The following is a 55,369-nucleotide window of genomic DNA, read 5'->3' as shown; positions in this document are numbered from 1 at the left end:
GTGGCGGGCGCCGCCTTGCACAGGCAGGGCACCTTGCGCGAAATGCGGTCGATGTCGGCCATCGTGAAATCCACGCCCGCTTCCTGCGCCGCGGCCAGCAAATGCAGCACGGTGTTGGTCGAACCGCCCATCGCCACGTCCAGCGCCATCGCGTTCTGGAAAGCGCTCTTCGTCGCGATGCTGCGCGGCAGGACCGATTCGTCTTCTTCCACGTAGTAGCGGCGGCACAGGTCCACGACCAAGCGGCCGGCCTGCTCGAACAGGCCCTTGCGCCACGCGTGCGTGGCCACGATGGTGCCGTTGCCCGGCAGCGCCAGGCCGATGGCTTCGGTCAGACAGTTCATCGAATTGGCGGTGAACATGCCGGAACAGGAGCCGCACGTCGGGCATGCGCTGCGTTCCACTTCGGCCACTTCGGCGTCCGACACCTTCGGGTCGGCGGCCTTGATCATGGCGTCGATCAGGTCGATCTTGGCAATCACCTTGCCGTCGGTCGGCGACTTGACCTTGCCCGCTTCCATCGGGCCGCCGGACACGAACACGACCGGGATGTTCAGGCGCATCGCGGCCATCAGCATCCCCGGGGTGATCTTGTCGCAGTTCGAAATGCAGACCATGGCGTCGGCGCAGTGCGCGTTCACCATGTATTCGACCGAGTCGGCTATCAGTTCGCGCGACGGCAGCGAATACAGCATGCCGCCGTGGCCCATGGCGATGCCGTCATCGACGGCGATCGTGTTGAATTCCTTGGCGACGCCGCCCGCGGCTTCGATCTCTTTGGCGACCAGCGCGCCCAGGTCGCGCAGGTGCACGTGGCCCGGCACGAACTGCGTGAACGAGTTCACTACCGCGATGATCGGCTTGCCGAAATCGCCGTCCTTCATGCCGGTGGCGCGCCACAGGGCGCGGGCGCCGGCCATGTTGCGGCCGTGGGTCGATGTGCGGGAACGGTAGTGCGGCATGATTTGTCTCGAGTGCTGTTAGCGTGGCGGCAAAACGGTAAATAATACGCTGGTTCCGGGCGGGGCTGGCCGGCAGCCGCCCCCGGGACGCTTCGTGGCCATCAGGCGGACGCCCCGCCCCGGGCCGCAAACGCGCTGGGCGACTCGCCCACGGCGCGGCGGAACATCGCCGCAAAGGCGCTGGGGCTGTCGTAGCCCAGGTCCAGCGCCACATCCAGCACGCGCGCGCCGCGCGCCAGCCGCTCCATGGCGGCCAACAGGCGCGCCTGCTGGCGCCAGCGCCCGAAGGTCATGCCCGTATGGCGCAGAAACAGGCGGTGCACCGTCTTGGGGTCCACCCCCAATTCCCGCGCCCAGTCCGCCGCGCCGGCCTGGCGCTCAGGGTGGCGCACGATGGCGCGGCAGATGCGCGCCAGCCGGGGCTCGGCCGGCTGCGGCAAATGCAGCGGCAACACCGGTTCCTGGCGCAGTTCGTCCAGCAGCAGCATCATCAGCCGGCCGTCGCGCGTGTCGGGCGCCCAATCCAGCGGCACGTCGGCCGCGGCCACCATCAGTTCGCGCAACAGCGGCGAAATCGACAGCACGCAGCATTGCTCGGGCAGATGCGCCGCGGTTCCCGGCTCGACGAACACGGTGCGCATGCGCGGTTCGCCGCTCATGCGAATGCCGTGCGGCACCCACGCCGGCACCCAGACGCCGCGCGTGGGCGGCACGATCCAGATGCCGGCGTCGGTATCCACCACCATCACGCCGGAGATCGCATAGAGCAACTGCCCCCGGCGGTGCCGGTGCCGCCGCACGCGATGGCCGTCTTCGTAATCCACCGCCAGCCCCGCCACGGGACGCTGGGACGATTCGTAGGGAAACAGGTCCAGATCCGCGGGAGAACGCGGATTCCCGGCAGGCGACGGGGTTGGGGTGGGCGGTGAGGTGTCCATTTTGCGACGATGGATGTCTTGATAGCGTTAGACGGGCTTTTCAAGTGTACCTACCATCCCCGAATCCCTGCTGAATCCCCTCACGCCCCCATGCCCTTGCCGTTCGCCCTCCCTGCCCCCCACGCCGCGCTTGCGGCCGCCGGGCATGGCTGCGCGACCGGCACGGCCGCCCCCCTAGCCCTGCGACTAGCGCGCGGTTGCCGGGCCTTGCGCCCCGTGGCCGCCCGGCAGCCCGGGGCCCGCTGACGGGCCCTGAAGCCACCTCCCCCTTGCTGTGCCGTCGCCGCGCCTTGCGGCCATGGCGTTCTGATGCCGCGGCGCCTGCTCGCGGCCGGAGGTTTCCATGCTTGAACAACCCCAAACCAAGTACCGTCCCACGCAACCCTTCACACGCGATTACGCGGAACGCACCTGGCCTTCGCGCCGCCTGACTGCGCCGCCTGTCTGGATGAGCACCGACATGCGCGACGGCAATCAGGCGCTGATCGAACCCATGGACGGCGCGCGCAAACTGCGCATGTTCGAGCAACTGGTGGCGGTGGGCGTGAAGGAAATCGAAGTGGCGTTCCCATCGGCATCGGACACGGACTTCAACTTCGTGCGCAAGCTGATCGAAGAGCGCCGCATACCGCAAGACGTGACGATCGAAGTGCTGACGCAGTCGCGCCCCGACCTGATCGAGCGCACCTTTGAATCGCTGCGCGGCGTGCCGCGCGCCATCGTGCACCTCTATGCGCCCATCGCGCCGCAGTGGCGGCGCATCGTTTTCGGCATGACGCGCGCCGAGGTCAAGGAGATCGCCCTGGCCGGCACCCGCCAGATCCGGGCGCTGGCCGACACGCACCCCGAGACGCAATGGATTTACGAATACTCGCCGGAAACGTTCAGCCTGGCCGAACTGGAATTCTCGCTGGAGGTTTGCGATGCCGTCAGCGCCATCTGGGGCCCCACGCCCGATCGCAAGATGATCGTCAACCTGCCGTCCACGGTAGAGTGCACGACGGCCAACGTGTATGCCGACCAGATTGAATGGATGCACCGCCACCTGGCGCGGCGCGACAGCATCGTGCTGAGCGTGCATCCGCACAATGACCGCGGCACGGCCGTCGCCTCAGCCGAGCTGGCGGTGCTGGCCGGCGCTGACCGGGTCGAAGGCTGCCTGTTCGGCAACGGTGAACGCACGGGCAACGTGGACCTGGTGACCTTGGCCATGAACCTGGACCTGCATGGCGTGCAGAGCGGCCTGGACTTCTCGGACATGGCCGCCGTACGCGAATGTGTCCAGGACTGCAACCAGCTTCCCGTGGATGTGTTCCACCCCTACGCGTTCACGCATGCAACGCCAGCAGCGCCTCCTGCAGGTGGCGCAACCCCCGGCTAAGCGGCTTGTCGCGGCGCAGGACGAGGGCCAGGTCGCGCGACAGGCGCGGCGTCAGTGAACGCACGGCCAGCGCATCGCGCTGGCCCGCGCCCGACACGGCAAGCTTGGGCAACACCGCACAGCCCAGGCCCGCCGCGACGATTTCCTTCATGGCTTCGGTGCTGCCCAGTTCCATGACGGGTTTGGCCGCCACCCCTGCCACCTCGAACCAGTCGTCCACCAGCCGGCGCGTGCGGGCGCCCGGTTCAAACAGCACCAGCGGCAGCCCCGCCAGCGACTGGGGCGTCACCACATCGGGAATCGCGCCTGCGTCGCGGGCAGGGAAGATCGCCACGAACTCGTCTTCCATCACCGGATTGACCTGGAACATGCGGCCCGGCGCAGGCAGGGTGACCAGAGCCATGTCCAGCGTGTTGTTCTCCAGCCCGCGCAGCATGTCCGACGTGTTGCCGGTGCTGGCCACGATATCCAGCGCGGGAAAGCGGCGGCGCAGGTCCGCCAGCACGGACGGCAGCAGATAGGTGCACGCGGTAGCGCCGGTGCCCAGCCGGATGCGCCCGGAGACTTGGGACGCATGCGCGGACATGGCCTGCTCGGCCTGCGCCAGCGCGGCATCGATAACGCGGATATGGGTCAGCAGTTCCAGCCCCGCGGCGGTCGGGCCGGCGCGGCGGCCGATGCGCTCAACCAGCTTTACGCCGAAACGCCGCTCCAGTTGACGGATCTGCAGGCTGACGGCGGGCTGGGTCACGCCGCCGCGCTCGGCGGCAGCAGAAAAACTGCCTAGTTCAACTACCTGGGCAAAGGTGCGCAGATGGTCCAGGTTCAGGCCACGCATCGGATCAATCCAAAGTTTTACTTATGAAAACCATAATAATCCAAAGCTTTATTAATGCATGACGTTGCGCGACACTGGCGGCTGGTTTTTCCCCCGTCACCGAACCACCCCGTCATTTCATGTCGCCCACCCTGCCCACCGTCCTGATCCGCGACAGCGCGGACGCGGATCTGCCTGCCATCAAGACCCTGTACGCCCACCACGTCGAACACGGCACCGCCTCGTTCGAACTGGAACCGCCCTCCATCGCCGAGATGCGCCAACGCCGCGGCAGTGTGCTGGAAAAGGAAATGCCCTACCTGGTGGCCGAGATCAACGGTGAAGTGGTGGGCTACGCCTACGTCACGCCTTACCGCCCGCGCCCGGCGTATCGCCATACGGTCGAGGATTCCGTGTATGTGAAAGCCGGCCGCGCCGGCCTGGGCATCGGCGGCAAGCTGCTTGCCGCGCTGATCGAACGCTGCACCGCCGCCGGCTGGCGCCAGATGCTGGCCGTGGTGGGCGACAGCCGCAACGCCGCGTCCCTGGCCCTGCACGCCAGCCAGGGCTTCCATCCAGTGGGCACCTTGCGCTCCGTCGGACACAAGCATGGCGAATGGCGCGACACCGTACTGATGCAGCGCGCCTTGGGCGAAGGCGACGCCACGCCGCCGCAGCGCCCGTGATCCCGCCGCGCGCCATCGTCTGCCTGGGCCTGACCCAGCTGGTCGGCTGGGGCGTGACGTTCTACCTGATCGGCGCCCTGGGCCCGGCCATGGCGGCCGATCTGGGCTGGAACGCCGCCACGGTCTACGGCGGCTTCTCCGCCGCCATCGTGACGATGGCGCTGGTGTCGCCGCTGGCCGGCATGGCGGTGGACCGTTGGGGCGGCCACCGCGTCATGCCGGTAGGCGCGGTCGTCGCCGCAGCCGGCTGCGCCTTGCTGGCCGCCGCCCACGCCATCGCCGTGTATTTCCTGGCGTGGATGCTGCTGGGCATCGGCATGCGCCTGTGCCTGTACGACGCCGCCTTCGCGTCGCTGGCCCGCGCCGCCGGGCCGACGGCACGCCGCCCCATGTCGCAGATCACCCTGTTCGGCGGCCTGGCCTCGACGGTGATGTGGCCCGTCGGCCATGCGCTGTCCGCCTGGCTGGGATGGCGCGGCGCCGTCCTGGTCTATGCCGCGCTGGCTCTGGCGACGCTGCCGCTGTATCTGGCGATGCCGCGCAAACGGTACGCCGCCCCCACCACGGCCGCCAACAAGCATGCTGCCGGCCTGACACGCACCGCCGGCGAACGCCGTCTGGCCGGCACGCTGTATGCGGTCATTGCGATGCTGACCAACTTCCTGGCCGCCGGCAACGCCGCCCATCTGATCTCGTTGCTGTCCGGCCTGGGCCTGGCCGCCGCCGCTGCCGTGAGCGTGGCGGCCCTGTGGGGCGTGGGCCAATTCGCCGCCCGCGTGGCCGACGTGGCCCTGGGATCAAGGCTGCACCCGCTGACGCTTACGCTTGCCGTCAGCGGCCTGTTCCCGCTTTGCTTTCTGCTGGCCTTGCTATCCCGGGGCAACCTCTACGCCACCGCCGCCTACGCCCTGCTCTATGGCGCCTGCAACGGCCTGATGACGATCACCCGCGGCACGCTGCCGCTGGCGCTGTTCGATTTCCGCAGCTACGGCGCGCTGGTCGGCGCCCTGCTGATCCCCAGCTTCCTGCTGACGGCCACGGCGCCCGTGGCCTATGCCTACGTGATCGAACAGTACAGCGCGCGGGCCGCGATGGGGATGTCTGCTGGATTGGCCGCGGCCATTCTGGCGGCGGCATTCGCGCTCCGGTGGCGCTTTATCGCCCGGGTTCGGGCATGACTGCGGCGTGGTGCGCCCGCTGCCCGGCCAATGCGCGGGCGAACTCATCGCTGGAAGCGGGTTTGAAGAACAGCAAGCCCTGCATCAGTTCACACCCGGCATCCAACGCGGCCTGACGGTGCGCATCGGTTTCGATGCCGTCAGCCACGGTCGTAATGCCCAGGTCTTTCGCCAATTGGCAGATGGAACGCAACACCTTATGGGAATCCGGATGGCGCGCGGCATTCCAGACGATGGATCTCTCCAGCTTCAGGCCGGACAGCGGCAGCGTCGATAGCCATTCCAAGTTGTTGTAGCCCTTGCCGAAATCGTCCAGCCAGACCTGCACCCCAAGGCTTGTGAATTCTTCCAGAACGGCGCGCATGTCGGCCGAGCCCACCTGGGAAGTCGTCTCTTCAGTGATTTCCAGGCGCAGATCCCGCGGTGAAAGCCCGTACGAAAACACCCCAAGCAAAATAGCGTCCACGACGTCCCGGCGGGCGAAGCTCTGGGGAGAGACATTGATGTTGACGACCGTGCCAGGGCTTGCCCCGATCTGCCGCCAGCGGGCCAGGTCGGCAGAAATGGTCCGCAGCCCCCAGCCCACCAGTTCATGCGCGCCCTCCGACTTGCAGGCGTCTCGCAGCAGGCCTTCGATGTCCCCGCCCATCCCGCTGGCGTCCTTCCACGCGAGCGTCGCCTCCGCGCCGGCGATCTCCTGCGTGTGCGCCAAGACGATAGGCTGATAGAGAAAGTGCAGCCGATCGTCCTGGATCGCCGTCAGCAGTGGGTATTCAGGATCTTCAGGCTTGCGCAGGGGGGGCCGGATGATGGCGGGCGGGGTCGGCGGCAGCCTCGCGCCGTCAACCCGCAACTCGCCCGAAAACGAGTACCCCTTGCCCCGCATGCTGCGTATGGGAATGGATGCGCCCGCGACATTGCCCTTGCGCTTGAGCCGGCTGACGATCAGGTCCAGCGACCTGCCATTGCCCGCGACGTCCTCGCTTTCGATCGCGAAATCGCCTCGCCCCACCATTTTTTCGGGGTGCCCAAGCATGGTTTTCATGATCGCCCTTTCCATTGGCGTCAGGCTGACACCAACGCCTGCCGGGGAGGTCAGCGTCCATTCATTGTCCGCAAGCCGCCAGATCTTTTCTTCGGCCGCAGGACTGGCCACGGCCTGCCCGAGGGGGGGCTCCATCCGGCGCGCCGCATGGCCGGCCGGCGCATAGGCAAGCGTGAGCTTGCGCTGCGCGGACTGGATGGCGGCCGCCACTTCGCTGTAGCTGATGTTCGTGCCGTAGCAACTGTCCGCGCCGGCCAGCAGCGCATTGATCCGCACCGTTGGGCTTTCGATGTCGCGTATCGCGATGATCGTAGAGCTGAGGAAATTCGCCCGCAACTGGCCGATGGTGATGTCCAGGTCCCGCGGCAGACACAAGTGCACCAGGATCTCGCCGGATAGGCGATTGGCAGAGGCATCCAGCAGCGAGACGGAGTTCAGAATAAAACCGATTTGCTCGAGGGAATTGGAAATGCCCCGTTTTGCAAATTCGTTGTCAAAAACGAGAATAATCCGCGACCGATTCATATTGATTAAGCCCTGATTAATAATGCCGTTCCATCGAACGGTATCGAAATGTGTGGATGCATTTCCATACCTGGAACAGAGTCGCAAAAAAAGGGGGCTGAATACGAAAAGGGCGACTTTAAGTCAATTTTTATTGAACATTATTCATATTAATATGAATAACTCTCAACATATCAAAATAAACCTCGCCACGCTGCGAAATATAGCGATACGCGTCATCGCGACAACGCGCGGCGAAGTCAGGACGGCATCAGGCCCGGGCGGCGGTCCATTTTTCCCAGCCTGCGCGACGCAGCTTGCAGGCCGGACATGTGCCGCAACCGTAGCCCCAGCCGTGGCGCGCGCCGCGTTCGCCCAGGTAGCAGGTGTGGCTTTCCTCGACGATGGTTTCAACCAGCGCGTCGCCGCCCAGCGTCTGGGCAAGCGCCCAGGTCTCCGATTTGTCGATCCACATGAGCGGGGTCTCGATGGTGACGCGGCTGCCCAGGCCCAGGCCCAGCGCCACCTGCTGCGCCTTGATCGTGTCATCGCGGCAGTCGGGATAGCCCGAGAAGTCGGTTTCGCACATGCCGCCGACCAGCACGTCCAGTTGACGGCGGTAGCCCAGCGCAGCGGCCAGCGTCAGGAAAAGCAGATTGCGGCCGGGCACGAACGTGTTGGGCAGGCCATTGGCCTGCATCTCGATGGCGCGGTCGCTCGTCATGGCGGTATCGCCCACCTGGCCCAGCACCTTCAGGTCCAGCAGGTGGTCTTCGCCCAGCCGCGCCGCCCATTGCGGGAAGCGCGCGCGGATGTCGCGCAGCACGTTCAAGCGGGCATCCAGTTCAATGCGGTGCCGCTGGCCGTAATCGAACGCCACCGTTTCCACATGGGCATAGCGGTCCAGCGCCCAGGCCAGGCAAGTCGTGGAGTCCTGGCCGCCCGAAAAGAGGACAAGTGCGCGGCGTTGATGGTTTTGCATAAAGGGGGCTTGTGGAAAGACGAAGGGAATAGGCGAACTTTAACGCAGCCCCCAGGCCTCTCGCGTAAGCAAGCCTGCGTAAAATCGGTGGCGTTTCCCATCCGGTAGTTCTCAGCACCCCGTTTGCCTCCCCTTCCCCTTTCAGCCGCCCGACGGATCCCCGCCCGATGAATGCCATCCGCCCGCAGTCCGATTCAGCAGAACCCTTGCGTCACGATATCCGGCTGTTAGGCCGCCTGTTAGGAACGGTCATTGAGGAATGCGAAGGCAAGCGCGTCTTCGACACCATAGAAACGCTGCGCCGCACGGCCGTGAAATTCCGCCGGGAAGGCATCGACGCCGACAGCAAGCTGCTGGAGCAGCGCGTCAAGCGCTTGCAGGGCAACGACCCCAACTCGGTGGCGCGCGCCTTCAGCTACTTCCTGCACCTGGCCAACATCGCCGAAGACCGCGACCAGAACCGCCGCCAGCGGGCCCGCGCCTTGACCGACGACTCCGCCGCGCGCGGCAGCCTGCGCGACGCCGTGCAGACGCTTGCCAAGCATGGCGTGGGCGCCGCCCGCATCCGCCGCCTGCTGGCCGAGGCCAGCGTGATGCCGGTGCTGACCGCGCATCCCACCGAAGTGCAGCGCAAGAGCACGCTGGACGTCCACCGCGAAATCGCCTCGGCGCTGACATTGCGCGACGGCCAGCTGACCCCAGAGGAACTGGCGCAATTGGACGCGGCCCTGCTTGGACGCGTCGCCACCTTGTGGCAGACCCGCATGCTGCGCTACACGCGCCTGACGGTGTCCGACGAAATCGAGAACGCGCTGTCGTACTACCGCAGCACCTTCCTGCAGGTCATCCCGCGCCTGTACGCGGACCTGTCCAAGCTGCTGAACCGCGAACCCGCCAAGCCCTTCGCCGCGCCACCGCCCCCGCTGGAGCCGTTCCTGCGCATGGGCAGCTGGATCGGCGGTGACCGCGACGGCAACCCGAACGTGGATGCCGGCACCCTGGAGCGCGCGCTGCTGCGCCAGGCCACGGTGCTGTTCGAACACTATCTGCAAGAGGTCCATGCGCTGGGCGCGGAACTGTCCATCACCACCTTGCTGATCTCGGCCAACCCGGAACTGCTGGCACTCGCCGACAGCAGCGGCGACGACTCCCCGCACCGCAGCGACGAGCCCTACCGCCGCGCGCTGGTCGGCGTCTACGCCCGCCTGGCTGCCACGGCGCAAGGGCTGACGGGGCAGGACCTGGCCCGCCGCAGCACCGTCGCAGCCCCCCCGTATGGCGCGCCGGAGGAACTGTCCGCCGACCTGGCCGTGATCGCCGCGTCGCTGGCTGCCCACCATGGCGCGCCCATCGGCCGCCTGCGGCTAGCCGGGCTGCAACAGGCCGTGGAAGTCTTCGGCTTCCACCTGGCCACCGTCGACCTGCGGCAGAGCTCCGACGTACATGAGCGCGCGCTGGCAGAATTGTTCGCGCGCGCCGGCACGCAGCACAACGGCCAGGCGCTGGACTATCTGGCGCTGAGCGAAGACGAGCGCGTGGCGCTGCTGCGCGTCGAACTGGCGCAGGCGCGCCCGCTCGCGTCGCCGTGGATCGCCTACAGCGAAGACACCACGCGCGAACTGGCGGTGCTGCGGGCCGCCGCCGCCGGCCGCGCCCGATACGGCAAGCAGGCCGTGCGCCAGACCATCGTGTCGCACACCGAGACCCTGAGCGACCTGTTGGAAGTGATGGTGCTGCAAAAAGAAGCCGGCCTGATCGCGCCGGCCGGCCAGGACATCGCGGCCGAAGACGGCCTGATGGTCGTGCCGCTATTCGAGACCATCCCCGACTTGCAGCGCGGCGCCGAGATCATGGCCGCCTGGCTGGACCTGCCGGAAATCCGCCAGCGCGTGAAGCTGGCGCAAAACGGCGCGCAGGAAGTCATGCTGGGTTATTCGGACAGCAACAAGGACGGCGGCTTCCTTACGTCCAACTGGTCGCTCTACCAGGCCGAACGCGCACTCGTCGAGGTGTTCTCGGCCCGCAACGTGCGCCTGCGCCTGTTCCACGGCCGCGGCGGCTCGGTAGGACGCGGCGGCGGCTCCAGCTTCGACGCGATCCTGGCGCAGCCTCCCGGCACCGTCGCCGGCCAGATCCGCCTGACCGAACAGGGCGAAGTCATCCAAAGCAAGTACAAGGACGCCGAGGTGGGGCGCTGGCACCTGGAACTGCTGGTCGCGGCCACGCTGGAATCCAGCCTGGCGCCGCGCGCCGAAGCCACCAGCGCCGAAGACGCGCACATGGCGCACCACGGCCCGGCGATGTCGTTCATGTCGGACATGGCGCAGCGCACCTACCGCGGCCTGGTCTACGACACGCCGCGCTTTGCGGAATACTTCTTTGCCGCCACCCCCATCAGCGAGATCGCCGGCCTGAACATCGGCTCGCGCCCCGCCTCGCGCAAGAAGGGCCAGCGCATCGAAGACCTGCGCGCCATCCCCTGGGGCTTCTCATGGGCGCAATGCCGCCTGATGCTGACGGGCTGGTACGGCATGGGCTCGGCCATCGAGGCCTATCTGGAAACCGGCGCCCCCGACGCCCCGCGTTCGCGCCGCGGCCGCCTGGCCCAGCTGCGCGAAATGGCCCGCGACTGGCCTGCCTTCCGCACGCTGCTGTCCAACATGGAAATGGTGTTGGCCAAGTCCGACCTGGCCATCGCCGCCCGCTACGCCCAACTGGTCCCGCAGCGCGCCTTGCGCGAGCGCATCTTCGGCGCCATCAGCGCCGAACACGCCCGCACGCTGGCCATGCTGAAGCTCTTGACCCAGCGCGAACTGCTGGCCGACAACCCCACCCTGCAGGACTCGCTGCGCGAACGCTTCGCCTACATCGACCCGCTGAACTACCTGCAGATCGACCTGATCCGCCGGCATCGCGCGGCGCAGAAACACCCCGACGCCGACGTCGACGAACGCGTGCAACGCGCGATTCACCTGACCATCAACGGGATTGCAGCGGGACTGCGCAATTCTGGCTGACGCCGGCGTTGCCGACAGACCGGCAAGCGCTATAAAATGAGTATTATTCTCATTTTATAGCGCATACGCCTTCCCGGCGCCGCGCGCCCGGGGGCTTCCATGTCCATTACCGATTCCGCCGGTCCGCCAGCGGGCATCGAAAGCCTGTATAGCGAGCACCACGGCTGGCTGCGTACCTGGCTGCGGCGCAGGCTGGGCAACGCCTTCGACGCGGCCGATCTGGCGCACGACACCTATCTGCGCATCCTGAATAGCGGCCGTGTCCCCGAGCCCCATCAGTCCCGCCAGCATCTGGCGCAGATCGCCAAGTGCCTGGTCATCGACCTGTACCGCCGTCGCCAGATTGAAGCGGCCTACCTGGACGCCATCGCCCACCTGCCGCCTGCGCACGCGCCTTCCGAAGAGACCCGTGCGCTGACCGTCCAGGCCCTGATCGAGATCGACCTGATCCTGAACGGCATGCCGGCCAAGGTGCGCGAAGCCTTGCTGCTGTGCAGGCTGGACGGGTTGAGCTACACCGAGATCGCAGCCCGGCTGGGCGTGTCGGTATCGTCCGTGAAGAAGTACATCGCGACGGCGCTGCTGGCCTGCTATCAGGCGCAGCTGGCGGCCGGCGGCTGAACGGCCATGACGGGTACGACAGGCCTTGCGCAGCCGGACCGGCCCATCGAACCCGCCATCATGCGCCAGGCGGCCGCGTGGATCGCTCAGATGTGGTCCGACGATGTCACCGAGCAGGATCGGACCGCGTGCGCCCATTGGCGCGCCCGGCATCCAGACCATGAGCAAGCATGGCAGCGATTGATCGCGTTCGAACACAAGCTGGGCAGCGTGCCACGCGATGCCGCACGCCAGGCGTTGCGCGCCCCCGCTGGGGCCGGACGACGGCGCGCCCTGCGCGCATTGGGCCTGGGCGCGGTGGCCATCGGCGCCGGCTTCGCAATGCGCGGCACCGATACGTGGCAAGCCGCCACGTCCGACTATCGCAGCGGCACCGGCGAAATCCTGGCGCTGACACTGCCGGACGGTTCGCACATCACCTTGTCCACAGGCTCGGCGATCGATCTGCGGTTTACGCACGACGAGCGACTGGTGGTCCTACGCGCCGGAGAAATCCTCATTGCCACGGCCCCGGACGCAGCCGCCGTGCCCCGGCCCTTCCGGGTGCGCACCCGGCACGGCACCGTCCAGGCGCTGGGGACCCGCTTTACCGTTCGCGACGACGACACGGCTTCTCGCGTCGCCGTATTCGAAGGCGCGGTGGAAATACGACCGGCCCGCGCGCAGGATGAGGCGGTGCGCGTGGAAGCCGGCCGGGGATCAAGCTTCTCGCAATATGGTGTTGAACCGCTTGAGCCCGTGTCCGAGACTGCGGCAGCCTGGAGTCGTGGCGTGCTGGTGGCTGACGACATGCGCCTGGACGCCTTTGTTGCAGAACTTGCCCGTTACCGGTCTGGCCTGCTGCGTTGCGACCCAGCCGTCGCGGATTTGCGCGTCAGCGGCGTCTTTTCGCTGCGCGACACCGATCGGGCCTTGGATAACCTGACGCGCGGCCTGCCGGTGACGGTGGTCTACCGCAGCCGCTATTGGGTGACGGTGCGGGCGGCAGACTGAACGCGCCCCATGCCGAAGCTGCCCGCACCTGTCGCGTTACAACTTTTTTTGGCTGGCGATTGTCCTTTGGGCCGCCTCGTTCGGGATACAGGGTGAACCTCCTCAACCTTGAACCCAAGCAGCAGGCCCAAGACCATGTCCCGTCATCACCCGTCCCATCGCCGCGGCCGCTCGTTGGCCGCGCCGGCATCCCATTCCGCGTCCTCCCGCATGGCGTTGGGCCGCCGCACCGCCGCGGCCCGATTGGCCTGGCTGATCAGCACCGCACTGACGGCCGTCGCCGCCGCGCCAGCGGCCCAGGCGCAAGCCGTGGAGGCCAAGCGCAGCTACGTCATCGCCGGCGGCTCGCTGAGCCAGGCGCTCAACGCCTACGCCAACGCGGCGGGGGTGGAACTGACCATGGACGCGAGCTTGCTGCAAGGCAAGCGCAGCAGCGGGCTGTCGGGCAACTACACCGTGCGCGAGGGATTCGCCGAACTGCTGCGCGGCCACGGCCTGCGGGCATCGCCGGAACCCAACGGCAGCTTCACGCTGAAAGCGGCACCCGCCTTGCGAGAGGACGCCGCGCTGCTCGATCCCGTGACGGTCACGGGACAGGCAGAGACGGCCACGGGGCCTTTCCACGGCTACGCGGCCACGCTCAGCGCGACGGGCACCAAGACCGATACGCCCATCATCGAAACCCCGCAGTCGATCACAGTGGTGGGCGCGGAAGAAATCGAAACGCTCAAATCGCAGAGCCTGCAGGACGCGTTGGGGTATGTCGCGGGCGTAAGCCGCGCCGAGGGCCTGGACAGGACCACGGATAGCCTGTTCCTACGAGGATTTCGCTCGAACCAGGGCAGCTATTACCGCGACGGCTCCTTGTACACCGTCAACATCTACGACGGCAGGCAAGAGCCCTACGGTCTGGAACGGATCGAGTTCTTGAAAGGCGCCTCGTCGGTCCTCTTCGGCGCAATGCCGCCGGGCGGTATCGTCAACACCGTCAGCAAACGCCCCACCCTCGAACCGTTGCGGGAACTGAATGTGGAGGCGGGGAGCTTCCGCCGCAAACAGGTGGCCGCCGATTTCGGCGGCGCGCTGGACCAAGACGGCATATGGTCGTACCGGCTGACCGCGCTCAAGCGCGACAGCGACACCTTCATCGACCATGTACCCGATGACCGGACCTACGTCGCGCCGGCCATCAAATGGCAGCCGAGCGAGGCGACCTCGCTGACGCTCCTGGCCGAGTATCAGAAAGACCGCACCGCCTACGTCTACGGCCTGCCAGCGCAGGGCACGGTACTGCCCAACATCAACGGCGACATCCCGCGCGATCGCTTCACGGGCGAACCCGGCCTGGACGAGTTCAAGATGGAACGCTTTTCCGTCGGATACTTGTTCGAGCACGCCTTCAGCAGCCAATTGAAACTGCGCCACAACCTGCGCTACGTCAACGCGAAGAGCGACTACAACTCCACCGACATCTGGCAGTTGACGCCCGATCAGCGCAGGACTGCCGACCGCGGCTTCTCACCCCGCCAGGACAAATCGTCGGCGCTGTCCGTCGATACGTCGCTGCAATACCAGACCCGCACCGGTGTCGTCGACCACACGTTGCTGGCCGGGCTGGACTACTCGATGCCACGGCACGAGAGCAGGCGCTATTTCCAGACGCTGGACAACCTTGACCTCTTCGACCCGACATACGGCAGTCCGCTGGGGCCCGCCACGCCCAACTACGGCTCGTCAACGAAGGGCGACAACAAGCGACTGGGCATATATTTCCAGGACCAGATGAAGATCGTCGACAAATGGGTCGTGCTGCTGGGCGGGCGGCAAGACTGGGTGACCGGCAACGAACACAACCTGTTCACGCAAGAGCAGTACGCGGACAACGAGAAAAGCCAGGCGTTCAGCGGCCGCGCCGGGCTGGTCTACCTGGCCGACAACGGCCTGGCCCCCTTCGTGAGCTTTAGCCAGTCGTTCGAACCGACCCTCGGCCAGGACCGCCAGGGCAATCGTTTCGAACCCACCCGCGGCGAACAGTACGAGGCGGGCCTGCGGTATCAACCCGCCGGTTCGGGCATGCTGCTGTCGGCGTCGGTGTACCAGCTGATCCGAAAAAACGTGACCGTGACCGACCCCTTGGACACGTCCTACCAGATCCAGGCCGGCAAGGCGCGCTCGCGGGGCCTGGAACTGGAGGCGCGCACCCGCATCGGCCGTCATGCCAACCTGATCGCGGCCTATGCCTACACCGATGCACGCACGCTCAAGGCCAGCCCTTTGCAACCCGGCGAAGAGGGCAAGCGCCTGAACTCGGTCCCCTTCAACCAATTCTCGCTCTGGGGGGACTATGGCTTCGGCGACTTCGGCCTGCCCGGACTGAGGGTGGGCGCCGGCGTCCGCTACGTAGGCAGCACCCGCGGCATGGCGCACGGCACAGCCGTCGAAGTGCCCTCTTTCACCCTGATTGACGCGATGGTCAGCTACACCACGGGGCCATGGAAATTCGCATTGAACGCCACCAATCTGACCGATAAGACGTACATCGGCAGTTGCACCTACGGCTGCTTCTACGGCGAACCACGCCGGGTGATCGGCACCGCGACTTACCGCTGGTAAAGCCGACGCGGCAGGGGAAGACGCTCTTCCCGGCAAGCCCCTGCCCACCCTCAGGCGTCCACCAGATGAACGCCAAAAAATCCCCATTTGTCCATCCTCGGTGACTTTTAGTACTATTCCCACCAGAAATTCTATATACGCACAAATGTTCGCATATAGAACAAAACGATTTTTCTGGCCTCGCCGCACAGAAAGGCACCCTAGGAAGAGACAGAGCTCACCCTGATTCGCCCGCGTGCCTGACTGAACCGCAGCAGCCTGCAAGACAGCACCGAGCGAACCATCATGGATACTCCCCTCAAGAATCTCGCCGTCATCGGCGCAGGCGCCATGGGCAGCGGCATCGCCGCGCTATTCGCCTCGAAGGGACTCGACATCGTCCTGATCGATCCGATGGAAGGCGCCCTTGCCCGCGCCTTGAAGACCATCGAACGCCAATTGAACGTCTACGCCCCGGACAACGTTCAAGCCGCGATCGGCCGCATCCGCTTCGAGCCCAGCCTGGACGCCGCCGCCAGCTGCGACCTTGTCATCGAAGCCGTACCGGAAAACCTGGAGCTCAAGCGCGGCATCTTCGCCAAGCTTGACGCCCTGTGCCCGGCCCACACGCTGTTCGCCACCAACACCTCGGGCCTGTCCATCAACGCCATCGCCAGCGCCGTCGCGCGCCGCGACCGCTTCGTGGGCACCCACTTCTTCACCCCTGCCGACGTCATCCCCCTGGTCGAAGTCGTGCGCAACGACGACACCTCGGAGGCCACCGTCGCCCAGGTCATGGCCACGCTGCGTTTCGCCGGCAAGCGGCCCGTGCTGGTGCGCCAGGACATCCCCGGCTTTATCGCCAACCGCATCCAGCACGCGCTGGCCCGCGAAGCGATCTCGCTTTTGGAAAAGGGCGTGGCCAGCGCGGAAGACATCGACGAAGTGGTCAAGTGGAGCCTCGGGCTGCGCCTGGCCCTGTCCGGCCCGCTGGAGCAGCGCGACATGAACGGCATCGACGTGCACTACGCGATCGCCAGCTATCTCTACAAAGACCTGGAAAACCGGACTGAGCCGTCCGACTTGCTCAAGAGCAAGGTCGAAAGCGGACAGATCGGCGCCAAGAGCGGCCAGGGCTTCTACTCCTGGAGCCCCGAACGCCGCGAACGCGTGCTGCGCGAGAAAAGCGCCACGCTGGGCGAACTGGCTGCGTGGCTCAACAGCAAGGCCGGCGACGCCTGACGGCGCCCCTACGAATTCACAACAGATAAGGCGCGGGGGCAACCGCCAACCGCGCCGACGGGCCACGAGCCCACCACACAAAGAAAACCAGACGTCGCTCCCGCCCGCACCGCCACCCGGTGACGGGCGAGGCAAGACACTAGAGAACCCGCCTACGGAGTTGTTGGAGGCACCATGAATAAACTCGCTTCATTCTTTACCGAGCTGATGCGCAAGTATCTGCCCGATCCTTTCGTTTTCGCGATCGCGCTGACCCTGTTGACCGTGCTGCTTGCCATGGGCATCGAAGGCCAGAGCATCGGCGACGTCACCCGCGCCTGGGGCAAGGGCTTCTGGAGCCTCTTGGCCTTCACGACCCAGATGGCCGTGATCCTGGCCATGGGCTACGTGCTGGCCACCGCGCCGCTGACCGACCGCCTGCTCAACCGCATCGTCAGCCACGTGCACCGTCCACACACCGCCATCATCGTCGCGACGCTGGTCGGCGGCGTGGGCAGCTACCTGAACTGGGGCTTCGGTCTGGTCATCGGCGGTATCGTCGCCAAGAAACTGGCGCTGAAGGTCAAGGGCGTGCACTACCCGCTGATCATCGCTGCGGCCTATAGCGGCTTCACGATGTACGGCCTGGGCCTGTCCGCCAGCATCCCGGTGCTGGTCGCCACTCCCGGCCACCCCACCGCCAAGCAGATGGGCACCATCCCGCTGTCGGAAACCATCTTCTCGGTGCCCATGCTGATCACCAGCCTGGTCATCATCATCACGCTGCCGCTGCTCAACGCCTGGCTGCACCCCAAGAAGGGCGAGAAGATCGTTGAAGTGGACCCGGGCATCGACCGCGACGCCAACGCGTCCAGCGCCGTCGAAGACATGCTGGAAAAGGGCACCATCGCCTCGAAGCTGAATAACAGCCGCATCCTCTCCATGCTGATCGGCGCGCTGGGCATCGCCTACGTGACGTTCCACTTCATGGACGGCGGTTCGCTGGACCTGAACCTGATCAACTTCATCATCCTTTTCCTGGGCATCATCCTGCTGGGCACGCCGGCCGCCTACGTGGCCAAGCTGACCGAAGGCATCAAGACGATCTCCGGGATCATCCTGCAATATCCGTTCTACGCCGGCATCATGGCCATCATGGCCGCCTCCGGCCTGGTGACGTCGATCTCGCAGGTGTTCGTGGACTTCGCCACGCCGGCAACCCTGCCGTTCTGGGGCCTGATCAGTTCGTTCTTCATCAACTTCTTCGCCCCGTCGGCCGGCGGCCACTGGGTCATCCAGGGTCCGTTCATGATCGACGCGGCCAAGGAAATCGGCAGCGCGCTGAACCAGACGACCATGGCCGTCATGCTGGGCAACGCCTGGAACGACCTGGTGCAGCCCTTCTGGATCCTGCCGGCGCTGGCCTTGTCGAAACTCAAGCTGCGCGACGTGATGGGCTATACCGTCATCATGATGCTGTGGGTCGGCGTGATCCACATCACCGCCGTGCTGGCCTGGGGCTACGCCACGCACTGATTGCCCGCGTATTCATCGAACAGACAGGAACTGATATGAGCAAACCGACTGCGTATCTCGTCACCGGCGGCAGCGCCGGGATTGGCGCCGCCATCATCCGCATGCTGCTGGAGGCGGGCCACAAGGTGGTCAACATCGACTACCGCCTGCCCGAGAATCCGCCGGCCGGGTTGGTCTCGTATCAGGCCGACCTGACTGACGAAGCACGCACCAAGGAAGTCGCCGGCGAAGTCACCGCCGCCCACAACATCGTGGGCCTGGTGAACAACGCGGGCGCGACGCGCCCCGGCACAGCCGACACGGCCACGCTGGCGGATCTGGACTATGTGGTGAACCTGCATCTGCGCACCGCGCTGATCCTGGTGCAGGCCGCGCTGCCCGCCATGCGCGAAGCCGGCTTCGGCCGCATCGTGAACATGTCGTCGCGCGCTGCATTGGGCAAGCCGGACCGCGTGGTCTATTCGGCCACCAAGGCCGGCCTGGTGGGCCTGACCCGCACGCTCGCCATGGAACTGGGCGGCGACGGCATCACCGTCAACGCCATCGGCCCCGGCCCCATCGCCACCGACCTCTTCACCAAGAGCAACCCGGCCGGCGCCCCGCAGACCGAACGCATCATCAACAGCATCGTCGTCAAGCGCCTGGGCACGCCGGAAGACGTGGCGCGCGCCGCCATGTTCTTCCTGTCGCCCGACAATGGTTTCGTGACCGGCCAGATGCTGTACGTGTGCGGCGGCACGACGCTGGGCGTCGCCCCGATCTGAGCCCGGCCGCCATGCCCGCCCAGCCCCGCCTCCTGCCGTGCCGCCCGCTTCGCCTAGCGGCGCAGCAGCGCGTGGTTGATCTGGTCGGCGGCGTGGCGCAGGGGCGGCAGGAAAGCCTCCAGCATGGCCTCGCGCGAGAAGCGGTTGGAATGCCCGCTGACGTTCATCGCGGCGATCACCCGGCCGCTGCGGTCGATGATGGGCACCGCCACCGACTGCAGGCCCGGCTCCAGTTCCTGGGCCACGCAGGCATAGCCGTCGGCGCGCACGCCAGCCAGCACGCGCTTGAGTTCGGCGATGTCGGTCACGGTGTCGGCGGTGTAGGCCCGGATCTGGCTCATGGCCAGCACCCGGTCCAGTTCGGCCTCCGGCAAGCCGGCCAGCAGCACACGGCCCATCGACGTCACCCAGGCCGGCAGGCGGCTGCCCACGGCCAGGTTGATGGTCATGACCTTGTGCGTGGACAGGCGCAGGATGTAGACGATGTCCGCGCCTTCCAGCACCGACACGGAGCAGGACTCGCGCGTGAGCTCGGCCACTTCTTCCATGTAGGGCAGCGCCAGGTTCCACAGCGGCGTGCCCGACAGGTAGGCGTAGCCCAGCTCCAGGATGCGCGGCGTGAGCGCGAATTTGCGGTCCTCGACGGTGACGTAGCCCAGATGTTCCAGGGTCAGCAGGATGCGGCGCGCACCGGCGCGGGTCAGCCCCGTGACGGCCGCCACTTCGGACAGCGTCATCTGCGAACGGTTCGGGCCGAAGGCCCGGATCACCGACAGGCCACGCGCGAACGATTGCACGTAACTGTCGCTGGGTTGCTGGGTGTCAAGCTCCGCCATCCGTCCGGTCTCACGAGAAAAAAGCTCGCCGCTGGCGAGCCGTCCGTTGCTCTCAAAGGCAACGCAAAACGATGGAGATTGCACCGCGCTGGCTCGCCTTGACGCTATGCAGTCCCCATGAAACGATGTTCTTCAGAAGAACGAAAGTTCTAATGAAGAACAAATTATGACACGCCACCTATGAGCGAACATCATGATCTCTAAGCTTGTTGCAAGCGCGGCGGCCGCCCTGGCGGACGTACCCGACGGCGCCACCGTCATGATCGGCGGCTTCGGCACTGCCGGCCAGCCCATGGAATTGATCGACGCCCTGCTCGAACAGGGCGCGAAAGACCTGGTCATCATCAACAACAACGCCGGCAACGGCACCACGGGCCTTGCCGCCTTGCTGGGCGCGAACCGGGTTCGCAAGATCATCTGCTCGTTCCCCCGCCAGGTGGACTCGCAGATCTTCGACGGCCTGTACCGCAGCGGCAAGATCGAACTGGAACTGGTGCCCCAAGGCAACCTGGCCGAGCGCATCCGCGCCGCCGGCGCCGGCATCGGCGCGTTCTTCTCGCCCACCGGCTACGGCACCCCGCTGGCCGACGGCAAGGAAGTCCGCGAAATCAACGGCCGCCACTACGTGCTGGAATACCCCCTGCACGCCGACTACGCGCTGATCAAGGCCGAACGCGGCGACCGCTGGGGCAACCTGGTCTACCGCAAGACCGCCCGCAACTTCGGCCCCATCATGGCCAGCGCCGCGCGTGTGGCCGTGGCGCAGGTGCGTGAAGTGGTCGAGCTGGGCACGCTGGACCCCGAAACCGTCGTCACCCCCGGCATCTTCGTGCAGCGCGTCGTGCAGATCGACGCCAAGGAGCAGCAATGAGCACCAAACTGACCCGCGACCAGATCGCCGCCCGCGTCGCGCAGGACATCCCTGAAGGCGCCTACGTCAACCTGGGCATCGGCCTGCCCACGCTCGTCGCCAACCACTTGCCGGCCGACCGCGAAGTCATCCTGCATACCGAAAACGGCATGCTGGGCATGGGCCCCGCCCCCGCCAAGGGCGAGGAAGACTACGACCTGATCAACGCCGGCAAGCAGCCCGTCACCGAACTGCCCGGCTGCTCGTTCTTCCATCACGCCGATTCGTTCGCCATGATGCGCGGCGGCCACCTGGACATCTGCGTGCTGGGCGCCTTCCAGGTGTCGCAGCACGGCGACCTGGCCAACTGGCACACGGGTGCGCCGGACGCCATCCCCGCGGTGGGCGGCGCGATGGACCTGGCCATCGGCGCCAAGGACGTCTTCGTGATGATGGAACTGCAGACCCGCGAAGGCCAGAGCAAGCTGGTCGAAGCCTGCACCTACCCGCTGACCGGCGTGCGCTGCGTGTCGCGCGTGTACACGGACGTGGCGGTGTTCGACATCCGCGCAGACGGCGTGACCGTCATCGACATGTTCGGCGACGTCACCGCCGACGAGCTGCTGGCCCTGACCGGCCTGCCGCTGAAGTTTTCCGCCTGATTTTTTTGCCGATACGCCGCCCGTGGCTGATGCCGGGGCGGCCTCTCTGGAGAGTCCATCATGTTGTTCATGGTTCAAATGCAAGTCAATCTGCCCGTCGACATGCCGGCCGAACGCGCCGACAAGCTCAAGGCCGACGAAAAGGCCCTGGCGCAGCAACTGCAGCGCGACGGCAAGTGGAAGGAGCTGTGGCGCGTGGTCGGCCGCTATGCCAACGTCAGCATCTTCGACGTGGAAAGCAACGACGAACTGCACACGCTGCTGGCCTCCCTGCCGCTGTTCCCGTACATGGACATCAACGTCACGGCGCTGGCGCGCCACCCGTCGGCCATCTGAAACGACAGGAGTTCCCATGCCCTACATCATCGAAACGTTCGATAAGCCCAACCACCAGGAAGTGCGCCAACAGCATCGCGCGGCGCACCTGGAATACCTGGACGCCAACAAGCAGTTGCTGCTGGCGTGCGGCGCCAAGCTGCAGGACGACGGCAAAGATGCCGGCGGCGGCCTGTACATCGTTGACCTGGACACGCGCGAAGCCGCGCAGCAGTTCATCGATGCCGACCCGTTTTCGCAAGCCAAGCTCTTCGACCGCGTGACCATCACGCGCTGGCGCAAAGCCTACGTCGACGGCACCTGCTACCTGTAATCCCGAAGCGGCCGCCCTTTGCGCGGCCGCGGCTTCATCCGAGGTAATCCCACATGGCTTACGCCGAACTCAGCCAGGCACGGCTGTTCTACGTCATCGATGGCCCGGCCGACGCGCCGGTGCTGGTGCTCTCCAATTCGCTGGGCACCTGCTCCGACATGTGGGCCCGCCAGATCCCCGAACTGACCAAGCACTTCCGCGTGCTGCGCTACGACACCCGCGGCCACGGCAAGTCCTCGATCCCTGACGGCGAATACACCTTCGAACAACTGGCAGGCGACGTTGCCGAACTGCTGGCGCATCTGGGCATCAAACGCGCCCACTTCTGCGGCCTGTCGATGGGCGGCCCCACCGGCATCGCGCTGGCGCTGGCACACCCGCAGCTCGTCTCCAAGCTGATCCTGTGCAACACCGCAGCGCGCATCGGCTCCGCCGAAGGCTGGAGCACGCGAATCGGTGCAGTGGCTGAGCAGACCCTGGAAAAAATGGCCCCCACGCTCGTCGAGCGCTGGCTGACCGACGACTACCGCGCCACCGAACCAGGCCTGACGCAAGTGCTGATCGACATGCTGCGCCGCACGCCGGACGCCGGTTACTCGGCCAACTGCGCCGCCCTGCGCGACGCCGACTACCGCCCGCAGGTCTCAGCCATCGCCGCGCCCACGCTCGTCATCAGCAGCACGCACGACCTGGCCGCCACGCCCGCCCAAGGCAAAGAGCTGGCCGCCGCCATCACGGGCGCCCGCTATGTCGAACTGAACACCTCCCACATCTCGAACTGGGAGCAACCGGAAGCCTTCACCCGCGCGGTCGTCGACTTCCTGACGGAGTAACCGCATGCAGCGCTGGAAACACCGGCCCGAAGGCTCCAACTGGGGCGACTTCGGACCCGACGACCAACTTGGCCGCCTGAACTTCATCACCGAAGAACAGGTCTTGAAGGGCGCGCGCGAAATCCGCGCCGGCAAGACGTTCTGCCTGTCGTTGCCGCTGGACCTGCCCGGCGGCAACGTGCTCAACCCGCGCCGCCATCCGCCGCAACTCAGCCCCACCCGGCTGGCGGACACGCCCTACCTGAACTTCCCGCTGAGGAACGTCAATCCGGACGCGGTGGACGTGCTGAGCGACGACCAGGTGCTGCTGTCCATGCAGTACTCCACCCAGTGGGACGCGCTGGCACACGTGGGTGCGCTGTTTGACGCCGACGGCGATGGCAAGCCCGAACTGCGCTACTACAACGGCTTCCAGGCCGGCGTGGACGTCGTCGGCCCGGCCGATGGCGACCACACGGGTTGCGGCTGCAACAGCGGCGGCCCGTCGGCCGCGCTGAAGCTGGGCGTGGAGAACCTGGCGCAGAAAGGCATGCAAGGACGCGGCGTGCTGGTGGACCTGTTCCGCCACTACGGGCCCGGCCGCACGCTGATCGGCCACGCCGAACTGATGCACGTGCTGGAGACGGACGGCATCACGGTCGAGCGCGGCGACATGCTGGTGCTGCGCACCGGCTACGCCGAAGCCGTCGTCGCCATGAACGGCACGCCGGACCCCGAGGTGCTGCACACCTACGGCGCCGCGCTGGACGGCACCGATGTCGCGCTCCTGCAATGGATCACGGATAGCGGCATCGCCGCCATCTGCGCCGACAACTATGCGGTCGAGGCCCACCCCGCCCGCGAGAAAACCGGCCCGCGCGCCATGCTACCGCTGCACCACCATTGCCTCTTCAAGCTGGGCCTGCCGCTGGCAGAGCTGTGGTACCTGAAAGACCTGGCCGACTTCCTGCATGCGAACGGACGCCATCACTTCATGCTGACCGCCCCGCCGCTGCGCCTGCCGCACGCGATCGGTTCCCCGGTCACCCCGATCGCTACCGTCTAGGATGCGCAAAGCCCCCGAAAGGGGGCTTTTTTGTGAAGCCGTCGAAAAGGGACGGGGGCTGCGAAACCGTCGATCCGTAGGATGGGTGGAGCGCGAGAGACCTTACGCAAGGACTCGATCATCCAGCGCGCGCAACCCATCAGGCAGCGGTCGCGTTGTGGCTGCAATTGCCAAGAAATCACCGCCGCTTGATGGGTTGCGCGCGCTGCATATTGGCGTTCTTGCCCCGCGTTTCTCGCGCTTCACCCATCCTACGATCCCATCAAGACTGGTCAGCCCTTCAGGCACGTGCTCATGAAGGTCTTGCGCGCGTCGCCGGTCAGCTTCTGGTCGCCCGCCTTCGCATTGCAGTCCTTCATTTTCTGCTGCTGCGGCGTCAGTTGCTTGGCGGGCGCGGGGGCCTCGCCTTTCAGGCAGCTGCTCATGTAGGTCTTGCGATCGTCGCCCGTCTTGCCGGTTGCCGACTTGTTGCAGTCGGCCATGCGCTGCTGTTGCGGCGTGGGCGTCTTGGCGGGCGCGGGAGCGGCGGGGGTCTGCGCATACGCGCCGAAAAAACATGCGGACAACACGAGGGCCGAGGCCAACTGGCTAGTACGGGAAAGCATGAGTTTCTCCCTTGAACGTTATGCGCCCGGTTGGCGCAAGGACGCGCTTGACGCTGGGCGGCACGATCTGCCGGCAACTTGCCGGCCCGGTCATCATCGAACAAAGCGGCAGGCTTCGCAAGCGCGGAAAGGTTAAGAAAAGCCAGGAAATCGCGCCCGATTTGTTCAGCTTTTCGACAGCAGAAACTCTCAACCTAGAGACATTCCGATGCATTTGTGCCATCCCCCATCGAATCTGGGAACATGCCGCGCAACCTGTTACCCATTCATCCTTTTGACCCGTTGTGCCCGGCTGCGGAAAGGTGTGAGATACAGCTGTCCGCGCGATACGCGGGCGGTGAAGACGGCGGCGCGTACAAGCAGGCGCCCCGGCGCCAGCGTCCCAGGAGACCATCCATGAAACTCGCCGTTGCCTCTCTCGTCTTGCTTGCCGGCCTGTCCGGCGCCGCCGGCGCGCAAAGCCTGGCCTATGGCGTCACCCTGGGCAACGTGCAGGCGGTGCGCGACATCAACATGAACGTATCCACCATCACGGGGTCGCTGGCCAATCAATCGGGCCGGCCCATCTCCAGCGCGGTCCTGACCTTTGTGCTGTATGACGCGCAAGGGCGCGAAGTGGGCCGGGTCAACGACGACGTCATCGGCCCGATGGCGCCGGGACAGATCCGGCTGGTGAAGGCGATCACGCCGCTGCAGTTCACCCGTGTCACGGTGCTGGACATCCGCGCGCAATAGCTAGCCCCCACTTTCGGGGATGTTAGCCCCACGCTTCGCGCGCTATGCGCGCGCTCTGCCTTCACGGGAAGCAAAAAAACCCTTCTGTAGTCAGGGTTTAGACAGGGGGTTGTAGGGTCAAATATGGGAAAATTCCGCTTGTCGACTCGATAACAGGGGCTTCCACACGAAGCCCCTTATTGCGTCTGTCGGCGTGCCAGCAGGCCTGGCCTTGTTACTAGGAAGTGAAGATCATGTTCCCAAAAAGACTCACCGAAGGCTATCAATCGTTCCTGGAGGGCCGTTTCCATTCGGAAAGCAGCCGCTATCAGAAACTGGCCGAACTGGGCCAAAGCCCGGAAATCCTGCTTATCGGCTGCTGCGATTCCCGCGTGTCCCCCGAAGTGATCTTCGATGCCGGCCCGGGCGAGATGTTCGTGGTGCGCAACGTCGCCAACCTGGTGCCGCCCTGTGAGCCCGACTCTGAATCGTCCTATCACGGCACCAGCGCCGCGATCGAATTCGCGGTCAACGGGTTGAACGTCAAGCACATCGTCGTGCTGGGCCACGCGTCCTGCGGGGGCATCCGCTCGTTCTTCGACGACGCCAAGCCCCTGTCCAAGGGCGACTTCATCGGCAAGTGGATGTCGCAGATCGAGCCCGTGGCCGAACGCCTGGGCCCCGGCTCCGGCGACCGCCAAGCCAAGCTCAAGCGCCTGGAACTGGCCGTAGTCGAACACAGCCTGAACAACCTGATGACGTTCCCGTCCATCCGCCGCCGCGTGGAAAAGGGCGACCTGGAACTGCACGGCACCTACTTCGGCGTGGCCACGGGCGTGCTGTTCCTGCGCGACCCGGAAACCGGTGAATTCGAGCCCTGCCTGGAAACCGGCATCAACGGCTAACCGCCGCCGCGGCCGGCGCTGCGCTTACACCCGGTAAGCCTGCGCCAGCCGCTCGTAGTTGTTCTTCAGGATGATCCCCGCGTAGTAGACGTGTTCGCGCATCAGATCTTCGGCGCGCGCGCCGTCACGCGCGATGATCGCGTTGACGATCCGGTGGTGATCATCGTGCGAGCGCAGGATGATGCCGTGGTCTTCCCACAGGATGATGCGGTCCGACGCATAGGGGATGGCCTGCGCCTGCGTGGCGAAGCGCTTGACCCACGGGTTGCCCGCCGCCTCGAGGATGCCGTTGTGCAAGGTGATGTTCACCTTCTGGTAGGGCAAATGGTCCTCGGCCAGCAGCACCCCTTTCGCCAGGATCCGGTCGCCCTCGTCCAGGCAGTTCTTCAATACCGCCACCGCGTCGTTGCTTAGCCCGCGCAAGGCCGCCTGCCGACAGGCCAGCCCTTCCAGCGCGGCGCGCACTTCGTATGCCGCCACGATCTCGCCGATGTCATAGGCGCGCACGGTGTAGCCGCGCTTGGGCAGATGCTCCAGCAGACCTTCATTGCCCAGCGTCGCCAGCGCGGCGCGCACCGGCGTGCGCGACACCCCCAGTTTCTCGGCCAGCGGGATTTCTTCCAGACGGGCGCCGGGGCTGAATTGGCCGTGCAGCACCCAGTCCCGCAGCGTATCGGTAACGTGTTGAGATAGCGTGTCCATGACCGCATTGTATACATGAAGGATACATGCGGCGACCTTCTCACCAGCGCCCTACGCACTTTCCCTAGTGTATATGCCCTATATCAAACGATGCTCAGGGTAAGCACCTATACCTGCGCCCACTTCATGTATACATAATCGCAAAAAATTGAAATCAGCGGCCTTGCCTCCCCAGGCAGACGGCACGCCAATCAGGAGACAGCATGTCCAATGTATCCACGCCCCCCGCGCTTGGCGCGGCCTCCCGTCTTGCGCTCGTGACCGGCGGCGGCGGGGGCATCGGCGCCACGATCTGCCAGGAGCTGGCGCGCGCGGGATTCCGTGTCGTGGTGTCGGACGTGGACGCCGTGCGCGCCCACCGCGTGGCAGATGAACTGGGTGCGCCGCACGCCGCCCACGCTTTCGACGTCAGCGATGAAGCCGCGGTCGAAGGCGCATTCGACGCCATTGAAGCGCAGCACGGCCCGATCGCCGTGCTGGTCAGCGCCGCCGGGCTGCTGCTGTTCCAACCCGACGGCGAGCGCCCGCTCATCAAGGACACCACGCTGGACATCTGGGAGCGCAGCTTCGCCGTCAACGCGCGCGGCGTCTTCCTGTGCGGCCGCGCCTACCTGCGCCGGCGCGAAGCCGCGCCGCTGGCGCACGGCCGCATCGTCACCTTCACGTCGGTAGCCGCGCAGTTGGGCGGCTACCGTTCCAGCGCCTCGTACATCGCCGCCAAATCCGCCGTGCTGGGCCTGACCAAAGCGATGGCGCGCGAATCCGCGCACCTGGGCGTCACCGTCAACGGCATCGCGCCCGGCCTGATCGACACCGACATGCTGCGCAGCACGGTCACCAGCAGCGGCGCACTGGCCGCCGCCGCGCAGGCGATCCCGCTGGGCCGCATCGGCACCGTGGACGACGTGGCTGCCGCCGTGCGCTTCCTGGCATCCGAAGAGGCCGGCTACATCACCGGCAGCGTGATCGACGTGAACGGCGGCTACCGCATGCAGTAAGGGGTGCCGGCAGCCCGCCGGCCTATGCAGCAAAGCGCCGCACACACAGGCGCGCATTCCAAAAAGACGGGAGACAAATCATGAATCAACGTAGTCGCTTCGCGGCCGCCGCGGCGCTGTGCGCGTGGGCCTTATCGACCAGCGCGCAAGCGCAGCAAGAGCCGGGCATCACGGACAAGACCATCAAGATCGGCCTGTTCGCGCCGCTGTCCGGCAGCGGCATGGCCTATGGCTTTGACGTGTTGAACGCCGCCAAGATGTGGTACGCCAAGGTCAACAAGGAAGGCGGCGTGCACGGCCGCCAGATCGAACTCGTCATCGAAGACGACCGCTGCAACGCCAATGACCTGGTCGCCGCGGTGAAAAAGCTCAATGAGCAAGACAAGGTGTTCCTCTTGAACGGCGGTTCGTGCTCGGCCGCGGTCGTGGCGTCGCGCGAATACGTCGAACGCGAGAAGGTGCCGCTCGTCATGCTGAACGCCTCGGGCGACGGCGCGCTGTACCCGCCGTCCAAGTACATCTACGGCGCCTTCTCGATCTCGCAACACGCCGTGGGCGGTTCCATGGTGCAGTTCGCGTCCGAACACCTGAAAGCCAAGAAGATCGGCTACATCAACCACGACGACGCCTACGGCGGCTGGAACCTCGAGGCAGCGCAAGCCCAGGCCAAGCAGTTGGGCGACCTGGGCCTGCAAGTGCAGTCGGTGAATCCCAACATCACCGACGTCACCGCGCCCATGCTGAAGATCCGCGCAGGCAACCCCGACGTGCTGCTGCTGACCACCTACGCCCGCCCCGCCGCGCTCATCATCAAGAAGGCGCAGGAACTGGGCTGGAACAAGCCCATCGTGCTGGCCGTGAACGGCACCGCCGACCTGAAGCAGCTGGTGGAGAACGTAGGCAACAAGGACGCCTTCAAGAACGTCTACATCCAGGACGTGCTGTCCGACTTGCCCGGCGGCCCCAAGCTGACCTGGGTGTACGACATGTACAAGCAGTCTTACCCCGACCTGGCCGCCAAGCCCGGCCATCCGCAGACCTACATGCCCTACGGCCTGCCGCCCGCCATGGCGGTGGTGAACGCACTGAAGGCCGCCGGCCCACAACCCACGCGCGAAAAGGTCTTGCAGGCGCTGGAAACGATGAAGTTCGATTCGGGCGTCATGGCCGGCCCCATCGAGTTTGGCCCGAACGACCGCGCCGCGCAGGAATCCGCCATCTACATCAAGTTCGACGGCACCGGCATGACGCTCATCCCCGGCGCCTTCAAGAGCGTCTGGCAATACCAGAAGTAGGCCCGCGGCCTGTCACAGACCGAGCCCGCGCCGTGGCGCAGCACCGCGCGGGCCGCCGGAGAACATCATGAGCTTTGCCGATTTCTGGTTGTTCCTGCAGCAGGGGGTGCTGTCGGGACTGGTGACGGGCAGCGTGTACGCGCTGCTGGCCGTCGCCGTCGTCATTATCTTCAAGACGACAGACGTACCCAATTTCGCCCAGGGCGAGATCTTCATGGTGGGCGGCTACATCGCCCTGTTCCTGACGCTGGTGATGGGCTGGCCCTACCTGGTGGTCATCCCCGTCACGCTGGCCGCAGTAGCCCTCGTGTCGGGCCTGTTCCAGCGTGTCGTGATGGAACGCGTCATCGCCTCCAAAGGCGTGGGCGTGCAGATGGTCATCGCCACGCTGGGGCTAGCCTATGCGCTGAAGGGCCTGGTGCGGCAAACGGGCCTGGGCGACACGCCGCGCTCGCTCCCGCCGCTGGCCCCGACCGACGCCATCATCATCGGCGACGCGGTGCTGACGCAACTGGACATCGTGATCTTCGCGGTGGCGGTGGGCGTCATGCTGCTGCTGTTCGCGATGTTCACGTACACCCGCGTCGGCCGCGCCATGCGTGCCGTCGGCATGAACCCCAAGGCCGCGCGGCTGACGGGCGTGAACCTGACCCGGATCCGCATGATGGTGTGGGCGCTGTCCGGCCTGATCTCGGCCGTGGCCGCGCTGCTGATCACCCCCAAGATCCTCATCACGCCGGACATCGGCCACATCGCCATCCTGGCCTACGCCGCCGCCATCGTGGGCGGCATCACCAGCCTGCCCGGCGCGGTGGTGGGCGGTTTCGTGATCGGCGTGGCCGAGAACCTGGTGGGGCTGTTCATTTCGACCAATGCCATCGTGGTTGCCCCGTTCGTGGCCATCATGGTCGTGCTGCTGCTGCGTCCGCAAGGCCTCTTGGGCGGCAAACTGCAGGTGAAGAAAGTATGAGCAACAAAATCGATCGCACCTTGCTGGCGCTGATGGCCGTGACGCTGGCGGCCCTGCCCTTCCTGGCCAGCGGCTATGTCATCTATGTCGTCAACCTGCTGATGGTCTTCGTCGTACTGGCGCTGGGCCTGCATCTGGTCATCGGCGAAACCGGGCAGTTCGCGCTGTCGCATGCCGCGTTCTATGGCGTGGGCATCTACACCGCGGGCCTCATCAACAACCTGTGGCATCCGCCGTTCTTCATCTCGATCATCGCGGGCGGGTTGCTGGCAGCCGCGCTCGGCTACTTGATCGGCGCGCTGGCGCTGCGCATGCGCGACATCTATCTGGCGTTGTCGACCTTCGCGTTCGGCGAGGCCATGCAGTGGGTGTTTCTAAACTGGCAGTCGGTCACCAACGGGTCGAACGGCTTCCGGATATCGCCGGCCACGCTGTTCGGCTACGAACTGGTTTCCGACCTGAAGGCCTATCCCTTTGTCGTGCTGATCGCCGCACTCTTGCTGTGGGCCACCATCGCACTGTCACGCTCGCAACTGGGATCGGCGTTTCGCGCGGTACGGGAAAGCGACGTGGCGGCCCAGGCGATGGGCGTGAACGTCAACGCCATCAAGCGCACCGCCTTCACGCTATCGGCCGCCTATGCAGGGATCGCTGGGGGCATGTACACCACATTCGCGTCGTTCATCCACCCGGAAAGCCTGGGTTTCCAGACCACCATCCTGATCCTCACGATGGTGGTGGTGGGCGGCATCGGCTCGGTACGCGGCGCCATCGCGGGCGCGCTGGCGTTCGGATTGATCTCTGAACTGCTGCGCCAGGCGCTGTCGTTCCAGGAAATCATCTACGGCGTCATCCTGATGGGCTTCATGATGTTCGCCCCCAAGGGCCTGTTCGCCGGCCGCGACGCGCGCCGCCGTGCGCCGCCTCCGGCCGCCCCGCTACCTGCGGCCTCGCGTTCCGACGCAGGCGCCGCCAAAGCCACGCAAAGGAGCGCGGCATGAGCCACCCACCCTATCTGGACGTCCAGGGCCTGACCGTGAAGTTCGGCGGCCTGACCGCCATCAACGGTCTGTCCATGCAAGTGGAGCGCGGCCGCATCCACGCGCTGATCGGCCCCAACGGCGCCGGCAAATCCACCACCTTCAATTGCATCTCGCGCTACTACCGCCCCAGCAGCGGCAGCATCCAGTTCAATGGCACGGACATCACGAAGAAGAAGCCGCATGAAATGGCAGCGCTGGGTGTGGCGCGCACATTCCAGAACCTGGAGCTGTTCGGCGCGCTGAGCGTGCGTGAGAACGCGCTGCTGGGTACCTATGCGCACGGCGCGGACCGCGCCGGAAAGCTGCTGCGCCCGGCGGCGGCCGAAGCGCGCGAGCGCGTCGAGCATCTGCTGGAACGCGTCGGTCTGGCCGATTTCCTGGACACACCGGCGTGCAGCCTGGACTTCGGCCGCCAGAAGATGCTGGAACTGGCGCGCGCGCTGGCGATTTCGCCCAAGCTGCTGCTGCTGGACGAGCCGGCGGCAGGCCTGCGCAACCGCGAGATCGAAACGCTGGACCGCCTGCTGACCGAGCTGTGCGAACGCGATGGCATCACCGTGCTGCTGGTGGAGCACGTCATGCAGCTGGTGATGTCGATTTCGGACCGCATCACCGTCATGTCCTTCGGCGAGAAGATCGCCGAAGGCACGCCCGCGCAAGTGCGCAGCAACGCCCGCGTGATCGAAGCCTATCTGGGCAAAGGAGCCGCAGGTGGCTGACATTCTTCTTGAAGTCGATGCGGTCTCGGCCGCCTACGGCAATATCCGCGCATTGCAGGACGTATCGCTGAAAGTGCCGCAAGGCTCCATCGTCGCGCTGCTGGGCGCCAACGGCGCGGGCAAGTCCACCACGCTCAACGTGGTCTCGCGCCTGGTCGCACCCACGGCGGGCAGCGTGCGTTTCGCAGGCGAGGCCATCCACCGGCTGCCGGCGGACGCCGTGGTGGGCCGGGGCATCGTGCAAGTGCCGGAGGGCCGCGAAATCTTCCGCGACATGAGCGTGCGCGAAAACCTGGAAATGGGCGCCTACCTGCGTCGCGACCGTGCGGCGGTGAAGCAGGACCTGGACATGGTGTGCGACACCTTCCCGCGCCTGCGCGAGCGTTTCGAACAAAAGGCCGCCACGCTGTCGGGCGGCGAACAGCAGATGCTGGCTACGGGCCGCGCAATGATGGCGCGGCCACGCATGATCCTGCTGGACGAGCCGTCGATGGGGCTGTCGCCGCTGGTGGTCGAACAGATCTTCGACATCGTCCTGCGGCTGAACCGCGAACAGGGCATCACGATCCTGCTGGTGGAACAGAACGTGAAGCTGGCGCTATCGGTATCCAGCTACGCCTACATCCTTGAGAACGGCGAAATCGCGCTGGAGGGCGAATCCGCCATGCTTGCCAGCGACGAAGGCGTGCAGCGCGCCTATCTGGGCGCATGACGCGCCGCGAAGGACAGACCATGACATCCATCAAAGACAAGCGGGTCCTCGTCACCGGCGCCGGGCGCGGCCTGGGCGCCACCATCGCGCACGGCTTCGCCGGCCAAGGCGCGACGGTCATCGTGGCCGACATCGACGCCGCGCTGGCCGCCGGCACGGCGCAGGCCATCCGCGACGCGGGCGGCCACGCGGTCGACGCCCGCCTGGACGTGACGGACGCTGGCGCCGTGCGCGCTTTTGCGGCGCACTGCGCGGCGCGCCACGGCAACCTGGACATTCTGATCAACAACGCCGGCATCTCGGCGCGCGCGCCGTTCGACGACCCGCAGACGCCCGCCATCTGGGACCGCGTCATGCAGGTCAATCTGCAAGGCACGTTCAACGTCACGCACGCCTTTGTCGAACAGCTCAAAGCCACGCGCGGCGCCATCGTCAACCTGTGCTCCATCGTGGCGTACGGCTGCGGCATTTCAACGGCGGGCTACGTCGTGTCCAAGGGCGGCGTGCGCTCGTTCACGGAAGTGCTGGCGCGCGATCTCGGCCCGCATGGCGTGCGCGTGAATGCGGTGGCGCCGGGCTTGATGGAGACCGACATGACGGCGGGCCAGCGCGCACAAGCCAACGGCACCGACTGGTACATGGAACGCGCCCCGCTTGCGCGCGCCGGCCGCGCGGACGAAATCGTCGGGCCCGTCCTGTTCCTGGCCTCGGACATGGCCAGCTATGTGAACGGCGTGGTGCTGCCTGTGGACGGCGGCTACCTGGCCGTATAAGGAGACACCATGAATCTGGGTACGGCACTAGTCACCGGCGGGGCAAGTGGAATGGGCCTGGCCATCGTCGAGCGCCTGGCGCGCGATGGCTTCAGCGTCGTGATGGCGGACCGCAACGGCGCGCTGGCGGAACAGGAATCCCAGGCGCTGCGCGCACGCGGGCTGCCGGTGGCGCACCGCGTCGTCGATCTGACGGATGAGGCGGCCACGCGGGCAATGGTGTCCTCGCTGCCGCCACTGGCCGCGCTGGTCAACAACGCCGGCCTGTTCGACGAGCGCAAGTTCTTCGACGTCGGCACAGATGACTTCCGCCGCGCGTTCGACGTCAACCTGCTGGCGGTGGCGACGCTGACGCAGGAAGCCGCACGCACCATGGCGGCGGGCGCCAAGATCGTCAACATCGCGTCGCGCGCCTATCTGGGCGCAAAGAACCATCCTCACTACGTGGCCTCGAAAGCGGCGTTGGTGGGCTATACACGCGCCGCCGCCATGGAGCTGGCATCGCGCGGAATTCTGGTCAACGCCATCGCCCCCGGCCTGATCGACACGCCGCTCTTGCGCAACCTGACGCCTGATCGCCTGGCGGCGCAACTGGCCTTGCAGCCCACCGGCCGCGCGGGCCAGCCGCAAGACATCGCCAATGCCGTGTCCTTCCTGGCCGCGCCGCACATGGATTTCATCACCGGCCAGGTCCTTTTTGTGGACGGCGGCAAATCGCTGGGCGGGTCGGGAGCATAAGCAGCATGGACAGCATCAAGTGGGACAAGGAAGTCGACGCGCTGGTGGTCGGTTCCGGCGCGGGCGGCATGGCGGCGGCGCTGACGGCACATGAGGAAGGGCTGGACGTGCTGCTGGTCGAGAAGACCGGCCGCATCGGCGGCTCGACGGCGATTTCAGGCGGCGCGCTGTGGATACCGCTGAATGCGCAGACGGACAGCGCCGGACACCCCGACAGCTTCGACAAGGTCTGGACGTATCTGGAGCAGACCGTCGGCGCCGCAGCGTCAGACGAGATGAAGCGCGCCTATCTGGAGGCCGGTCCGCGCATGATGGATTACCTCGTGTCGCGCGGCTTCCTGGACGTAGCCGCGCGCACCGCCTCGCCCGACTATTACCCTGACCGGCCGGGCGCGGCGATGGGCGGCCGATCGCTGGACCCGGTGGAGTTCGACGGCAGGAAGCTTGGCCGCCACTTCCGCACGCTGCGCGATCCGTTGAAGGAATTCACGGTGCTGGGCGGCATGATGGTCAACATCACCGACGTGCGCCATCTGCTGCGCGCCACGCGTGCGTTTGGCGCCTGGCGCCACAGCATGAAGCTGGTGCTGCGCTTTGCGGCGGACCGCTTGCGAGGCTATCACCGGGGAACCCGGCTGCTGCTGGGCAACGCGCTGGCCGCGCAGCTGTTCCATGGCCTGCTGACGCGCGGCGTCGCCTATTGGCTGAACGCGCCCGTGCAGGCCCTGCACCGCGATGCCGCCGGCCGCGTGCTGGGCGCCTCGGTCGAACAGGGCGGCAAGACCGTGAACATCCGGGCGCGTCGCGGCGTGGTCATGGCGACCGGCGGCTTCCCGTGGGACCTCGAGCGCCGCGCCCGCACCTATCCGCAGCCCACCGGCGACTGGTCCATGGCGCCGCGCGACAACACCGGCGACGGCATCCGCTTGTCGGAACAGGCAGGTGCCGCCCTGGGCACGGACTACGCCAGCCCCGCGTTCTGGGCGCCGGTCTCCCTGCTGGAAACGGGCGACGGCCAGCGCCTGCATTACCCGCACCTGGTGTGGGACCGCGCCAAGCCCGGCCTGATCGCCGTGAACGGCGCGGGCGAGCGCTTCGTGAACGAATCCACGTCGTATCACGAGTTCGTGCAGGGCATGTACCGCAGCAACAAGACCGTGACCACCATCCCCGCGTTCCTGATCTGTGACCAACGCTTCATCGACACCTGGGGCCTGGGCCTGGCGCTGCCGGGCGGCCGCCCTCGCCAACACCTGATCGACGCCGGCTATCTGATCCAGGCGCCCACGTTGGCGGCGCTGGCCGCCAAGATTGGCGTGCCGGCCAGGGCGCTGGCGGCCACCGTCGCGCGCTACAACACCTATGCCGCCCAAGGCCAGGATCCGGATTTCGGCAAAGGCGGCACCGCTTACAACCGCTATCTGGGCGATCCGGAGCACCAACCCAACCCCTGCCTGGCCCCGCTTGCTGACGGCCCCTGCTACGCGGTCAAGGTCTACCCCGGCGACATCGGCACCGCCTGCGGCATCGCGGCGAACGCCAACGCCCAGGCCGTGGACACCGCGGGCGCGCCCATCCCCGGCCTGTACGTGGCCGGCAACGACATGCAGTCCGTGATGGGCGGCGCCTACCCGGCGCCCGGCATTACGCTGGGCCCAGCCCTGACCTTCGGCTGGGTGGCTGGACAACACCTGGCCCATGCACAACACTGACGCCTCTTACCGACAAGGACCCCCATGAAGATCTTCCACTCGCCCGCTTCGCCATTCGTCCGCAAATGCATGGTCGTCGCGCATGAGCTCGGCCTGGCCGACCGCATCGAAAAGCTGCCCAGCGCCGCCGGCCCCGTCGCCCGCGACCAGACCATCATCCCCAGCAACCCGCTGGGCCAGGTGCCCACCTTCATTACGGACGATGGCCAGTCGATCTTCGACAGCCGCGTGGTGTGCGAATACCTGAACGATCTGGGAGGCGGCGCGCTGTTCCCGACCGACGGCACGCGCTGGCAGGTGCTGACCCAGCAATCGATGGCCGACGGCATGATGGGCGCCGCCTTGCTGGCCCGCTATGAAACCGCGCTGCGCCCGGAGGCGCTGCGCTGGGACGGCTGGGTCGATGGCCAGTTGGGCAAGGTCCGCGACGGCCTTGCGCTGGTTGAAAAGCATGCCGCATCGCTGGAAGGCCGGCTGGACATCGGCGTCATCACCATCGGCTGCGCACTGGGTTACCTGGATTTCCGCTTCCCCGACCTGAACTGGCGCGACGGACACCCCGCCACCGCCGCCTGGTACGAAGCGTTCAGCCAACGCCCCTCCATGCAGGCCACCAAGCCCTGAGCGTTTGGGGCAGGCGGTGCGGCCGGGAAACCCCGCCGGAGTCCCGTCCCGCCGCCCGCCTGGTACGGCGCCGCCCCACGGGCGCCGCCGCTCGGCCCCTGGCTTCGGCCAGGGGCCTTTTTTTGCTTTGGGCGGCCCCAGGTAAAAAGCCCGCTCGGGGGCAGCACGCTTTCCTGTTACAGTGAACTTGTCACCCGCTGGCCAGACCAAACTTCTGGCCCACCACGACAAGGAGCCCCGCATGAACGTTGCTGCGATCTCCGCTGTTCCCCGCGTCGCCGCGCCCTACCCGGCGCGCATCCCGATGCTGGACGACACCCGCCCCACCTGGGACGCCGAACGTCTGGCCCAAAACGCTGCCGCCCGCCAGGCACAGCGCGCGGCGCAAGCTACCACAGCCTGGGAAGCCCAACGCGTCGCCCGACTGCGTGACGCCGATCCTCCCTCTGCCTTTGGCGTATTCGCCCGGAACGCGCATGCCGGCGCCGATGCGCCACACGTGCCGCCTGCTGCGCCGCAGGTCAATCTGGATGCGCTGCGCGATCAGTACGCCGACATCCGCATGCGCCGCGCCGTCGACGACTTCACGGCGCAACCGGATCCGCTGGCGCAGCGCGCCGGCAGCGCCAATGATCTGGGCACCATCGAAGGACTGACGCCGCTGCAGCCCTACCGGGTTGCGATGGGCAATCCGCAAGTCCAGGAATGGCAGGCCGCCGTAGCCGTGAAGGCGGCTGGCGTCGGCGTGCCCGCCGTGGCCAACATCGGCGCCACCGAGAACGTCACCGACAACGCACGCTACCGTCCCGGCGTGGCGCCCGACGCGCGCTGAGCGCCTTTTGCGGCCGGGCTGCCGGTCACGCCGGCATCCCCGTTGCCGCGCCCGCCGCAAAAGAAAAAGCCGCCTGTCGACAGGCGGCTTTTTCGTTGACCGGTGGTCAGGCGCGATGGATCAGTGGAAGAATTCCGCGATCATCGTGGCGCCCAGGAAGGTGCCGGCGTTGGCGGCCAGGGACACCACCACGATCTTCCAGCCCAGCTTGCGGAAAGCGGGCAGGTCCTTGAGGATCGACAGGCCGGCCATGGCCAGGATCACGGTCGTGAACGGCAGGAAGTTCACCTTGCCGACGGCGGCGATGATCTGGTCCGAGTACGGCAGCACGCCGGGGCAGCCCGCGGTCATGGCGATCAGCGACAGCACGGCCACGGCGGGCAGCTTGGGCAGCACGCGCAGGATCAGGTCGGTCAGGACCACCAGCAGGATGATGATGCCCATGCCCGGCAGCGCGTCCAGGAACGGCACGTTGTAGCCCAGGCGATTGCCCACCAGCGCGAACAGGCCGCAGACCAGATAGGCGGTCAGACGATCGCCAAAGCCCATCTTGGCGCCATGCGCCGGCACGTCTTCCGACACGCTGCTCTCGACAACGGCTTCGGACGCCTTGCTGCGCGAGAAGCGGCCCAGCACGGGTTCCAGCTTGCCGTACAGGAAGATGGTCGTGGGCAGCGAGATGAACAGCGTGAAGTACACGCCGACCACCGTCGTCAACAGGTTGGCGGCGGCGGCCAGGGCGGCCACCTGGTGCGCCATTTCCGGCGTCTGCTGGGACGCGATGGCGCCCACGCCGGCAGCCATCATGCTGCCCGAGCCCACGCCGGCGCCCATGGCGAGCGAACGCGGATCAAAGATGTTCAGGCTGGTGATGAAGCCGGCCATCAGCGCCACGAACAGCGCGCCGATCACGGTGCCCGTGATGTACTCGGCCATCACGCCGCGGCCTTCCGGCGAATTCATGCCGTAGCGCTCGCCGATGATGGCCAGGCTGGGCTCGCGGCCCACCGAGAAGGTGGCGCCGATGGCTTCACGCTTGATGCCCAGCAGCAGCGCCAGCGGCAGGCCGATGGCCATGGTGCCGAAGAAGTGGCCGAATTCCTGGAACACCAGGGCCCAGCCAGCTTCGCGCACCTGCGGCAGCGAGCCGCCCACCATCAGGCCCAGCTTGGCCAGGAACGGCAACAGCGCGTACTGCAGATAGCCGCTGATGCGGGTCTGCATGGCCTTGTCGATGCCCGAACCCGCCGGCAGGCGCTGGCCGAAAGCGGCCACGACCGCGCCGATGAAGATGGCCCAGAGCATCGGTTGCAGAACGATCTTGCCCGGGCCTACCGCGAACGTGACACTGCCGATCGCTTCGGAAATGACGACCACCAGCAAAATGGCGGCCAGCATGCGAATGCGGGCGGATAGCGGCATGGAAGGCGCGGCCAGACTGACGCTGGCGTGAGACATCGAATTCCCCTGATGAACGTGAATAAGTTTTCGTAGCGCCACGGCGGCGCATTGCGGCGGCGGCGCGGGCAGCAGGCGGGATTTTCGCCCGGGGGCCTCGCGGGCAACCATGACACCACTTGCGCATTAGCGTTGCGTAAAATGCAACGCACAGCCTTTTCCTGGGAAAATTTTGCAAGTTATCCCGTATTTTACGGGTAAACCCTAGGTTGGCACTGTGGATCTCCCGCCGCACTCCGCTTTGAAGAGCCCCGCCATGGACGAAAAACTCGACGCCCGCCGCACCCACTATTTCATGCAGGTCATGAGCCGCGGCTCGGTGCGCGGCGCCGCCGAAGTGCTGGACATGGACCCCTCCGCCGTCAGCCGCGCCATCGCCGCGCTGGAGCGCGACTGCGGCATGGCCCTGTTCGAACGCCGCGGGCGCGGGGTGGTGCCCACGGACGCGGGCCATATCCTCGCCCGCTATGTGAAACGCCAGCAGAACATCCAGGAGAGCTTCTTTTCCGAGATCGACAGCCTGCGCAAGGCCGAACGCGGCCATATCGACCTGGTGCTGGGCGAAGGCTTCGTCGAACTGATGTTCGACCGCGTGCTGCCCGGCTACTGGCGCAGCCACCCCGAGGTCACGCTGGACATCGACGTGGCCCGCACCTCCGAGATCGTGCAGCGCATCGTGGACGACCGCGCCTATATAGGATTGGTGTTCCAGCCGCCCAACGACGCCCGCCTGCGCACCCACTATTCGCGCCCAGAGCCCATCCGCGCCATCGTCCGACAGGATCACCCCCTGACCCGGCTGGACCGCCCCCTGCTGCTGACCGACTTGGCGGACTATCCGGGTGCGTCCATGCAGGAAGGCTTTGGCGTGCGCCAGCACATCCAGGCGGCCGAGATCAGCGAACAAGTGCGGCTGCGCAATGTGCTGACGACCTCTTCCTTCAAGGCGTTGTGGCAGTTCGCCGCGGCCGGCATCGGCTACGCGCTGACGCCGCCCATTGCCGTCACGGCCGACATGCGGGCGCAGCGGCTGGCCAGCCTGCCGCTGGCCAATCCCATCCTGAACCAGGGCAGCCTGCACGTGCTGAGCCGCGCGGGCCGCCACATCTCGCCCGCTGCGCGGGAGCTGCTGGACCACATCGTGCGCGGCATCGGCGCCCCCGGGGCGCCCGCATCTGATACGGTCGGTTGACGCGAATCTGCCTCTGTTTGGCGCGGACGGCACGGCCTACAGTGCCGTATCCCCTCATCCGCCAGGAGGCGCATATGCTTAGTTTCCTGCGCACGGTCCGCTCCGTGCTCTGGGGTTTTTTCGGCGTGCGCCGCGGCCGCGGCTACCAGGCCGACATCGCCCACAACAAACCCGGCCCCCTGATCGCCACCGGCCTGCTCCTGGCCGCCTGCCTGGTGATCATCCTGGTCTTCATCGCACGCTGGGCAGTGAACGCGGCGCTGTAAAGCCGACCGCGATTCGCGCTACCACCCACGACCGGCACCATATGTTCTGCGTGCAGGTGGCCTGCGTGCCGGTGGTCTGCGCCCTGGTGCTCTGCGTGCCCGTGTTCTGCGCCCTGGTGTTCTGCGTGCCCGTGTTCTACGCCCCGGGCTAGAACGTAGGATGGGTGGAGCGCGAGAGTTCTTAAGCAAGAACATTGCCGCCCAGCGCGCGCAACCCATCAAGCGGCGGTTGCGTTGTGGCTGAACCTGCCAAGACATCACCGCTGCTTGATGGGTTACGCGCGCTGGAAGCCTTCTTTCTAATAGAGCCCTCCTCGCGCTCCACCCATCCTACGTCCCCTGCTGAGCTTATGCAGCGCGCGCAATTCGAGGCCTCCTTCCCCGCCGGGCCGCCCCAAGGGGAAGGACACCCCCTCGGGGGGCAGCAAGCGCGCGTAGCGTGTGCAGCGTGGGGGCCTCCTTCCCCGCCGGGCCGTCCCAAGGGGGAAGGCGCCCCCTCGGGGGGCAGCAAGCGCGCATAGCGCGTGCAGCGTGGGGGCCTCCTTCCCCCGCCGGGCCGCCCCAAGGGGGAAGGCGCCCCCTCGGGGGGCAGCAAGCACGCGTAGCGTGCGCGGCGTGGGGGCCTTATTTCCTTATTACCAGAATGACTTAGACGCTGATATCTGCTGCCTGTTACGGTTATGAATCCCCTATTTCCGCCGCCCTGCGCCGGACGCTGGGACTCAGACCGAGAAGACTTCAAGGGCAGTAGACATGTACGTGTATGACCCCGTCGACCAGCAGCTTGTCGAGCAGCGTGTGGCGCAATTTGCCGACCAGACGCGCCGCTTCCTCGACGGCCAGCTCACCGAAGATGAATTCCGCGTTCTGCGCCTGCAGAACGGCCTGTACATCCAACGCCACGCGCCCATGCTGCGCGTCGCCATTCCGTACGGCATGCTGGCGTCGCGCCAGCTGCGCACCCTGGCGCACATCGCGCGCAAGTGGGACCGCGGCTACGGCCACTTCAGCACCCGCCAGAACATCCAGTTCAATTGGCCGAAACTGGAAGACGTGCCGGACATCCTGGCGGAACTCGCCACCGTCCAGATGCACGCCATCCAGACCAGCGGCAACTGCATCCGCAACACCACAACCGACCATTTCGCCGGCGTCGCGCCGGACGAACTCGTGGACCCGCTCGTCTGGTGCGAGATCATCCGCCAGTGGTCCACGCTGCACCCGGAATTCGCCTTCCTCCCGCGCAAGTTCAAGATCGCCGTCAGCGGCGCCGTGCAAGACCGCGCCGCGGTCGGCGTGCACGACATCGGCCTGCAAGCGGTTGAACGCGACGGCAAGCTGGGCTTTCGCGTCTGGGTGGGCGGCGGCATGGGCCGCACGCCCATCGTCGGCAAGCTGATCAACCCCTTCGTCGAATGGCAGGACCTGCTGACCTACATGCAGGCCGCCTTGCGCGTCTACAACCTGCACGGCCGCCGCGACAACAAGTACAAGGCCCGCATCAAGATCCTGGTCAAGGATCTGACGCCGGAGGTCTACGCGCAGCAGGTCGATGAACAGTGGCAGCTCATCAAGGGCGGCCCCGACACCATCACCCAGGAATTCGTCGACAGCATCAAGGCGCGCTTCGTCTGGCCGCAGTACGACGCGGCCGCCGCCGAAGAAACCGACAACACCGATGCGCTGGCCGCGGGCGACAATCGCTTTGCGCGCTGGCTGCGCACCAACGTGCACGCGCACAAGGTCGCCGGCTACGCCGCCGTCAGCGTGTCGCTCAAGCCCACCGGCGTGCCGCCGGGCGACATCACCGCCGACCAGATGGACGCCGTGGCCGACCTGGCCGACGCCTATGGGTTCGGCGAACTGCGCGTCTCGCACGAGCAGAACCTGATACTGGCCGACGTGCGCCGTTCGCGGCTGCACGAACTCTGGCAGAAGCTGGAAGCGCTGAACCTGGCCACGCCCAACATCGGCCTCTTGACCAACATCATCGCCTGTCCCGGCGGAGACTTCTGCGCGCTGGCCAACGCGGTCTCCATCCCCGTCGCCGAAGCCATCCAGCGCCAGTTCGACGACCTGGACTACCTGTTCGAAATCGGCGAGCTGGACCTGAACATCTCGGGCTGCATCAATTCCTGTGGCCACCACCACGTGGGCCACATCGGCATCCTGGGCGTCGATAAGGCCGGTGAAGAGTGGTATCAGGTCACGCTGGGCGGCCGCCAAAACGGCGGCGCCAAGCCCCTGCCCGACCTGGAATCCACGCGCGGCGGCGGTGCCGCCGTCGGCCGCATCATCGGCCCGTCGTTCGCCCGCGACCAGGTGCCCGGCGTGGTCGACCGCCTGATCCGCACCTACCTGGGATTGCGCGACAGCGAGATCGAACGCTTCATCGACGTGGTGGACCGCGTCGGCATCGACCCCTTCAAGCAGGACGTGTACGCCGATCCCGCCTTCGCCAAACCCGCACAAAGCGCCGAGCCCGCCCATGCCTGACCTGTACGCCCACGACGCCCCCGGCCCGCACCTGATCCGCGACGGACGCCTGCAAGCCGACACGGCGCGCCCCTTCGTCCCCGAACCCGAAGTGGCCGCCGAAGGCCAGGTACCCAGCGACGAACCCGGCTGGATCGTGCCGCTGTCCGTCTGGAAAACTTCGCGCGCGACCTTGCGCCGCCATCGGCACCCCGTTGCCGTGCAGTTGGAACCTGATGCCGACCTGCGCGAGCTGGCCGAGGCCGATGGCACGCTGGACCCGACCGGCATCGCATTCATCGCGGTGGACTTTCCGAACTACACCGACGGCCGCGGCTATTCGCTGGCGCAGCTGCTGCGCACGCAGTACCAATGGACGGGCGAGTTGCGTGCGGTCGGCGACGTGATGATCGACACCATCCACTACCAGGCACGCGTCGGTTTCAACAGCTTCCTGGTCAAGCCGGGCCACGATCCGCACAAGGCCCTGGACGCCTTCAAGACCTTTACCGTGCACTACCAGAAGACGTACCGGGCGCCGCCGCCGGCAGCCGCCTGACCTCGTCCTGCGCCAGCTGGCCGCGGATCAGTTCCGCGATGCTGCGCTGGCGCGGCGCCTGCATCCGGTCAATCAGGCTCGACACGCTGACGGCCAGGCGCGGGTAGCCACCCGCGTCGCACAAGGCCACGCCGACCCCCAACACGCCCGGCACCGCGGCGTTGCCCACCACCGACCAGCCCCGATCCCGCGTGTTCTCCACCAGGCGGCGCATCTGCACGCCCGTCATGCCGCCGTAGGCGCGCAGCACCTGCTCGTTCTGCGCCACCACCTCGTCGGCCTCTGCCGGCGGCAAGGCCGCCAGCAGCGCCAGACCTGCCGCCCCCACGCCCAAGGGTTGACGATGCCCCACCGTGACAGCCAGCACCTGCACCGGGTAGTTGCCCACTTCGCGGTGCAGGCATAGCGAATCGTTCGCGGCCCGGCAGATGAGAAACGCGGAGTCGCCCGTCACGTCGCTGATCTGGCGCAGCACCGGGCGCAGGCCGCGCACCGCCTGCGCGTGCGGATCGCCCGCCATCATCACCCCCAGTTCCGCGATGCGCCAGCGCGGCGCCTCGGACTCGCGCAGCGCATAACCCTCTTCCACCAGCACGTCCAGATAGCGATAGGCGGTAGACCGCTGCATGCCGGCTGCGCGCGCGATGTCCACCACATGCATGCCCGCCGCTCCGGCCTGACGCAACACCCCCAGCACGCGCAGCCCGCGACGCAGTACGACAGGCCCTGCGGTTTCGGATTCCGGTTTGTTCATATTTTGGACAGCTTGCGTTGATGACGGCCCTATCAAAGCCCAATATGAAATCGGGCAGACAAAGATCTGTCCAAATATTAGACAAACAGGACGGAGACAACCATGAAGACATTCACCAGGCGCCTGGCCGCCTTGGCGGCCGCCCTGGGCGGCGCGCTCATCGCCAGCCCCGCTGCCCTTGCAGCGAAGCCATATCCCGAGCGGCCCGTCACCCTTGTCGTCGGCTATGCCGCCGGCGGCGCCACCGACATCGTCGCGCGCCTGATGGCCAAGTCGCTGTCGGAAGCGCTGGGCCAGACGTTCGTGGTGGAAAACAAGACGGGCGCCAACAGCAACATCGGCGCGGAAATCGTGTCGCGCGCAGCCCCCGACGGCTACACGCTGTACATGGGCTCCATCGCCAACACGATCAACCGCACGCTGTACAGCCAGCTGAACTACGACTTCATCAAGGACTTCAAGCCCGTCGGCCTGGTGGCGACCATCCCCAACATCCTGGTCGTCAACCCCAAGGTGCCGGTCAAGACGGTGCAGGAATACATTGCCTACGCCAAGCAGCATCCCGGCAAGCTGACCTGTGCGTCCTCCGGCAGCGGCTCGTCCATCCATCTGTCGTGCGAACTGTTCAAGATGGAAACGGGTACCGACATCCTGCACGTGCCGTACCGGGGCAGCGGCCCCGCCGTGGCCGACCTGCTGGGCGGCCAGGTGGATTCCATGTTCGACAACCTGCCCTCGTCGTTGCCCCACGTACAGGCCGGCAAGCTGCGCGCCATCGGCGTCACCTCTCCCCAGCGCCTGCCGTCCACGCCGGACGTGCCCACGCTGGCCGAATCCGGGCTGCCCGGCTTCGACGTGGAATCGTGGTTCGGCCTGGTGGCGCCCGCGGGCACGCCCGCGCCCGTCATCGCGCGCCTGAACGAAGCGCTGAACCAGGCGCTGGCCAGCCCGGCGTTGCAGGCGTCCTACCAGCAGTCCGGCTTCTACGCGCCTGCCACACCGAATACGCCCGAGACCTTCGCCAAGAAGATCGACAGTGAAATCGGCAAATGGGGCGCCGTCGTCAAACGCGCCGACATCAAGGCCAACTAGGTTTCAAGGAGCACAGGGTGTACCCGATCGATTTCTTTTTCCGCGCTGCGGAGCAGTATCCCGAACGCGTGGCGCTGGATGGCCCGGAAGGCGCCGTCACCTATGCGCAGCTGGCGGCCGACACGCGGGCGTTGGCGGCCGCGCTGCAAGGGCTGGACCCCGATCCGCAGACCCGGGTGGCCATCTGCGCCGGCAACTCGGCGCGGCACATCCTGGCGCTGCTGGCCGTGTTGGCCAGCGGCAAGGTCTGGGTGCCGCTCAATTACCGCAGCACCGCGCGCGAGATCGGGCGCATCCTGGACGCCACCGAACCGTCCATCGTCATCGTCGACGCCGCCGGCGATCCCTTGGCGCCGCCCTCGGACAGCGCGCGCATCCATCTTGAGGACACTCAGGAAGGCGACCAGGAAAACGGAATGCGCCTGCACGCCCTGCTGCGGCAATACGCCGGATGCGAGCCAGTGCGCCACGCACTGTCGCGCGACGCCACGCAAGCCATCAAGTTCACGGGCGGCACCACCGGCCTGCCCAAGGGCGTGATGCAGCCGTACCGCGCCTGGAACGCGGGCATCATCAACCAGATCGCCAGCTGGGCGCTGACCCGCGACGACCGCTACGTGGTGTCCGCCCCCATTACACACGGCACGGGCACGTACCTGTTGCCCGTGTTGGCCTGCGGCGGCGCGCACCTGCTGCTGGACGCCGTCACCCCCGCCACCATCACGGCGGCATTCCGCGAACGCGGCGGCACGCTGAGCTTCATGCCGCCCACACTGATCTACATGATCATGGCGCAGGAAGGCGTCTCGCGCGCAGACTTCCCCAAGTTGCGCAACCTGATCTATGGCGGCGCGCCGATGCCGCCCGAAAAGATCGACCGCGCGCGCGACTTCTTCGGTCCCGTGCTGGGCACCACCTACGGGCAGACCGAGGCGCCGCAGATCGCCACCGTGCTGCGGCCCGCCGACCTGGAAGCGCCGCAGAACCGCGCCTCGGTCGGGCGCGCAACGTGGCTGTCCGACGTGGCCATCATGGGCCCGGATGGCGCGCTCTTGCCGCGCGGCGAAATCGGGGAAGTCGTGGTGCAGGGCGACCTGACGATGACCGGCTACTGGCGCCTGCCCGAGAAGACTGCCGAAACGCTTGTCGACGGCTGGCTGCATACGGGCGACACCGGCCTGATCGATGCGCGCGGCTACCTGTTCCTGAAGGACCGGCTGCGCGACGTCATCATCACCGGCGGCTTCAACGTCTATCCCGTGGATGTCGAAAATGCGCTGTCCTCGCACCCCGCGGTGTACGAATGCTCGGTGTTCGGCCTGCCCGACGACAAGTGGGGCGAAGCCGTCCACGCGGCCGTGCAGTTCCACCCCGGCGCGCAGGCGGATGCCGATGCGCTGAAGGCCCACGTGCGCGCGCTGCTGGGTCCGGTGGCCACGCCCAAGCAATTCCATATCCATGACAGCCTGCCGCGCTCCAGCGTCGGCAAGGTCCTGAAGAACGCCGTGCGCGACGCCGCGCAAAAGGAGACGCCATGAACACGCCCGAAACCCGCCTCTGCGCCCATCACCTGACCGGGATGTCGTACCGCGACGTCGACCTGGTCGAAGACCTGATCGGCAAGAAGACCTTCACCGAAGTCATGATCATGCAGATCCTGGGCCGCGACGCGCGCCCGGTGGATATGCGCATCGTCGATGCCGTGCTGGTGACGCTGATGGAGCACGGCATGACGCCCAGCGCCATCGCCACGCGCCTGATCTACATGAGCGCGCCCGAAAACCTGCAGGGCGCGGTCGCCTCCGGCCTGATGGCGGTGGGCAGCCAGTTCGTCGGCACCATGGAAAACTGCTCGCGCCTGCTGGACCGCATCAAGCAAGCGGCGGATGGCCGAACCGAAGCGCTGGCCATCGCGCGCGAATTCCGCGAACAGCGCCGTGCCCTGCCCGGTTTCGGCCACCACCTGCACAAGCCCGACGACCCGCGTTCGATCAAGCTGCTGGCGTTGGCCGAGGCCGAGCCGGATCTGGACGGTGCATCGCTAAACGCGCTACGCCTGCTGGCCGCAGCAGTGGACGAGACCTATGGCAAACACATCACCATCAACGCCACGGGCGCGGTGGCCGCGCTGCTCAGCGAGATCGGCGTGCCGACCGACCTGATGCGCGGGTTCGCCGTGATCTCGCGCGCCGCCGGCCTGGTCTCGCACGTGGCCGAAGAACAGCAGAGCCCGTCGGGCCGCTACATCTGGGAAACCATCGACCACGCCATCCCCTACGTGGGCCGCGGCAAGAGCCACCAGCAAGACGGCGGGGAATCGGCATGACGACGGGCGGCACCGACACGCGCCTGGCGGGCAAGATCGCGCTGGTGGCTGGCGCCGGCACATCGGCCGCTGGCTGGAGCATCGGCCGCGCCAGCTGCGTGACACTTGCGCGCCAAGGCGCGGCCATCGTGGCGTTGGACGCCAACCTGGCCGCCGCCGAAGACGCCGCGCATGAAGTCGCATTGGCGGGAGGCAGCGCCTTGGCCGTGCAGGCAGACGTGGCCGACCCGGACGCCATGCAGGCCGCGGTGGATGCCGCGCTGCGCCGCTACGGGCGCATCGATATCCTGCAAGCCAACGCGGGCATCGGCAAGGTGGGCGGGCCGGAAGAGATTTCGCTGGAAGACTGGGACCGCATCCAGCAAGTGAACGTGACCAGCCTGCTCATCGCCACGCGTCTGCTGGCGCCGCTGATGCGCAATCAAGGCGGCGGCGCGATCGTCACGGTGTCGTCCATCGCGGGCATCCGGTACACCGGCTATCCGCACCTGGCGTACAGCGTCAGCAAGGCCGCCGTGATTCATTTCGCGCGCATGGCGGCGCAGCAATACGCCGCCGACGGCATCCGTGTGAACACCGTCATCCCCGGTCTGATCGATACGCCGCGCGTGGCGCAGAACGTGGCGCGCATGTTCGATCCCGATGATCTCCAGGCGGCGCTGGCCGCGCGCGACAAGCAAGTGCCGATGGGCCGGATGGGCACGCCCTGGGAGGTCGCTAAAGCGGTGGCGTTCCTGGCGTCGGACGACGCGTCCTACATCACCGGCACCGAGCTGCTTGTCGATGGCGGGCTGACGGGGAAATACGCCTGACGGGCCGACCCGCCAGGCGCGGCGCCGCTTACCAGGACGTCGAGTAAGCGCCGGGGAACTGTTTGGCCACGAACGCCTTCACTTCATCCGACTGGTAGGCCTTGATGAAGCGGGCGATGCGCGGATCGTTCTTGTTGTCTTCGCGCGCGGCGATCACCACGGCGGCAAACGGCGCGTCCTTGCTTTCCAGGGCCAGCGCGTCCTTGGCGGGCGACAGGCCCGCGGGGATGGCGTAGGCGGAATTCACGGCCGCCGCGTCCACATCCGACAGCGAATGCGGCAACTGCGCCGCTTCGATTTCGATGAACTTCAGGTTCTTGGGGTTCTCGACCACATCGAACAGCGACGCGGTCACCGTGACACCATCCTTCAGCTTGATCAGCTTGGCGGCCTGCAGCACCAGCAGCGCGCGGGCGCCGTTGGTCGGGTCATTCGGAATGGCTACCTTGCCGCCCTGCGGCAGGTCGTCCAGCGACTTCAGGCGCTTGGAATAGATGCCCATCTGCTGCACCACAGCGGTCGCCACGGGCACCAGCTTGTAGCCGCGCGCCTTGTTCTGCGAGTCCAGGAAAGGCTTGTGCTGGTAGATGTTCAGGTCCAGCTCCTTGGCATCCAGCGCGGCGTTCGGCTGGATGAAGTCGCTGAATTCGATCAGCTTCACTTTCAGGCCGTCCTTGGCCGCCACCTGCTGCACCACTTCGCCGATCTGCGCGTGCGGGCCGACAGTCACGCCCACCTTCAGTTCGGCGTCCTGCGCCATGGCCGGGCCGGTGGCAATACTGATCAACGAGGCAAGAACGGCCAGAGAATGGCGAAGGCGCATGATGGGACTCTACGGAAAAGAAGAATGACCCGCGATTCTAGTGAGCGTCCCTCAAAACCGGAAGCGATGAATATTCATATTGATATGCGCGAAACCATATAAGACATGCCGCCATGACAAGCCCGCGCCATGCGGACACAATAGCGGCTGCATTCATTCATCACGCCAACGCCATGCCCACGTCAAACGAACTCCATCCGCAGGCCCGCGCCCTGCTCGCCGACCACTACGCCGCCGTCGATGCGGACCTGCCTGCGCTGCTGGACCTGCTGTTCGCCCGCAGCGCCGGAGAAGACTGGCACAAGGCGGGCACGTTCAAGCACCACCTGCTGGGCGTGTACCGCACGCTGACGCTGTGGAACCAACCGCGCGAAGTGCGCCTGCTGGGCCTGTTCCATAGCGTCTACGGCAACGAATACGTGGACCTGACGCTGTTCGACCGCGAACGCGAGCGCTCCACCTTGCGCGAGGTGCTGGGCACGGAAGCCGAAGAATGGGTCAGCCTGTTCTGCGCGATGCCGCGCACGAAGTTCGTGCAGGCCGTGCTGCAGGGCCAGGGCGCGGGCAACGATGGCTTGACGCTGGAAGGCGCCGACGGCCAGATGTTCACCTTCACGCCGCGCCAGGTCGCCGCCTTCATCGTAGTGTCCGCCGCCGACATCGGCGAGCAATGGCACAGCTGGCAGGACGAGATCTTCGCCGGCTATCCGCAGCAGCAGCGCCGCGACCTGAAAACGAATTGGGCCTCGTCGCTGTGGCCCGGCCCGTTGAAGCCGCCGTCGAACATCCTGTCGATGCTGTCGCATCTGCTGGCGCCGCTGTCGGGCATGCCCGCAGACACCGGCATCCCCATCCCGCCCGCGTTCGACCAATGCCGCGCCACGCTCAGCCCGCGCGACGAAGCGGCCGCCAGCGCGCTGTACTGGCAGGTCATCACGCGCATGCATCCGCTGACGGAAATGGACAGCGCCCGCCATCTGCTGGAAGCCGCGGTCGCGCACAACCCGTGGGTGGGCGAACCGCGCCTGCTGCTGGCACAGTTGGCGTTGACGTCAGGTGATTTCGATGCCGCGGAGCAGCATGCGGCCGCCGGACTGGCGGCCTTGCAGGCGTGGGGCACCGCATGGGACAAGCGCATCGAATGGGCAGGCTGGATGGCCTGGGCCCGCATCGAACTGCAGAACGCCCGCGCGCGCCAATGGCCGGAAAACCTGGCCGCGCTGAACGGACTGGGGCTGGTGCAGTAGCCAGCAGCAGTGCCGGCGAGACCAGGGTCCCGCGGGGCCCTGCTACTTCATGCCTTCCCAATGCGGGCCGGGCACGACGATGTCGAAGAGCTCCAGCACGCGCGCCACCGTGTGGTCCACCATCTCTTCGATGGAGGCCGGCCGGTGGTAGAAGGCCGGTAGCGGCGGAAACACGATGCCGCCCATTTCGGTCACGGCCGTCATGTTGCGCAGGTGCGCCAGGTTGAAGGGCGTCTCGCGCACCATCAGCACCAGGCGCCGGCGTTCCTTCAAGGTAACGTCGGCCGCTCGGGTAATGAGGTTATCGGACAGGCCGTGGGCCACGGCCGCCAGCGTGCGCATCGAGCACGGCACGATGACCATGCCCGCCGTCTGGAACGCGCCGCTGGCCAGCGTGGCACCCACGTCGCGCACGGAGTGCACGTGGTCGGCCAGCGCATAGATGTCGTGGCGGCTGACATCAAGCTCATGCTTGATGTTCAGCACGCCGGACGCGGACACCACCAGATGCGTCTCGACATCGTCCACGCCGCGCAGCGCTTGCAGCATGCGCACCGCATAGAGCGCGCCGGTGGCGCCCGTGATGCCGATGACCAGTCGCCGCATGGACGACTTAGGCCGTAGCGCCGGATTGCTCCAGCAGCGTCTTCAGTTCGCCGGATTCGTTCATCTCATTCATGATGTCCGAGCCGCCGATGAACTCGCCCGCCACGTACAGCTGCGGGATGGTGGGCCAGCTGGAGAATTCCTTGATGCCCTGGCGGACTTCGTCGTCTTCCAGCACATTGACGGTAACCAGCTTCTTCACGCCACAGCCCTTCAGGATCTGGATGGCCTTGCCGGAAAAGCCGCATTGCGGGAATTGGGCGGTGCCCTTCATGAACAGCACGACGGGGTGCTGGGTCACGGTTTCGCGGATGAATTCTTGAACGTCGCTCATGGTGGTCTCTTGGACAGGCATAACGGAATACGCCAATTATAGGTACAGCCGGGGAAACCGCCCGAATTACCCGGATGCGGCGCCGGCCTATGCCGGGAATTCAGGGGCGGAATCTGTAACAAGCGGCGCCGGTCAGCGCCCGGCAGCCCGCCAGCGCCCGCCAGAAATGCGTTCGATTCCGGCCAGGTCCTGGCGGCTGTGCACGTCTTCAAAACCAGCGGCGGTCAGTAAATCGCGCACCGCCTGCGCCTGGTCCCAACCATGCTCCATCCACAGCGCGCCGCCCGGTTTCAGGTGCCGACCGGCCCCCGCCACGATACGGCCCAGGTCCTCCAGGCCGCCGGCGCCATCGGTCAGCGCCCCCCGCGGCTCGAAACGCAGGTCGCCCTGGTCCAGATGCGGATCGTCGCTGGCCACGTAGGGCGGATTGGACACGATCAGGTCAAAGCCTTCGCCCGCAGGCACGGCCTCGTACCAGCTGCCTTCCACGAAGCGCACCGACGCGGTCAGCTCCCAGGCATTACCGGCGGCAACCGCCAGCGCGGCGGCGCTGACATCCGAGGCCATCACCCGTGCATCGCGGCGGGCTAACGCGATCGAGATCGCAATCGCGCCGCTGCCCGTGCCCAGGTCCAGCACGGCGGGGCCCGCGACACCGGCCACGCGTTCCAGCGCGGTCTCCACCAGCACTTCGGTATCGGGGCGCGGAATCAGCACGTCGGGCGTCACGCGGAACCGGTGCCCCATGAACTCGCGGTGGCCCAGCAGATAGGCCATGGGCTCGCCGGCCAGGCGCCGCGCAAGCAAGGCCTCGTAGGCGGCCGCCACCTGGGGATCCAGCGGATCGGTGTCATGCGCCAGCAGCCACGCGCGCGGCTTGCCCAGCACGTGCTCAAGCAGCATGCGCACTTCCAGGCGCGGCAGCCGGGTGTCGGCCAGCAGGCTGTTCAACTGGGGCTGGGTCATGGCGCGCGCCTCAGATGTCGTCGCCCAGCGCCGCCAGCTGCTCGGCCTGGTGTTCGGCGATCAGCGCGCCGGTCAGTTCTTCCAGATCGCCTTCCATGATCTGCTGCAGCTTGTACAGCGTCAGGTTGATGCGGTGGTCCGTCACGCGGCCCTGCGGGAAGTTGTAGGTGCGGATGCGTTCGGAACGGTCGCCCGTGCCGATCAGGCTCTTGCGTTCGGCGGCTTCCTTGCTTTGCCGTTCGCGGGTTTCCTTGTCTTTCAGACGCGCGGCCAGCACTTGCATGGCCTTGTCCTTGTTGCGGTGCTGCGAACGGTCATCCTGGCACTCCACCACCAGGCCCGTGGGCAAGTGGGTGATGCGCACCGCCGAATCGGTCTTGTTGATGTGCTGGCCGCCCGCGCCGCTGGCGCGGAACGTGTCGATGCGCAGATCGCTCGGGTTGATGACGATCTCCGACATCTCGTCGGCTTCCGCCATGATGGCCACGGTGCAGGCCGACGTATGGATGCGGCCCTGCGCTTCGGTGGCGGGCACGCGCTGCACGCGGTGCGCACCGGACTCGAACTTCAGGCGCCCGTAGGCGCCGTCGCCGTCGATGCGCGCGATCACTTCCTTGTAGCCGCCCAGTTCCGACGCGCTTTCCGACATCAGTTCCACGCGCCAGCCGCGCGTTTCCGCGTAGCGCGTGTACATGCGCAGAAGGTCGCCGGAGAACAGCGCGCTTTCGTCGCCGCCCGTGCCCGCGCGGATTTCCAGGAACACGCTGCGGCCGTCATTGGGGTCGCGCGGCAGCAGCAACAGCTGCAACGCGCTTTCCAGGCCTTCCAGCTTGCCACGGCCCGATTTGATCTCGTCTTCCGCCATCGCCTTCATGTCGGGGTCCGACAGCATTTCCTGCGCGGTCGCCAGGTCTTCCTCGGTCCGGGCAAAGGCAGTGAACGCCTCGACCACGGGTTCCAGTTCGGCGCGTTCGCGCGAAAGCTTGCGGAAACGGTCCATATCGGACGCGGTTTCCGGTTGGGCGAGCAACGCGTCCACCTCGGTCAGGCGGTGACATAGATGCTCCAGCCGGCTGCGCATGGATGATTTCATGGGGGAATGACCAAAGAGAAGACAGGAATAGCGGGCGCCCACAAGACGAACGCCCGCCAGGAGGCGGGACGTGGGACAGATTCGCTAACGGCGGGAGTCGCGGCCGGGGAAAAGGCGCGGCATCCAGGCAAGCAGCTGCTTGCGCTCGTCGCCTTCGCTGCGGTTCAACGCCGCCAGCGGGCCGTGCAGGTATTTTTGCGTCAGGCCGTGCGCCAGTTGTTCCAGCACGGCTTCAGGCGATTCGCCGCGCGCCAGCAGGCGGCGCGCGCGTTCCAGTTCGGCGGCGCGGACGTCTTCGGCGGCCTGATGCAGGTCGCGGATGACGGGCACCACTTCGCGGGACTGCATCCAGTGCATGAAGCCCTGGACGCGGGTTTCGATGATGGCTTCGGCCTGCACGACGGCGGCGCGGCGGGCGTCGGTGCCCGTCTGCACCAGGCGGCCCAGGTCGTCCACCGAATACAGGTAGACGTCGTCCAGGCGGCCGACTTCGGGTTCGATGTCACGCGGCACGGCCAGGTCGATCATGACCATCGGGCGGTGGCGGCGCAGGCGCGTAGCCCGTTCCACCATCCCCAACCCGAGGATGGGCAGGGAGCTTGCCGTACAGGACACGATGACGTCGAATTCCGAGAGGCGGTCGGTCAGGTCCGACAGCTTCATGGTGCTGGCCGAGAAGCGGTTGGCCAGGATTTCGGCGCGTTCGGCCGTGCGGTTGGCCACGACCATGCTGCGCGGACGCTGCGCGGCGAAGTGCGTGGCGCAGAGTTCAATCATTTCGCCCGCGCCGATGAACAGCGTGCGGGCCTGGTCCAGATTGCCGAACACGCGCTCGGCCAGACGGACGGCGGCGGCGGCCATGGACACGGACTGCGCGCCGATGGCGGTTTGCGACCGCACTTCCTTGGCGACCGAGAAGGTGCGCTGGAACATCTGGTGCAGCAAGGTGCCCAGCGATCCGGCTTCGCCGGCGGCGCGCACGGCGTCCTTCATCTGACCCACGATCTGGGTTTCGCCCAGCACCATGGAATCCAGGCCGCTGGCCACACGGAAGGCGTGGCGGACGGCGTCGTCTTGATGGTGGCGATACAGGTGCGGGCGCAGTGTGCCGGCGTCCAGGCGGTTGTGTTCAGCCAGCCAGGCGGGCAACTGATCGGCAACGTGGCCGTCAGCGGCGCAGTAGATTTCGGTGCGGTTACAGGTGGACAGGATGGCGGCTTCGCGGACCGAGCCGCCAAACGCCGAACGCAGGCCTTCCAGGGCGGGCTTGACCAGATCGACGGGCATGGACACGCGTTCGCGAACCGAAACCGGCGCGGACGTGTGATTCAGACCGAAGGCGAGGACAGCTACCGACATGAGTAAGCGTGAAGAACTGCCACCAAGAACAATGCGTCAGGTGTGGGGACGATACTGCGGAAAGTTCCCCAAGCCGTAACAGCAGACCGTTAAAGATTATACCCCTGCGGGTTATCCCCAGGCCAATCCGCCCCCTTGCCGCGACCCTGCGTCGCACCTTTGCGTGCCATTCTCCCAACACTTGGCGCCGCCGGCGAGCCAAGGAAATATCGGGATTTTTGCCGCCCGGCTGGCACAGGCCAAAAAAATTGTGTATAGTTGCGGACTTCGTTGGCCTGGTAGCTCAGTCGGTAGAGCAGAGGATTGAAAATCCTTGTGTCGGTGGTTCGATTCCGCCCCAGGCCACCAAAAGAATTATCGGGATCGAATACCGGAGTCGCGGCAGCCAGACAGACAACTGAAGGCAACCGAGACAACCAAAAACAGATCCCGAAAAAGCCCAGCCGCCGCGCTGGGCTTTTTGCAAAGCGTACGTGTTGGCCTGGTAGCTCAGTCGGTAGAGCAGAGGATTGAAAATCCTTGTGTCGGTGGTTCGATTCCGCCCCAGGCCACC

The 55,369-nt window shown here is 66.4% G+C and carries 55 protein-coding genes and 2 tRNA genes (1 of these 57 cut by a window edge); 41 read left to right on the top strand and 16 right to left on the bottom strand.

The annotated features are described in order from the left end of the window. Both ilvD and AC3WMU_RS13750 read right to left on the bottom strand, forming a co-directional pair. Positions 1–962, bottom strand: partial view of a dihydroxy-acid dehydratase gene (ilvD, locus tag AC3WMU_RS13755; RefSeq protein ID WP_006227183.1) — the 5' portion only. The gene continues 907 nt to the left of window position 1, outside the view; 962 of the gene's 1,869 nt are visible here — the first part of the coding sequence; it begins with the start codon at positions 960–962; its stop codon lies off the left edge, out of view. Positions 963–1,063: 101 nt separating this feature from the next. Beyond that, complete coding sequence (locus tag AC3WMU_RS13750; RefSeq protein WP_006227182.1) at positions 1,064–1,900, bottom strand: AraC family transcriptional regulator; 837 nt, start codon at positions 1,898–1,900, stop codon at positions 1,064–1,066. A 343-nt stretch (positions 1,901–2,243) separates the two neighbouring features. Here AC3WMU_RS13750 and AC3WMU_RS13745 point away from each other — a divergent pair, with 343 nt between their 5' ends. Next, positions 2,244–3,281, top strand: coding sequence for a 2-isopropylmalate synthase (locus AC3WMU_RS13745; protein ID WP_006227181.1), 1,038 nt, complete (start codon positions 2,244–2,246; stop codon positions 3,279–3,281). On the opposite strand, the gene AC3WMU_RS13740 is transcribed toward AC3WMU_RS13745, so the two are convergent. Next, a complete protein-coding gene (locus AC3WMU_RS13740; RefSeq protein WP_492282498.1) occupies positions 3,229–4,119 on the bottom strand; it encodes a LysR family transcriptional regulator in 891 nt (296 codons plus the stop codon). The genes AC3WMU_RS13745 and AC3WMU_RS13740 overlap by 53 nt on opposite strands. A gap of 119 nt (positions 4,120–4,238) precedes the next feature. On the opposite strand from AC3WMU_RS13740, the gene AC3WMU_RS13735 reads away from it, so the two are divergent. Together AC3WMU_RS13735 and AC3WMU_RS13730 are read left to right on the top strand one after the other, a co-directional pair. After that, positions 4,239–4,784: a GNAT family N-acetyltransferase gene (locus AC3WMU_RS13735; protein ID WP_006227179.1), complete on the top strand. Its 546-nt coding sequence runs from the start codon at positions 4,239–4,241 to the stop codon at positions 4,782–4,784. After that, entirely contained in the window at positions 4,781–5,962 is a 1,182-nt protein-coding gene (locus AC3WMU_RS13730; RefSeq protein WP_006227178.1) for an MFS transporter, read from the top strand. The genes AC3WMU_RS13735 and AC3WMU_RS13730 overlap by 4 nt, the downstream gene beginning before the upstream one ends. Here the strand turns inward: AC3WMU_RS13730 and AC3WMU_RS13725 are convergent. Then, positions 5,940–7,532 (bottom strand): EAL domain-containing protein, encoded by a 1,593-nt coding sequence (locus tag AC3WMU_RS13725; RefSeq protein ID WP_006227177.1) that lies wholly within the window; start codon positions 7,530–7,532, stop codon positions 5,940–5,942. The two genes, AC3WMU_RS13730 and AC3WMU_RS13725, sit on opposite strands and share 23 nt — an antisense overlap. A gap of 250 nt (positions 7,533–7,782) precedes the next feature. Beyond that, on the bottom strand, positions 7,783–8,493 hold the full coding sequence (gene queC / locus AC3WMU_RS13720; protein WP_088591076.1) for a 7-cyano-7-deazaguanine synthase QueC: 711 nt from the start codon (positions 8,491–8,493) through the stop codon (positions 7,783–7,785). Between the two features lie 167 nt (positions 8,494–8,660). Here queC and ppc point away from each other — a divergent pair, with 167 nt between their 5' ends. The 7 genes from ppc to AC3WMU_RS13685 all read left to right on the top strand — a co-directional run bounded on the left by ppc (position 8,661) and on the right by AC3WMU_RS13685 (position 19,237). Beyond that, positions 8,661–11,510, top strand: a complete 2,850-nt coding sequence (ppc, locus tag AC3WMU_RS13715) for a phosphoenolpyruvate carboxylase (protein WP_280029292.1) — start codon at positions 8,661–8,663, stop codon at positions 11,508–11,510. A gap of 99 nt (positions 11,511–11,609) precedes the next feature. Further along, the gene (locus AC3WMU_RS13710; protein ID WP_280029289.1) at positions 11,610–12,131 is read left to right on the top strand and encodes a sigma-70 family RNA polymerase sigma factor; all 522 of its coding nucleotides are present in this window, start codon (positions 11,610–11,612) and stop codon (positions 12,129–12,131) included. A 6-nt stretch (positions 12,132–12,137) separates the two neighbouring features. Continuing rightward, the gene (locus AC3WMU_RS13705; RefSeq protein ID WP_492282497.1) at positions 12,138–13,124 is read left to right on the top strand and encodes a FecR domain-containing protein; all 987 of its coding nucleotides are present in this window, start codon (positions 12,138–12,140) and stop codon (positions 13,122–13,124) included. A gap of 210 nt (positions 13,125–13,334) precedes the next feature. Continuing rightward, positions 13,335–15,737: a TonB-dependent siderophore receptor gene (locus AC3WMU_RS13700; RefSeq protein ID WP_280029306.1), complete on the top strand. Its 2,403-nt coding sequence runs from the start codon at positions 13,335–13,337 to the stop codon at positions 15,735–15,737. A gap of 285 nt (positions 15,738–16,022) precedes the next feature. Next, on the top strand, positions 16,023–16,958 hold the full coding sequence (locus tag AC3WMU_RS13695) for a 3-hydroxyacyl-CoA dehydrogenase family protein (protein ID WP_006227171.1): 936 nt from the start codon (positions 16,023–16,025) through the stop codon (positions 16,956–16,958). Between the two features lie 174 nt (positions 16,959–17,132). Further along, positions 17,133–18,473 (top strand): short-chain fatty acid transporter, encoded by a 1,341-nt coding sequence (locus tag AC3WMU_RS13690; RefSeq protein WP_006227170.1) that lies wholly within the window; start codon positions 17,133–17,135, stop codon positions 18,471–18,473. 35 nt (positions 18,474–18,508) lie between these two features. Next, complete coding sequence (locus AC3WMU_RS13685; RefSeq protein WP_492282496.1) at positions 18,509–19,237, top strand: SDR family NAD(P)-dependent oxidoreductase; 729 nt, start codon at positions 18,509–18,511, stop codon at positions 19,235–19,237. Positions 19,238–19,290: 53 nt separating this feature from the next. On the opposite strand, the gene AC3WMU_RS13680 is transcribed toward AC3WMU_RS13685, so the two are convergent. Further along, on the bottom strand, positions 19,291–20,073 hold the full coding sequence (locus tag AC3WMU_RS13680) for an IclR family transcriptional regulator (RefSeq protein ID WP_006227168.1): 783 nt from the start codon (positions 20,071–20,073) through the stop codon (positions 19,291–19,293). A 193-nt stretch (positions 20,074–20,266) separates the two neighbouring features. Here AC3WMU_RS13680 and AC3WMU_RS13675 point away from each other — a divergent pair, with 193 nt between their 5' ends. The 6 genes from AC3WMU_RS13675 to AC3WMU_RS13650 are packed head-to-tail and all read left to right on the top strand — an operon-like array spanning position 20,267 to position 24,112. Beyond that, positions 20,267–20,944, top strand: coding sequence for a 3-oxoacid CoA-transferase subunit A (locus AC3WMU_RS13675; protein WP_006227167.1), 678 nt, complete (start codon positions 20,267–20,269; stop codon positions 20,942–20,944). Next, positions 20,941–21,585: a 3-oxoacid CoA-transferase subunit B gene (locus AC3WMU_RS13670; protein WP_006227166.1), complete on the top strand. Its 645-nt coding sequence runs from the start codon at positions 20,941–20,943 to the stop codon at positions 21,583–21,585. The genes AC3WMU_RS13675 and AC3WMU_RS13670 overlap by 4 nt, the downstream gene beginning before the upstream one ends. A 60-nt stretch (positions 21,586–21,645) precedes the next feature. Continuing rightward, positions 21,646–21,921 carry a muconolactone Delta-isomerase gene (catC, locus tag AC3WMU_RS13665; RefSeq protein ID WP_006227165.1) on the top strand — a complete coding sequence of 92 codons (276 nt, stop codon included), beginning with the start codon at positions 21,646–21,648 and terminating at the stop codon, positions 21,919–21,921. Positions 21,922–21,937: 16 nt separating this feature from the next. After that, the gene (locus tag AC3WMU_RS13660; RefSeq protein ID WP_006227164.1) at positions 21,938–22,234 is read left to right on the top strand and encodes a YciI family protein; all 297 of its coding nucleotides are present in this window, start codon (positions 21,938–21,940) and stop codon (positions 22,232–22,234) included. A 53-nt stretch (positions 22,235–22,287) separates the two neighbouring features. Then, positions 22,288–23,067 (top strand): 3-oxoadipate enol-lactonase, encoded by a 780-nt coding sequence (pcaD, locus tag AC3WMU_RS13655; protein WP_492282495.1) that lies wholly within the window; start codon positions 22,288–22,290, stop codon positions 23,065–23,067. Positions 23,068–23,071: 4 nt separating this feature from the next. After that, positions 23,072–24,112 carry a cyclase family protein gene (locus AC3WMU_RS13650; RefSeq protein ID WP_492282494.1) on the top strand — a complete coding sequence of 347 codons (1,041 nt, stop codon included), beginning with the start codon at positions 23,072–23,074 and terminating at the stop codon, positions 24,110–24,112. A gap of 272 nt (positions 24,113–24,384) precedes the next feature. Here the strand turns inward: AC3WMU_RS13650 and AC3WMU_RS13645 are convergent, their stop codons facing one another. Beyond that, positions 24,385–24,717, bottom strand: a complete 333-nt coding sequence (locus AC3WMU_RS13645; RefSeq protein WP_006227161.1) for a PsiF family protein — start codon at positions 24,715–24,717, stop codon at positions 24,385–24,387. Positions 24,718–24,728: 11 nt separating this feature from the next. Here AC3WMU_RS13645 and AC3WMU_RS13640 point away from each other — a divergent pair, with 11 nt between their 5' ends. From AC3WMU_RS13640 to AC3WMU_RS13630, 3 genes are all read left to right on the top strand, one after another. Beyond that, positions 24,729–24,995, top strand: a complete 267-nt coding sequence (locus tag AC3WMU_RS13640) for a hypothetical protein (protein ID WP_131224913.1) — start codon at positions 24,729–24,731, stop codon at positions 24,993–24,995. A 118-nt stretch (positions 24,996–25,113) separates the two neighbouring features. Then, a complete protein-coding gene (locus tag AC3WMU_RS13635; RefSeq protein ID WP_006227160.1) occupies positions 25,114–25,452 on the top strand; it encodes an FxLYD domain-containing protein in 339 nt (112 codons plus the stop codon). Between the two features lie 233 nt (positions 25,453–25,685). After that, positions 25,686–26,336: a carbonic anhydrase gene (locus AC3WMU_RS13630; protein WP_006227159.1), complete on the top strand. Its 651-nt coding sequence runs from the start codon at positions 25,686–25,688 to the stop codon at positions 26,334–26,336. A 24-nt stretch (positions 26,337–26,360) separates the two neighbouring features. On the opposite strand, the gene AC3WMU_RS13625 is transcribed toward AC3WMU_RS13630, so the two are convergent. Continuing rightward, on the bottom strand, positions 26,361–27,038 hold the full coding sequence (locus tag AC3WMU_RS13625) for a GntR family transcriptional regulator (RefSeq protein WP_006227158.1): 678 nt from the start codon (positions 27,036–27,038) through the stop codon (positions 26,361–26,363). Positions 27,039–27,241: 203 nt separating this feature from the next. Between AC3WMU_RS13625 and AC3WMU_RS13620 the strand changes: the two genes are divergently transcribed. The 11 genes from AC3WMU_RS13620 (at position 27,242) to AC3WMU_RS13570 (ending at position 37,454) form a co-directional block, all read left to right on the top strand. Further along, positions 27,242–28,036: an SDR family NAD(P)-dependent oxidoreductase gene (locus AC3WMU_RS13620; protein WP_492282493.1), complete on the top strand. Its 795-nt coding sequence runs from the start codon at positions 27,242–27,244 to the stop codon at positions 28,034–28,036. Positions 28,037–28,116: 80 nt separating this feature from the next. Continuing rightward, positions 28,117–29,331, top strand: a complete 1,215-nt coding sequence (locus AC3WMU_RS13615) for an ABC transporter substrate-binding protein (protein ID WP_280029271.1) — start codon at positions 28,117–28,119, stop codon at positions 29,329–29,331. Between the two features lie 67 nt (positions 29,332–29,398). After that, on the top strand, positions 29,399–30,301 hold the full coding sequence (locus tag AC3WMU_RS13610; protein ID WP_006227155.1) for a branched-chain amino acid ABC transporter permease: 903 nt from the start codon (positions 29,399–29,401) through the stop codon (positions 30,299–30,301). Next, positions 30,298–31,302: a branched-chain amino acid ABC transporter permease gene (locus AC3WMU_RS13605; protein ID WP_006227154.1), complete on the top strand. Its 1,005-nt coding sequence runs from the start codon at positions 30,298–30,300 to the stop codon at positions 31,300–31,302. Before AC3WMU_RS13610 ends, AC3WMU_RS13605 begins: the two co-directional genes overlap by 4 nt. Then, positions 31,299–32,063: an ABC transporter ATP-binding protein gene (locus AC3WMU_RS13600; protein ID WP_006227153.1), complete on the top strand. Its 765-nt coding sequence runs from the start codon at positions 31,299–31,301 to the stop codon at positions 32,061–32,063. The genes AC3WMU_RS13605 and AC3WMU_RS13600 overlap by 4 nt, the downstream gene beginning before the upstream one ends. After that, on the top strand, positions 32,056–32,775 hold the full coding sequence (locus tag AC3WMU_RS13595; protein ID WP_492282492.1) for an ABC transporter ATP-binding protein: 720 nt from the start codon (positions 32,056–32,058) through the stop codon (positions 32,773–32,775). The genes AC3WMU_RS13600 and AC3WMU_RS13595 overlap by 8 nt, the downstream gene beginning before the upstream one ends. Positions 32,776–32,795: 20 nt before the next feature. Further along, positions 32,796–33,548: an SDR family NAD(P)-dependent oxidoreductase gene (locus AC3WMU_RS13590; protein ID WP_035214033.1), complete on the top strand. Its 753-nt coding sequence runs from the start codon at positions 32,796–32,798 to the stop codon at positions 33,546–33,548. 9 nt (positions 33,549–33,557) lie between these two features. Then, positions 33,558–34,286 carry an SDR family NAD(P)-dependent oxidoreductase gene (locus tag AC3WMU_RS13585; RefSeq protein WP_315140960.1) on the top strand — a complete coding sequence of 243 codons (729 nt, stop codon included), beginning with the start codon at positions 33,558–33,560 and terminating at the stop codon, positions 34,284–34,286. A gap of 5 nt (positions 34,287–34,291) precedes the next feature. Then, entirely contained in the window at positions 34,292–35,998 is a 1,707-nt protein-coding gene (locus AC3WMU_RS13580) for an FAD-dependent oxidoreductase (RefSeq protein ID WP_492282491.1), read from the top strand. A 24-nt stretch (positions 35,999–36,022) separates the two neighbouring features. Beyond that, positions 36,023–36,622 carry a glutathione S-transferase gene (locus tag AC3WMU_RS13575; protein ID WP_006227148.1) on the top strand — a complete coding sequence of 200 codons (600 nt, stop codon included), beginning with the start codon at positions 36,023–36,025 and terminating at the stop codon, positions 36,620–36,622. Positions 36,623–36,863: 241 nt separating this feature from the next. Further along, positions 36,864–37,454, top strand: a complete 591-nt coding sequence (locus AC3WMU_RS13570; RefSeq protein ID WP_280029255.1) for a hypothetical protein — start codon at positions 36,864–36,866, stop codon at positions 37,452–37,454. A gap of 120 nt (positions 37,455–37,574) precedes the next feature. On the opposite strand, the gene AC3WMU_RS13565 is transcribed toward AC3WMU_RS13570, so the two are convergent. After that, the gene (locus AC3WMU_RS13565; RefSeq protein WP_006227146.1) at positions 37,575–38,912 is read right to left on the bottom strand and encodes a DUF3100 domain-containing protein; all 1,338 of its coding nucleotides are present in this window, start codon (positions 38,910–38,912) and stop codon (positions 37,575–37,577) included. A gap of 256 nt (positions 38,913–39,168) precedes the next feature. On the opposite strand from AC3WMU_RS13565, the gene AC3WMU_RS13560 reads away from it, so the two are divergent. The 4 genes from AC3WMU_RS13560 (at position 39,169) to AC3WMU_RS13545 (ending at position 43,404) form a co-directional block, all read left to right on the top strand. Further along, positions 39,169–40,104: a LysR family transcriptional regulator gene (locus AC3WMU_RS13560; RefSeq protein WP_492282490.1), complete on the top strand. Its 936-nt coding sequence runs from the start codon at positions 39,169–39,171 to the stop codon at positions 40,102–40,104. Between the two features lie 74 nt (positions 40,105–40,178). After that, positions 40,179–40,370, top strand: a complete 192-nt coding sequence (locus AC3WMU_RS13555; protein WP_006227144.1) for a DUF2970 domain-containing protein — start codon at positions 40,179–40,181, stop codon at positions 40,368–40,370. Positions 40,371–41,123: 753 nt separating this feature from the next. Continuing rightward, entirely contained in the window at positions 41,124–42,866 is a 1,743-nt protein-coding gene (locus AC3WMU_RS13550) for a nitrite/sulfite reductase (protein WP_492282489.1), read from the top strand. Beyond that, positions 42,859–43,404, top strand: a complete 546-nt coding sequence (locus tag AC3WMU_RS13545; protein WP_492282488.1) for a DUF934 domain-containing protein — start codon at positions 42,859–42,861, stop codon at positions 43,402–43,404. Before AC3WMU_RS13550 ends, AC3WMU_RS13545 begins: the two co-directional genes overlap by 8 nt. Here the strand turns inward: AC3WMU_RS13545 and AC3WMU_RS13540 are convergent. Then, positions 43,352–44,158 (bottom strand): IclR family transcriptional regulator, encoded by an 807-nt coding sequence (locus AC3WMU_RS13540; protein ID WP_088591098.1) that lies wholly within the window; start codon positions 44,156–44,158, stop codon positions 43,352–43,354. The two genes, AC3WMU_RS13545 and AC3WMU_RS13540, sit on opposite strands and share 53 nt — an antisense overlap. Before the next feature lie 102 nt (positions 44,159–44,260). Here AC3WMU_RS13540 and AC3WMU_RS13535 point away from each other — a divergent pair, with 102 nt between their 5' ends. From AC3WMU_RS13535 to AC3WMU_RS13520, 4 genes are read left to right on the top strand one after another with little or no spacing between them, the layout of a single operon-like run. Beyond that, entirely contained in the window at positions 44,261–45,250 is a 990-nt protein-coding gene (locus AC3WMU_RS13535; RefSeq protein WP_492282487.1) for a Bug family tripartite tricarboxylate transporter substrate binding protein, read from the top strand. Between the two features lie 17 nt (positions 45,251–45,267). Beyond that, positions 45,268–46,788, top strand: coding sequence for a class I adenylate-forming enzyme family protein (locus AC3WMU_RS13530; RefSeq protein WP_492282486.1), 1,521 nt, complete (start codon positions 45,268–45,270; stop codon positions 46,786–46,788). Then, positions 46,785–47,576 carry a citryl-CoA lyase gene (locus tag AC3WMU_RS13525; RefSeq protein WP_492282485.1) on the top strand — a complete coding sequence of 264 codons (792 nt, stop codon included), beginning with the start codon at positions 46,785–46,787 and terminating at the stop codon, positions 47,574–47,576. The genes AC3WMU_RS13530 and AC3WMU_RS13525 overlap by 4 nt, the downstream gene beginning before the upstream one ends. Then, positions 47,573–48,388, top strand: coding sequence for an SDR family NAD(P)-dependent oxidoreductase (locus AC3WMU_RS13520; RefSeq protein WP_492282484.1), 816 nt, complete (start codon positions 47,573–47,575; stop codon positions 48,386–48,388). Before AC3WMU_RS13525 ends, AC3WMU_RS13520 begins: the two co-directional genes overlap by 4 nt. A gap of 28 nt (positions 48,389–48,416) precedes the next feature. On the opposite strand, the gene AC3WMU_RS13515 is transcribed toward AC3WMU_RS13520, so the two are convergent. Beyond that, entirely contained in the window at positions 48,417–49,211 is a 795-nt protein-coding gene (locus AC3WMU_RS13515) for a MetQ/NlpA family ABC transporter substrate-binding protein (protein ID WP_006227140.1), read from the bottom strand. A 173-nt stretch (positions 49,212–49,384) separates the two neighbouring features. Here AC3WMU_RS13515 and AC3WMU_RS13510 point away from each other — a divergent pair, with 173 nt between their 5' ends. Beyond that, entirely contained in the window at positions 49,385–50,458 is a 1,074-nt protein-coding gene (locus tag AC3WMU_RS13510; RefSeq protein ID WP_492282483.1) for a tetratricopeptide repeat protein, read from the top strand. 42 nt (positions 50,459–50,500) lie between these two features. On the opposite strand, the gene AC3WMU_RS13505 is transcribed toward AC3WMU_RS13510, so the two are convergent. The 5 genes from AC3WMU_RS13505 to hemA all read right to left on the bottom strand — a co-directional run bounded on the left by AC3WMU_RS13505 (position 50,501) and on the right by hemA (position 54,816). Next, on the bottom strand, positions 50,501–51,064 hold the full coding sequence (locus AC3WMU_RS13505) for a UbiX family flavin prenyltransferase (RefSeq protein ID WP_006227138.1): 564 nt from the start codon (positions 51,062–51,064) through the stop codon (positions 50,501–50,503). Between the two features lie 7 nt (positions 51,065–51,071). Continuing rightward, positions 51,072–51,398 carry a Grx4 family monothiol glutaredoxin gene (gene grxD / locus AC3WMU_RS13500; RefSeq protein WP_006227137.1) on the bottom strand — a complete coding sequence of 109 codons (327 nt, stop codon included), beginning with the start codon at positions 51,396–51,398 and terminating at the stop codon, positions 51,072–51,074. Positions 51,399–51,530: 132 nt separating this feature from the next. Further along, the gene (prmC, locus tag AC3WMU_RS13495) at positions 51,531–52,364 is read right to left on the bottom strand and encodes a peptide chain release factor N(5)-glutamine methyltransferase (protein ID WP_492282482.1); all 834 of its coding nucleotides are present in this window, start codon (positions 52,362–52,364) and stop codon (positions 51,531–51,533) included. Positions 52,365–52,374: 10 nt separating this feature from the next. Continuing rightward, positions 52,375–53,457, bottom strand: a complete 1,083-nt coding sequence (gene prfA, locus AC3WMU_RS13490) for a peptide chain release factor 1 (protein ID WP_006227135.1) — start codon at positions 53,455–53,457, stop codon at positions 52,375–52,377. An 84-nt stretch (positions 53,458–53,541) separates the two neighbouring features. Next, the gene (gene hemA / locus AC3WMU_RS13485; protein WP_006227134.1) at positions 53,542–54,816 is read right to left on the bottom strand and encodes a glutamyl-tRNA reductase; all 1,275 of its coding nucleotides are present in this window, start codon (positions 54,814–54,816) and stop codon (positions 53,542–53,544) included. Between the two features lie 272 nt (positions 54,817–55,088). Between hemA and AC3WMU_RS13480 the strand changes: the two genes are divergently transcribed. Then, positions 55,089–55,164 (top strand) — tRNA-Phe (locus AC3WMU_RS13480). 130 nt (positions 55,165–55,294) lie between these two features. Beyond that, positions 55,295–55,367 (top strand) — tRNA-Phe (locus AC3WMU_RS13475). Positions 55,368–55,369 lie beyond the last annotated feature (2 nt).

It is taken from the genome of Achromobacter sp. FW305-C-13 (assembly GCF_058783475.1).
The sequence above is the reverse complement of the archived record's forward strand: the minus strand, read 5'-3'. Positions and strand labels throughout refer to the sequence as shown.

Excerpts from the sequence above, each read along its gene's own strand:
- AC3WMU_RS13750 (WP_006227182.1), bottom strand. The coding sequence starts at position 1,900 with ATGGACACCTCACCGCCCACCCCAACCCCGTCGCCTGCCGGGAATCCG.
- AC3WMU_RS13745 (WP_006227181.1), top strand. The coding sequence starts at position 2,244 with ATGCTTGAACAACCCCAAACCAAGTACCGTCCCACGCAACCCTTCACA.
- AC3WMU_RS13740 (WP_492282498.1), bottom strand. The coding sequence starts at position 4,119 with ATGCGTGGCCTGAACCTGGACCATCTGCGCACCTTTGCCCAGGTAGTT.
- AC3WMU_RS13735 (WP_006227179.1), top strand. The coding sequence starts at position 4,239 with ATGTCGCCCACCCTGCCCACCGTCCTGATCCGCGACAGCGCGGACGCG.
- AC3WMU_RS13725 (WP_006227177.1), bottom strand. The coding sequence starts at position 7,532 with ATGAATCGGTCGCGGATTATTCTCGTTTTTGACAACGAATTTGCAAAA.
- queC (WP_088591076.1), bottom strand. The coding sequence starts at position 8,493 with ATGCAAAACCATCAACGCCGCGCACTTGTCCTCTTTTCGGGCGGCCAG.
- ppc (WP_280029292.1), top strand. The coding sequence starts at position 8,661 with ATGAATGCCATCCGCCCGCAGTCCGATTCAGCAGAACCCTTGCGTCAC.
- AC3WMU_RS13710 (WP_280029289.1), top strand. The coding sequence starts at position 11,610 with ATGTCCATTACCGATTCCGCCGGTCCGCCAGCGGGCATCGAAAGCCTG.
- AC3WMU_RS13705 (WP_492282497.1), top strand. The coding sequence starts at position 12,138 with ATGACGGGTACGACAGGCCTTGCGCAGCCGGACCGGCCCATCGAACCC.
- AC3WMU_RS13700 (WP_280029306.1), top strand. The coding sequence starts at position 13,335 with ATGGCGTTGGGCCGCCGCACCGCCGCGGCCCGATTGGCCTGGCTGATC.
- AC3WMU_RS13695 (WP_006227171.1), top strand. The coding sequence starts at position 16,023 with ATGGATACTCCCCTCAAGAATCTCGCCGTCATCGGCGCAGGCGCCATG.
- AC3WMU_RS13690 (WP_006227170.1), top strand. The coding sequence starts at position 17,133 with ATGAATAAACTCGCTTCATTCTTTACCGAGCTGATGCGCAAGTATCTG.
- AC3WMU_RS13685 (WP_492282496.1), top strand. The coding sequence starts at position 18,509 with ATGAGCAAACCGACTGCGTATCTCGTCACCGGCGGCAGCGCCGGGATT.
- AC3WMU_RS13680 (WP_006227168.1), bottom strand. The coding sequence starts at position 20,073 with ATGGCGGAGCTTGACACCCAGCAACCCAGCGACAGTTACGTGCAATCG.
- AC3WMU_RS13675 (WP_006227167.1), top strand. The coding sequence starts at position 20,267 with ATGATCTCTAAGCTTGTTGCAAGCGCGGCGGCCGCCCTGGCGGACGTA.
- AC3WMU_RS13670 (WP_006227166.1), top strand. The coding sequence starts at position 20,941 with ATGAGCACCAAACTGACCCGCGACCAGATCGCCGCCCGCGTCGCGCAG.
- catC (WP_006227165.1), top strand. The coding sequence starts at position 21,646 with ATGTTGTTCATGGTTCAAATGCAAGTCAATCTGCCCGTCGACATGCCG.
- AC3WMU_RS13660 (WP_006227164.1), top strand. The coding sequence starts at position 21,938 with ATGCCCTACATCATCGAAACGTTCGATAAGCCCAACCACCAGGAAGTG.
- pcaD (WP_492282495.1), top strand. The coding sequence starts at position 22,288 with ATGGCTTACGCCGAACTCAGCCAGGCACGGCTGTTCTACGTCATCGAT.
- AC3WMU_RS13650 (WP_492282494.1), top strand. The coding sequence starts at position 23,072 with ATGCAGCGCTGGAAACACCGGCCCGAAGGCTCCAACTGGGGCGACTTC.
- AC3WMU_RS13645 (WP_006227161.1), bottom strand. The coding sequence starts at position 24,717 with ATGCTTTCCCGTACTAGCCAGTTGGCCTCGGCCCTCGTGTTGTCCGCA.
- AC3WMU_RS13635 (WP_006227160.1), top strand. The coding sequence starts at position 25,114 with ATGAAACTCGCCGTTGCCTCTCTCGTCTTGCTTGCCGGCCTGTCCGGC.
- AC3WMU_RS13630 (WP_006227159.1), top strand. The coding sequence starts at position 25,686 with ATGTTCCCAAAAAGACTCACCGAAGGCTATCAATCGTTCCTGGAGGGC.
- AC3WMU_RS13625 (WP_006227158.1), bottom strand. The coding sequence starts at position 27,038 with ATGGACACGCTATCTCAACACGTTACCGATACGCTGCGGGACTGGGTG.
- AC3WMU_RS13620 (WP_492282493.1), top strand. The coding sequence starts at position 27,242 with ATGTCCAATGTATCCACGCCCCCCGCGCTTGGCGCGGCCTCCCGTCTT.
- AC3WMU_RS13615 (WP_280029271.1), top strand. The coding sequence starts at position 28,117 with ATGAATCAACGTAGTCGCTTCGCGGCCGCCGCGGCGCTGTGCGCGTGG.
- AC3WMU_RS13610 (WP_006227155.1), top strand. The coding sequence starts at position 29,399 with ATGAGCTTTGCCGATTTCTGGTTGTTCCTGCAGCAGGGGGTGCTGTCG.
- AC3WMU_RS13605 (WP_006227154.1), top strand. The coding sequence starts at position 30,298 with ATGAGCAACAAAATCGATCGCACCTTGCTGGCGCTGATGGCCGTGACG.
- AC3WMU_RS13600 (WP_006227153.1), top strand. The coding sequence starts at position 31,299 with ATGAGCCACCCACCCTATCTGGACGTCCAGGGCCTGACCGTGAAGTTC.
- AC3WMU_RS13590 (WP_035214033.1), top strand. The coding sequence starts at position 32,796 with ATGACATCCATCAAAGACAAGCGGGTCCTCGTCACCGGCGCCGGGCGC.
- AC3WMU_RS13585 (WP_315140960.1), top strand. The coding sequence starts at position 33,558 with ATGAATCTGGGTACGGCACTAGTCACCGGCGGGGCAAGTGGAATGGGC.
- AC3WMU_RS13580 (WP_492282491.1), top strand. The coding sequence starts at position 34,292 with ATGGACAGCATCAAGTGGGACAAGGAAGTCGACGCGCTGGTGGTCGGT.
- AC3WMU_RS13575 (WP_006227148.1), top strand. The coding sequence starts at position 36,023 with ATGAAGATCTTCCACTCGCCCGCTTCGCCATTCGTCCGCAAATGCATG.
- AC3WMU_RS13570 (WP_280029255.1), top strand. The coding sequence starts at position 36,864 with ATGAACGTTGCTGCGATCTCCGCTGTTCCCCGCGTCGCCGCGCCCTAC.
- AC3WMU_RS13565 (WP_006227146.1), bottom strand. The coding sequence starts at position 38,912 with ATGTCTCACGCCAGCGTCAGTCTGGCCGCGCCTTCCATGCCGCTATCC.
- AC3WMU_RS13560 (WP_492282490.1), top strand. The coding sequence starts at position 39,169 with ATGGACGAAAAACTCGACGCCCGCCGCACCCACTATTTCATGCAGGTC.
- AC3WMU_RS13555 (WP_006227144.1), top strand. The coding sequence starts at position 40,179 with ATGCTTAGTTTCCTGCGCACGGTCCGCTCCGTGCTCTGGGGTTTTTTC.
- AC3WMU_RS13550 (WP_492282489.1), top strand. The coding sequence starts at position 41,124 with ATGTACGTGTATGACCCCGTCGACCAGCAGCTTGTCGAGCAGCGTGTG.
- AC3WMU_RS13545 (WP_492282488.1), top strand. The coding sequence starts at position 42,859 with ATGCCTGACCTGTACGCCCACGACGCCCCCGGCCCGCACCTGATCCGC.
- AC3WMU_RS13540 (WP_088591098.1), bottom strand. The coding sequence starts at position 44,158 with ATGAACAAACCGGAATCCGAAACCGCAGGGCCTGTCGTACTGCGTCGC.
- AC3WMU_RS13535 (WP_492282487.1), top strand. The coding sequence starts at position 44,261 with ATGAAGACATTCACCAGGCGCCTGGCCGCCTTGGCGGCCGCCCTGGGC.
- AC3WMU_RS13525 (WP_492282485.1), top strand. The coding sequence starts at position 46,785 with ATGAACACGCCCGAAACCCGCCTCTGCGCCCATCACCTGACCGGGATG.
- AC3WMU_RS13520 (WP_492282484.1), top strand. The coding sequence starts at position 47,573 with ATGACGACGGGCGGCACCGACACGCGCCTGGCGGGCAAGATCGCGCTG.
- AC3WMU_RS13515 (WP_006227140.1), bottom strand. The coding sequence starts at position 49,211 with ATGCGCCTTCGCCATTCTCTGGCCGTTCTTGCCTCGTTGATCAGTATT.
- AC3WMU_RS13510 (WP_492282483.1), top strand. The coding sequence starts at position 49,385 with ATGCCCACGTCAAACGAACTCCATCCGCAGGCCCGCGCCCTGCTCGCC.
- AC3WMU_RS13505 (WP_006227138.1), bottom strand. The coding sequence starts at position 51,064 with ATGCGGCGACTGGTCATCGGCATCACGGGCGCCACCGGCGCGCTCTAT.
- grxD (WP_006227137.1), bottom strand. The coding sequence starts at position 51,398 with ATGAGCGACGTTCAAGAATTCATCCGCGAAACCGTGACCCAGCACCCC.
- prmC (WP_492282482.1), bottom strand. The coding sequence starts at position 52,364 with ATGACCCAGCCCCAGTTGAACAGCCTGCTGGCCGACACCCGGCTGCCG.
- prfA (WP_006227135.1), bottom strand. The coding sequence starts at position 53,457 with ATGAAATCATCCATGCGCAGCCGGCTGGAGCATCTATGTCACCGCCTG.
- hemA (WP_006227134.1), bottom strand. The coding sequence starts at position 54,816 with ATGTCGGTAGCTGTCCTCGCCTTCGGTCTGAATCACACGTCCGCGCCG.